The sequence below is a fragment of the Vibrio sp. 10N.261.55.F4 genome (assembly GCF_041470465.1).
Lineage (GTDB): Bacteria > Pseudomonadota > Gammaproteobacteria > Enterobacterales > Vibrionaceae > Vibrio > Vibrio crassostreae_C.
On sequence record NZ_JBFRMM010000021.1, the window covers coordinates 173,014 to 224,266 of the forward strand.

Sequence of the window (51,253 nt, forward strand, 5' to 3'; positions counted from 1 at the left end):
AGCTTTGTTCTCAACGAAGTCGATGAAAGCAACAAACTCGTTCATAACGATCTTCTGACCGATGTAAGAACCCGCCATCAATACTTCATCACTCGGGATACCGATCAGCCATGCAAGAGGCGAGAACAGGTAACCAAAGATAGCTTGTAGCGTAATACCCGCAAAACCGAACGTTTCACCTAGGCTTTCTAGGCCAGTGTTGACCATCGCAATCACACTCACGAATGCAACCAACATAGTACCAACCGCTACCGCAACCTTCATACCGTTCATCGCGCCGCTTGCCAATGCATCAATCACGTTGCTTTGGTCAGCTTTATCTAGTTCGATATGGTCGTAATCACTTGGTGTGCTGCGCTCAGGAACAATGATCTTCGCCATTAACAGACTGCCCGGAGCCGCCATAAAGCTTGCAGCGATAAGGTATTTAAGCTCAACACCAAGGCCAGCATAACCACCAAGTACACTACCCGCTACCGACGCCATACCACCTGCCATTACAGCAAACAGTTCCGAACGAGTCATAGACTTTAAAAAGGGACGAATAAGAAGAGGAGACTCACCCTGAGAAAGGAAGATATTACCTGTAGCAACCAGAGATTCAGCTTTACTTGTACCCAGCAGTTTTTGCACCGCTCCGCCCAAGATTTGAATCACTTTCTGCATAACGCCTAAATAATAGAGCGCAGAGATCAAAGCACTGAAGAAGATAATGATTGGAAGTACGCGAACCGCGAAAATGAAGCCTTCAGTAGCAAGGTCACCGAAAAGGAATGCGATACCAACGTCTGCAAAACCAAGCAAACTCGAAACGCCATTGCTTAGGCTTGTTAACGCCAGTTGTCCCCAAGGGAAATACAATACTAAGGCTGCAAAACCGATTTGAAGTAATAGTGCACGAGAGACCGTTTTCCAGTTAATTGAAGAACGACTTTCAGATAACAGGTACGCGCAAGCAATCAGTGCAAGAACACCGACAAAACCAAATAGAATATTCATAATGTGTCCTAGTAATCCTTAAAGAGTGAACATGAGCCAAGCAAATGACATCAAAGGAACAGGACAAAGAACCGCAAGCAAAACGCTACGCGATGAAGGAGCTAACAGGGTTAGCGAATGTAACAACGAGTTGTTCATGTAAAAAATCACCTTATACAAGCAGTGGAACGTAGCTGGTCCGGTCCGTGGGGTCATTCACATATCCATGTGACGGCTTGTATTGGCTAAGCACCGGCTTAAAACCGGAAGAGAAGTATAAACAGTTAAGTGAGACTTTCATCACATTTCTTAACGCAAACGATCGCGCGGTCATAAAGCGTACAAATCGAACTACTTCTCGCAATAATTCATTTTCCCAGCAAGAAATAATGCAAAAAAAAACATCATTAAAACAAAAAGCCACAGAGTGTGGCTTTTTCAAAATATGAGATCAAAGTGGGAATAACTAGTTTAGCAGGGCACTTTTCACTTCAGCATCTCGGAATATCTCTTCAAAACGCTGTTTGTAGATCAGTTGCATCTCATTGATGATTGCACCACCATCAGGTACATCATTCTCGCCTTGGAAATTTTTGCTGAGTAGCTTATTACCAGCTTCATCATAGATAATCACATTAACGTTGTACCAAGAGTTATCCGTAAATGCGTGGAAGTCATACTTCCACTCATTCAAGACAAACATCATCGATTTGTTGTCGAATGCTTTCATCTGCTCAGCAACCTTGGTGATATCCTCTTCAGGCGTCGTCTCAACCGACTCAACAGCTACTTGCTGTTTTTTCAAGCCTGCGACCAATCTGTCAGTCAAAAATTGAGACATTGGCTGCTGTGTCGCCGTGTTGTAGGTATAAGGAATACCTAACGAACTGCGAATAATTCCCTCAAATTTTGGCTCTTTATCATGATCGAGAACGTATGGTCTCTTATCGATTACAGCGACGGTCAACGCTTTTTCCTGTGGAACTTCATTGAGTTGAGGCGCACTTTGTTCTGCTGTTAATACCGTTGCACAACCAGAAAGCCCTAACGATACTGCAGCGAGCAGTAAACTGACGAGTTTTTTCATAGATTTACCTATCTTATTGTTTTGAATAGGCTGTTCTAACAAAAATCGACTTAATGAGTAAACATTCATAAAATCAATATTTTACATAATTGTTATTTATATAAATTCGCTCACACATCGGGTTAAATTTATTGAGTCATCAGTCAATAACAAGGGTTTGTAACGGAACGTTATGAAATGAACAGATTATGTTCAAGCTATCAAGCAAAAGCACAAGGACATCGGCGCGTACTATGTTCTGGCACCAAAAATTGCGATGCCTCATGCTCGCCCTGAAGATGGTGTGAACGAAGCATCACTGCAAGTAACGGTATTCAAAAAGGGTGTTGATTTAGAGTCAGAAGACAACGGTGACGTTTACCTTTCGATTACTCTGGCAGCGATGGACTCAGATAGCCACATCCATACGATTATGGCGCTATCAGAGTTGTTCCAAAATGATGATGACATCGATGCCATCATCGCAGCGGAAACTGAGCAAGCGATCATCGAGATCTTAAAACGATACTAATCTCGATATAAAGATCCTGATAAGCCCCCATGAAAAAAGCGATAGCCTCGGCTATCGCTTTTCTGTTTCTGGTGTTTAGTCATTTCGACCGAGTATGAATTTAGGCGTCACACCTCGAAAGCATTCAGTGGCGTTAAAACGCGTACATTCGTTTGTCTGTCGATAATTCAAAGCAATATTGCGCGTGTTTATTAAGGCACTCAAACACTTCTCGATCCAACTTAAAGTTATCAACGTGGTCCCTCAAAATAGCGAGAGTCTCTTCTAACGTCATGCCTCCACGATAAGGTCGAGACTGAGTTAGCGCTTGAAACACATCCACCACAGCAACAATTCGACTGGGTTGATCCAACTCTTCCGCCGTTTTTCCCATTGGGTAACCCGAACCATCTAACCTTTCATGGTGATTAGATGCCCACTGACAAACCTGAGGTGAACTGAACAACTCCTGCAATGCGAATCGAGTGTCCGTTGCATGGCGTTTAATACAGCAATACTCTTCTTCAGTGAGTAAATCCGGCTTATGCAGAATGTCATTAGGGGTTTGCAGTTTACCGATATCATGGACTAACCCAGCCAGATAGAGTTTGCGCTGAGTGGTGTAGGAATAACCCAGCTGTTTGGCGAGGTATTCTGAAAGCTGCCCAACCTTTAAAGAGTGCTTAAAGGTAAACGAACTTTTGGTATCAACAACATTGGCGATAAACTCGGCAAAGGCCACCGTCTCATCCAGCGACATTTGCTGGGAGAAAAATGGCACAGGTTCAAAGTTATCCCTCATGTTCTCGATGTATGGAATCTCCATAGAAAACCAGAAGTCATCCAAATCAACCAACTCGCACATGTGTTGCACAAGGTTGGTTTCGAACATCTCATCCGCTTGTTCAGTCAAACGTTCAATGATGCTCGCTTTGCCATCTGGTGTTAGGTTTCCATAACGATCAGAAGAGGTTATGCCGTATAGATAATCGACTCTATCGGCAAGCATCACGATGGCAGCTAGTTCTCTTTCTAACTCGCTGATATGAATAGCCCTTAGCTCAGACCACGGAGTATGGTGATAAAGAACCGGCTTAGCAAATATAGAAAGAACTGGGCACTCTTTTAAGATTTGGTAGCCCTTTTGACAATGGTGATAGCTTGAGTCAGGTACAAACCCAGACGTTAAACTGAGCTGTTCATCAATTTGCGAGACACCACAGTCGTGAATCAAGCCTAACGAAAACGCGAGCTGCGCTTGCTCTTCTTCCCACCCCACACTCAGAGCACATCGATACGCGATATAGCCCACTCTCTGTCCATGATTTTTACTTTCGAAACCGACGTTATCAAGCGCCTTAGCAATACCGAATAGAGCCTTCCTTAAGTCCACGGTCACGTCCTGGCAATGTTGATTCATTATTTAAGCCTAGCATTTTTATATTTTTTATATATTTAGGCCGCTAATACTAATGCATAGCTAATGATTATATACACAACTATTGTAAGGTTTAATGAGTTTCGTGATAGAACCAACGTATCACGAAAAATCCGTGCTACAAATGGTTGCATATTAAAAATCATGCGACATTATAGCCTGCCGACTAAGATTCGCTTAAATAAGCAGCCATAAGAAAAGGAAAGACATGTTTAAAACGGTTATCGACAACGAACTCTCCATCGCATTGGTTGAAGAGAGCTTCGCTTCTCACTACGCGGAAATCTCACAAAGCCAGAATGAGTACCTAAGTCAATGGCTCGTGTGGCCGCCACATTGTAAAACCGAGCAAGACTTTAGGATCTTCATCCAACGCTCGCTACACGATTATGCGGAAGGGAAAAGCATGACCTGTGCGATCGTGTATCAAGACAAGGTCGTCGGTAACTGCAGTTTCAATACTATTGATCATGATAAGCAAAAGGTGACGATAGGTTATTGGTTATCTGAGACATACCAAGGAAAGGGGATTGTGACGCGCGTTGTCCAGAAGCTGATTGATATTGCTTTCAATGAGTTAGATATGGAAAAGGTAGAGATATCAGCCGCAACCGGTAACCAAAGCAGCCGTAAGGTTTGTGAGCGCTTACATTTCACGTTAGAAGGTATCATCACGCGTAACGAAAACTTGAATGGTCGCATCATTGACCACGCTATTTATGGCCTTCATCGCTCTAAGCTCTAAGCTCTAAGCTCTAAGCTCTAAGCAGTAGTACTAAGAAGTCACTAGCTTGTAAATCGGAATATGAAAAAGCCACGGTATTAATCCGTGGCTTTGTTATTTGACGAGCCTGAAGAGTTCTTAAAGCTACAGTTTATGCGATCTTAGGAATCACGATACTGAACTTGGCACCACCATGGTTGCTGTCGTCGATTTTGATATCCCAAGAAAGTTTTTTAGCCGCCGATAGAGCAATCGCGAGGCCCAACCCCAATCCACCGTTGGTCGACGTTCTGCTTGAGTCTAGTCGAGAGAACGGAAGGAATACCTCATCACGCCTATTCTCTGGTATTCCAGAACCATTGTCTTCAATCACCACCAGCCAGTTTTCTGAGTTCTCATCCAGCGTCATCCACACTTTGTCTTGTGTGTAATTACCCGCATTCTTGAGAACGTTATCGAACACCAAGCGTGCCATTGAGCAATCACACTTAATCTTGCACTCTAGCTGTACCTTAGATTCAAAGGTGGCATTGTCTAGTTTCGAGTAACGAATTCGGTCTAGGCAATACTCACGAAGATCGGAGGTCACTTTAACGAGCTCAAAGAAAGAGTTATCCATGACATTCAACTTCGACAGCATGATGATTTCTGACGTGAGCTCGTTGATATCCTCAATGTAGGTATCAATGTCATCGAAAAGAACCTGATGATTATCGGGGGCTCCCCTTCTTAGGATATCGGTCGCCAGTTGAATACGACTTAGCGGAGTTCGTACTTCGTGTGGGATAGCTTGAGCGAAAATATGACTTTGTTTTACTTTGCTTTCGATCTCTTCAGCCATGAAGTTAAAACTGCTGGCCAAATCAGAAACAGGATGGATGTCGTCCATGTCAGATCGAGTACTAAGCTTGCCCTTACCAAACTGTTTCTGCTTCTCGACGAGCAACTCTATTCTTTCTTGAAAACGCCTCACAGGTAAGTAAACACTTGCTCCAATCGCCACAATCACAGCCAACAACAGCCCTAACAAAAAGTGTCGTTCTGAGTCTTCGTACCATTCAATGTCAGGAGAGAAAAAGTCCCCTACCTCACTGAACCCAAAACTGAATTTAGAGTTTGGTAGCTGAAACACGGTCGAATAGAGGTTGTCATCACTTAGATATATCGGCACACCGTTTAAGGTTGTGTATAACTCACATTGTTGGCAAGGCGCCTCGCCCGACCAATTCTCCAACAGGCGTAAATTGAAGATATAAAATTGTTGGTAGCCTGTTCTATCGAGCTCTTTATAGAGTGAGTTTTCTTGATTGTGTTGACGAACATACTGCTCCGCAAAGTAGATGCCATCATTGAGGAAGGTTTCGATCTCGGTGCGTCGCATGTACCCCTCACCAAGGTTCAAGAACAAAAATATCGTTGCCGACATCCCAGTCACAATCCCAAGGTATAAGCGAGCAAACATCGAAACCGAGCGAAGCTTCGTAGCAATGAACTTACGCAACCAGCATGTACCCCTTGTTGCGAACCGTACGAATCAACTGTTTGTCTTTTGCGTGAATGCGCAGCTTTCGGCGTAACCCAGACACGCGCATATCAATCGAGCGGTCGTTGAACGCGTAATCTATCCCTCTAAATAACTGACAGCACTGGTCTCGAGTCACGACCTGACAGATGTTATTAACGAGAAGGTTTAAGATTTCAAATTCAGCAGAAGTAAGCTTGAGGTTTTGGCCGTAGAGCGTGGCACTTTGAGCAGAGCTGTTGATTACAATATCGCACTGTTTTTCAGCCGTAGTTTCTTGCGCAGTTTTTACGGGAGTCGCTCGACGCAATAACGCTTCAATTCGCGCTAACAAGGCATGGCCACGAATCGGTTTGGCAACGTAATCGTCCGCACCAAATTTAAACAAGCTGACCTCGCTCATTTCATCGGCGGAAGCCGTTAGCACTAAAATCATTCCATTGTAAAACTCACGGGCTTGACGGCAAATTTGCGCGCCGCTCATCCCTGGAAGCATCAAGTCCAACAGCACTAAATCAGGTTCAATACTACGGATCGCTTCAAGTGCCAAGTTCCCTTCATGAACAACGCTAACATTGTAACCTTCAGCTTCGAGGTAAAGCGTCGTTAGACGAGCTATCTCTTGGTCATCTTCAACAATGAGCACTTTGGTTTTCGACATTCCTATCACCAGTATTTATTAAAAGCGAAGGCAGTATATATACTGGTCATAGATCATCAATATTGGAATCAGAGCCTTAACTTTACCGTACGCAAAACATAGTAATCACTTTTGTACATGCACGTTTACAGAATAGAGAACCAACAACCGGTGCGCCTTGGTTTATCAAGGTTTCCTCCTTCAGAGCACACCATTTTGATGTGCAAGGAAAGTGGCTCTTTGATAAAAGCGAACTGCTGCTAAACCTAACCTGTACAACAAAGCAAAAAGAGAAGCTGATAAAAACCAGATACAACGCAGAACACGACTGTTTAACGGAGCTTTATAATCGCCGTGGGATCAGCAACCTTCTAGAAACCAGCATTGCCTATCGCTCACCGTTTGAATTGATGTTTGTCGACCTTGATGGCTTCAAATTAGTTAATGACACTTATGGGCACACTGTCGGAGACCAACTACTCAAACAGGTTGGTGAACGCCTTAAACAGTTGGTTGATGAGAAATGCATGATAGGGCGATTTGGTGGCGACGAATTCATTGTGATTGCCCACACCTGCCGAAATCAAAATATCCCACTACTTTGCTCTCGCATCATTGATGCCTTAAACCGAAGTTTCCATATCAGAGGCATCGGCAGTTTATCTGTCGGTTGCAGCATAGGTACCGCGCATTTCCCTGATAACGCGGTTGACCAAGAAACATTGCTAAAGCAAGCGGGTATGGCGATGCATCTTGCAAAAGCGAATGGTCGAAACCGCTTCCAAACGTTTACCCCAGACTTAGCACAAACCCTGCATCGCAAAGTAGAGATCCGCCATCGACTGGCACGCGCCATAGAAAACGACGATCTCAACCTTCACTATCAACCGATCATGAACACCAACAGCGACAAGGTGAAAGGGTTTGAAGCCTTGCTTCGATGGTCAGACAAAGAGCTAGGTAACATAGGCCCTGATGAGTTTATTAGCTTAGCGGAGGAGACGGGGCAGATTGTACCGCTCGGGAAATGGGTTCTGAACTCTGCACTCAAACAGCTATCGATATGGCAACGTGAGTTTGATAGTGAGTTGATGATGAGTATCAATATTTCGAGTATTCAGATGCACGCGACCTTTGCCGAGCAGCTATTAGCAATGTTGAACTTCTACAATATCCAACCTCAAAGCATCGCCCTTGAGATCACCGAATCTTCCATGATCTTCAAGCATGGTGAAGTCAGGCAAGCGTTAAGCGATATTTCTAAATTGGGCGTAGAGCTTCACCTTGATGACTTTGGCACAGGCTACTCGTCACTGTCGATGTTGCATGACTTACCGATTAGCACCGTGAAACTCGATAAAAGCTTCGTACACGGTTCACACAAAGGGAGCAAAGCGATTGTCCAAGCCACCCATGCTATCTGTGAAAAATTGGGGCTAAAAGTGGTTGCTGAAGGTGTCGAAACCGAAACGCAAAAAGCGTTCTTAATCGATTGTGGATACCAGTATCTTCAGGGATTTTTATTTAGTAAACCAATTCCCTCAAATGAAGTCGAAAGTCAGTTTTTGAATGGTCGACAATCCTACAATTAAAGACTTATTTATCAATAAATTAAGTCGTTTGAATGCTTCCTAAACAATCGGCTGCTGTGGGTGTGTACGCTTACGTATGCTTACATAGCGTTTAACAGTAAGAGGAAATAATTAAGCTATTGTTTATAAAGAAAATTACTTAGAAATTCACACAATAAAACACCAAACCATTATACCCACTAACTGTAATGACTTTGGTATTTAGATTACCCTCATTCCGTCCCTTTAGCAGAGCAAATAATCGGTAACCATGAACAGACAAAACGGCTTCACTCTTTTAGAACTCATCATCTCTGTATTAATTTTAGCGATCGTTTCGGCGACAGCTATGGTCAAGTTCTTAGACGTTCAAGGAAGTGCTCGGGCGAGTAAAATACATGATGTGGCTGGTAACCTTCGCACGGGTATCGATATGATCTACGCGAAGTCAGCGATTGCTGGCGTTGAGGATGAGTGCAACTATGTTGAAAAGACGGAAATTGAGACCTACTACGTTTGTCATGGTTACCCAATCGCCTATGTTGACTCACTAAGAAGACTGCTCAATATCGACGCAACAGAGCTTCATGTCATCAACAAAGAAGTAGACTCTGGCAGCAATGCAGAAAGAGTAGCCGCCATCTCTTTCGACACCGAAAACTACACCTATTCGCCAGAAGGAGACTTTTGTCAGGTGCTTTATCAGCCAGAAAAAGAACCACAGATCGTGGTGCTTGATGGTGCATGTTAAATACTCAACGATTGCACGCTTCCATAGTTAACACAAAGCCACCGCAACAGATCTTTGAATATCATGTGGTTACGCTAACATTTGCTCAAAAATAACACTAATTGATCTAACTTGTTGCTGCTTATACTTTTAGGCAGTGCTCATGGTATAACACCAACCTCATTCATATCTTATTTTCATCACTAGCCGATTAATATTTACATAGACACATATTTGATACATATGTCAATAATAATTCAATTAAAATTATTTAATCAACACATCATGATAAAAATCATCCTTTCCCTATTTTAAATATCCCACCTTAAAGTTTAATTATTTAAATTTCGTAACAGAATAAATTAAAGTCAATCATTCAACAAATATAATTATTTCTATCATTGATTACTTTAATTAAATCACCAAAACAATACGCCACATAAATTATATTAATATCACATAAAATGACATAATTTAATTTTATCATGAAAAATTCTGATAAATCTCACGCATCGATAAACCGAATGAATACCATCAGAAGCTACATTAGAAACCTCTAAATCCAGTCGCTAAACCTACCGCGTAGAAGCTGTGAAATGGATAAATACCAAAACAAATGGATAAATCCCCCTTACCCCTTGTAAATCATTGGCTTTCATTTATAAATTCAACTTTTGGGTGAACATCTCCATAACCTTTCATTAAAGCCCAAATTCTGCGATTAGTATCAACATCTTGAGATAAAATGGTGACATTTTGGTTATATTATTTAGATCGAACTCTTGTGTTGAATGAAAATCCCAGCCATCACATATCCATCACACAAATATAATAACTATCGCTTAGGAGTTAAGCTATGCACTGTTCTTTCAATATAAATAACAATAATGAGAGCTTGCAACTAATCTACAATGAAGAAAAAATATACATAAAAAGAGACAGTAATAAGATATCAGAGGAAACTCTTAATAGTAAAGAGAGTTTTGTTTTCAAATACCTTATTGAACACTCGTCAATATCAAACCCTCAATCTGCACGAGATGTTGAAGAATCTTTTAAATTACACTTTGACGAAGAGTTTAGCTTATACGCGTTAAAAAATATTATTGCTTCTATAAGAAAGAAATATCGAAGCTTATGTAAGAAAGCGAAGGTAGATAATAATAGCGAACTTATCTCTAACCTTTATAAGGTAGGTTACTTTATCGATCTCGATAAAAGCTCAACCAACCGTATCGCACCTAAGTACGACATCAACCAGTTCAAGCCCAGCCAGTTCGAGATGTTGAAACTGATGTTCAACACCTATCATCGAGAGCTGATTAAGGCTCTGATAGCCGTGTTCACCATCTCTTCCTTTTTCCTCTTCGTTGTCTACTTTTCCCAAATCCTTTATACGACGAAGATTGCGAATGAATACAGTGAGAACACCAAACACATTGCCGCAGAAGTCATGGACTACGGTTGCGATAGCCACGGGGCTGTGCACTCGCTAAGGCACTCGCTCAACCTTGATTCTGTCGTCATGACCACACCTTATGACTCCTGCTATATCTCTAAAACACGTTCTAAGATGATAGAGCTCAATCAATTAGACGACTTCTACGATAGTGCTGACTTTGCCTATTCACGCTTCATGGATACCGAGCACGACATTGAGATGGTTGCTCGAATATCTAAACGATCTATCGAAGCTCGATACAAGAACTCACTATTGCCTCTATTAGTCGATTCGATTTCCATCCAGAAGAATGGTTACCACATCTTAAACCTTGGCGAAGAGAGTAAATCTATCTATCAAACCTCCCTACCAACGGGTGCAACCATCACCTTCTACAGTGACGACATTGTTGCACTATGGATTGCGCTTTCTCTGATACTCGCCACCCTGCTTTATCGCTCCTATATTCTGGGTTTCGTGATCTACCTGTTTCGTTGGAAACACATCTCCTTTGAAGAAGAGCCGATCATCAACACCGAAGACAACTGCGTTCTCTACTACGAGTTGTTATCTCGTGTGCGTAACGTTGGCGTTTTAAGCTTCATCAACACCATGAGACGCACCAATTTACTCACCTTTCATACTATTTTACTCATCGAGACAGTCAGAAAAGCGAAGTTAAACAACAGCCATGAGATCTATGGTGTCAACGTGTGTCCGAGTGCTTTGGTAGGGTCGAACTTCGCAAGGCTCAGAGAGCATTTAGCCGCGATGGAAGCGAATGAGTTTGTCGTAGAGATTACTGAATATTCGAACATTGGCTATGGGTGTGAGGTTATCGATAACATTAAGGATATCAAAAAGCTTGGTATCACTATCGCTCTGGATGACTTTGGTACGGGCAATAACAACATCGAAATCATCAATGTTATCTCTCCGGCCTATCTAAAACTGGATCGTTGCTTTGTTAAGGATATCGAGTCAGGAGAGCATCATCAGGGTGTATTGCTCAATATCTCGGAGATTGGACGCCTATCAAATATCACAATGATTTATGAAGGTGTCGAGACGCGTAGGCAGCAATATATCTTGTGTCAGTTAGGCTACAACTTACATCAAGGTTACCTATATAGCCGGCCTAATGACTCAAAGGAGCAATAGGCCCAGCCTAATAGAAATCTTGATCAGCAACCATTCCCTATTCAAATAATCATCGCTTATACAGCTGCTTGAGAGCCCACAAGGATGTAGGCTTCAAGTGCCCTCCCCACCAAACGTGCTTTATCTAAATATAAAAATATCCGATCCATTTTCATAAAACCCTTGCCAATTCGTATAAAAAGGTTAGTGTTATACACATGTATATCACCATGCAGTTTTAATTATGACCGAATGGAAAGACGACCAACCGATCTTTAGGCAACTTGCCGCAAAGATCAGTGACCAAATTCTTCAAGGTGTTTGGTTAGAGCAACAAGCATTACCCTCTGTGCGTGCGGTTGCTGCCGATCTTAAGATCAACCACCTTACTGTCATGAAAAGCTATCAGTTACTGGTGGATGAAGACTTGGTAGAGAAAAAACGCGGCCAAGGCATGTATGTGGCCGAAGGGGCACTTCAAAAATTGAAAGAGTCTGCACACCAATCATTCATCAACACACAGATCCCAGCCATCGCTGAGACGCTAGGCATCATTGATATGAGTGTCGAAGAACTCGTGAAACAGCTAGCACAACATATAAAGGACAAGTCATGAGTACGTTACTTTCCGTGAAAAACGTAACCAAAACCTATTCAAATCAAGTGGGTGTCGAGAACATCAGCTTTGAGTTAAAACCGGGGCAAGTGCTTGGATTGCTGGGCCATAATGGCGCAGGGAAATCGACACTGATCAAATCACTGCTTGGTGGACACAGCTATCAAGGTGAGATAGAGGTTAATGGCTACCACCCTATCCACCAGCATGCAGAACTCATGCTGCACTTGTCGTACATCTCAGATGTTAACGTGTTACCCGAGTGGATGACCGTTAAGCAACTGCTTAGATACACCCAAGGTGTACACCCTAGCTTCAACAAGCAAAAAGCAGAACAGACGCTAAGCAGCACCAACATCAAGCTCTCTTCGACTATCAAGCAGCTTTCTAAGGGAATGAAGGTACAACTTCACCTTGCGATCATCATCGCGACTGACACCCAAGTGTTGATCTTAGATGAGCCTACACTTGGCCTAGATTTACTGTACCGCGATACTTTTTATCGCCATCTACTTGAGTGGTTCCACGACGGCGAACGCGCCATGATCATTGCAAGCCATGAGGTTTCAGAGATTGAACATTTATTAACGGATGTTCTGATTTTAAAACAAGGCCATTGTGTGCTGCAAAAGAGCATGGAAGACATCGAAAATGACTATTTCATTATCGAAGTCGCAAATAACCATTCAAGCGAGATACAGAAACTCAACCCACTGACCTCGCAATCAGGCCTGGGCACCACTAAGTGGTTATTGGAAGGTCAATACAAAGCGCAGGTTGAATCACTGGGTAACATCTATAACGTTGGTCTCGCAGATCTATTCCTTGCAACACAGATGGAGAAGGCATAATGCATCCAAGTTTTTACATGCTAGAAAAAGAACTCATCGAGCACAAAGTTAACACTCGATTGCCTCTGTTTGTCGCGTTATGTGGTTTCTTACTGTTCGTTGGTCTGTTCTTTAATGGCGCAGCACAACATGAGTTTTTCTTTGAAATGCAAGTGAACGGTGACGTGAGCGACATCCACAGAGAGTTCGCACAAGATCTCAACTCAGTGATCTACTTTGGCGCGGGCCTTATTTCACTGATCCTGTCGACGCTATATATCCCTAAAACGCTGCGTAAAGAGCGCCAAGAAGGCAGTTCGATGTTTTGGAGAAGTATGCCGGTATCTAACGCAATGACTCACGGCGTGAAGCTAGGATTCGGTTTAGTGGTTATTCCGGCTATCTGTGCATTGTTAGTGCTGTTCGCAGATTTTCTATTCTGGATATTGAACGTCTCAAGTGAACAACAACTGGCGCTATTGGTTGAGCAGCAATCTCTGTTTTATGTGCTGAGCAACTGGGTCGTGTTTTTTGGACGAATGATGTTAGTTGCACTGGTTTTATTGCCACTGGCAACCGTCACTCTAGCGATTTCGCAGCTGGTAAACTCTCCACTGCTTGTCATTTTCATCTCAAGCTATGCGATTAAGTTCCTCTCTGTCGCCGTGTTTGGGTTCTATGGCATCAATGACTTCCTATCTCTCATCGCGTCATTGCCAATGAATGTGCTCATAGCAAGCAACCCATTAAGTGCGATTGCAGAAGCGCCGATTTTATCTTTAGGTATTTATGCACTGATCGGTGTTGGTGGCTATCTGCTGAGCCTAAAGCTGAACCGAACCGATGATGTCAGTTTGAAGACGCTCTTCCAACGTTAACGCATTCGCTCCTGACGTTGGTGTTATCTCTCCCGAGCAGTTAACCACATCAGATATCAAAATCTAAATCAAAGCTTCTGAGAAATCGGGAGCTTTTTTTGATCACGACTTTGCCAATACAGAAATGAGTAACAAGAACAAAGGGACAAAAGGGTTTTAGTAGGAGTAATAGAGTGAAGCAACAAGAGAATCTAAGAGGAAGTATTAATGAGCTGACATTGAATGCATTGTTGTTAATGCCTGTCAGCTCTTTGGGGGATGATTTCTTTAGTCGCCGACCAGATGAAGGTCCTTGAGAGTGCTAATGAAATCGATTTGTTGCGTTTTACATTTGATTAAGCTTTTCAGCTTTTTTTTATCTTAAAGCTTTACGATTTAAAGCTTATTTCTTTGAAGCTTCTTTCGCTGTGTCTTTCCAGTATTGGATGCGAACGCGATGAAGCTGTGCTCTTCTCATTTTTTTCATAAGGGATATTTCCTTTTCTTTAACTGCTCTTCATGAGCTATTTTTATTGCCAACCATTCGAATCTAACGGTGTTTGATGTCCAGATCAATGATACAAATCACAAAATTTATAGAGTTTTGAGTACCATTTACATCAAAGTATGACCTAGATATCAACTATGGCTCAATTCAATCCTATGAGCCGCTCTTCAAAATTAAGGTTAGTTCTCTCAGATGACAAATTCATTTCAGTATCAATACAGTTCAATGATACTAATTTAATAGACCGGACCAACGCGGATTTAGTTCCAACGTCTTATTTTTTATTGCTCACATCGCCCCTAAAGTTACGCTGTAACCAACGATGTATTCAATGTGAACAATTAATCGCCACATTAGCCTATACGTCACAACATCAAAATGGGATTATGTTTGTAACGGGTAAAGCTTTTTATAGAAAAAAGCCGTAGTGGACAAAATTAAATAGACGTAATTAAATGGACGTAATTATGAGTAAAGTAATTCTGCAAGGGCATATTCTAGTGCCAGACAACGACCTAGAAGCAGTGACACATGCCTTGGTTGTGCACAAAGAACTGACACTAGAAGAACCTGGTTGTATTGTGTTTCGAGTCAGTCAAAGCACGCTTCAACCTAATCGCTTTGAAGTGTATGAAGAATTCACTAGCCGAGAAGCATTCGAAATGCACCAACAGCGAGTAAAAGCCTCTGAATGGGGTGAAATCTCCCAGAACGTGACACGTCATTACCAAGTCACTGATGTTCCGACATCATAATGATACATCCGCTAGCCAAACGCATCGTCACGTTGATCAAACAAGATCCCTTACGAATTAAGGTTTTAGACTGTGTCGCTCAGTTGGATTTGCCGCAGTGTTATGTCGCTGCGGGCTTTGTGAGAAACCTCGTTTGGGATCACCAGCATGGTTATGCCTCCCCGACTCCATTCAATGATATTGATGTGATCTACTTTGATCCCATTGATACCTCTTACGAATCGGATCTTAGATACGAGGCTCAGCTTAAACAACGGTTACCCGAACTGAATTGGCAAGTTCGCAATCAAGCCTACATGCACACTAGAAATGGGGATGAACCTTACCAAGGCTCATTGGATGCGATGAGTTATTGGCCAGAGAAAGAAACCGCCGTCGCCGTGAAACAAAGCCTCCATGGAAACATCGAGTGTATTTCTGCCTTTGGCTTAGAGAGTTTGTTTGATTTGCAAATCACACCCAATCCAAAGCGTAGCCGAGATATCTTTGATCAAAGAGTGCAATCCAAAGGTTGGCTAACCCAGTGGCCCAAGTTAACGATGAGTCACAGTTAACTAGCAGTCGAATTCAAACGCTAAAACCATTGACTAAAAGTCCAATCAGATCGAACATGCCCCACTTATTAGCTTATTAAGTTAGTAATTAACCAACTCATCAACCACGCGTGGCGACTAGCTGCTACGCTCTCTCGTCATACTGAGTAACGACCATGAACCAACAATACATGCTGCAAGCACTCGAAGCTTCGCGCCAAGCCTTACCTGATTGCCAACCAAACCCGCCAGTAGGGTGTGTTTTGGTGAAAGACGATAAGGTGGTGTCTGTTGGATACACGCAAAAAGTCGGCGGAAACCACGCCGAGGTTGAAGCACTCAATAACTATAACGACAAAACGGACGGAACAATGGAAGGGGTTACCGCTTACGTAACTTTAGAGCCATGTTCGTTTGTCGGCAGAACACCCGCTTGCGCCAATACATTGGTTAAAGCAGGTGTAAAACACGTAGTCGTGGCGATGCTAGACCCAGACCCTCGTAATAATGGTCGTGGAGTTGCCATCCTTGAATCGCACGGCGTGAAGGTGGATGTGGGGTTATGCCAAGCGCAAGTGAGCGCCTTTTTAACCCCTTACCTTGGTAAGTCCTAGATCTTAAACAGCCAGTATTAGTTCAATTTCACTCGGTAAAGCGGATTGACTGGCTTATCGACAAAATACGACCAGATATGAACATAGACGGCATGTTGGTTAGGGAACGGCGCTAACGCTTTTGCCTCTTCTAAATTGCACCAACGGTAGTCTGTGTGTTCATCATTCAGTTCAATCACTTGGTTGGGCGAGCATAGCACTGCAAACACGGGGATTAGCTGAATCACATTCACGTGCGCCTCATAAAACTGCTCCAGAAACTGCGCGTTATACAAAGCTTCCACTTTAATTTGGGTCTCTTCTTCAAACTCGCGCACGATAGCCTGCCAGCCTGTTTCTCCCGCTTCAATCGAGCCTGCGACATGACACCAAAACTCACCTTTAACACGCTTCATTAATAGCATTTTCATTTGTCCGTCGATCTCTGAAATAGCGACACCGGAAACAATCGAAGTATTGAGTGGAATCATAACGTTACCTTAGTTTTCATAAGAGGGCAGCAAGGCTACCACCCTTGGTTTGTTAAATTGTCTTCTATGATTAAAAACGAGAAGTTACTCATCAATTAATGGTGTTCAAGCTATAACTCATGGGTTCAGTATTAACCGTCTCGCTTAGCTATCCAGTAATAGAACCATTTCTTATTTGAGGCGCTTTTCGATAAAGAGTAGAATCGCCGCCTTGTACTGTGTTTAACGTCTCTAAACATACACAGTAGACTCACAACCATTTATCACCACGATATAAGTATTAATACGACTATGCACTCATCAAAACCAACGCACGACTCAGAAAACAGCCACACACCTGAGCATTGCTTCACTCGTTTTCAACAGCCGATCGAGTCATATTCGTTGCCTGAGCGTTTCACATTCCCGTTCTACTACGAACCGCACCCACTGTGTGAAATCGCTTCTCATCAGCTTCAACAATATCTAGAAACTCAAACCGACTGGCAGCATGACTTCGGACTGGATTCTGACGCTGGTCGCGGCAAAATGTTTGGTGTGTTATTGGTGAAAAGCCCTGAAGGTGAATTGGGGTACTTCTCTGCTTTTTCAGGGAAAATCGCCGACCAAAACCTACTGCCTCACTTTGTACCGCCCGTGTTCGACATGCTCAGCAGCGACAGCTTTTTCCATCAAGACACAGCCGACATGATGGCTGTCAACGCTGAGTTTAAAGCGCTGCAAGCAAATACTGAATACCTTGAATTGTGCGAGCAACTGGCACAGCAAAAAGCGCAAGCCGAGCAAGAGATTGAAGCTCAACGTCTATTGATTATTGAAGGCCGAAAAACGCGTAAAGAACAACGTGAACAAGGTAAAGAAAACCTTGATGAGCAAACTTTCGAACAGCTAAATAATGAGCTAAACAAAGCCAGTGTTGCCGACAAGAACCAGCAGAAGTACCTAAAACTTAACTGGGAACAGACCCTGCAAGTGTTGCAAGCTAAAGTTGATGTGTTCAACACTCAACTGGCTGAGCTAAAAGAGCAAAGAGCACACATTTCTCATCAGCTTCAACACAAGTTGTTTTCACAATACGCTTTCCAAAATGCGGAAGGAAGCGTTGAAGACCTTAACCAAATCTTTGAAAACACGCCAAACAAGATACCACCAGCTGGCTCTGGCGAATGCGCTGCGCCTAAATTGCTGCAATACGCGTACTTACATGGTTACACGCCACTGGCATTGGCTGAATTTTGGTGGGGCCGCTCTCCAAAGTCGGAAATCCGCAAGCACAAGAAATACTACGCTTCTTGTCAGAGTAAATGTGTGCCGATTTTAGGCCATATGATGAAAGGCCTAGAAGTCGATCCAAACCCATTGCTAGAGAACCCAGCAGAAGGCAAAGAGCTGGATATTCTGTTCCAAGATGAGCACATCGTGGTAGTACACAAGCCAGCAGGTTTTCTATCCGTGCCGGGTAAAACCATCAAAGATTCCGCCTACACACGTGTTCAAGAAATGCATCCCGATGTTGAAGGCCCATTTGTGATTCATCGCTTAGACATGGCGACCTCTGGCATTCTAATCTTCGCTCTCACACGACGTGCGAACAAGAGCTTACAGAAGCAGTTCATTACTCGTGAAGTCGAAAAGCGTTACGTGGCAATGATTGAAGGCGTTCTAACAGAAAATGAAGGCTATGTTCGACTGCCATTGCGTGGTGATTTGTATGACCGCCCTCGTCAAATTGTCTGCTTCGAACACGGCAAGCCAGCAGAAACCAAATGGGAAGTGATTGAGCGAAACGGGCAAACCACTAAGGTTTACCTGCATCCTAAAACAGGGCGTACACACCAGTTGCGTGTTCACTGTTCACACCAAGAAGGCCTTAACATGCCTATCGTCGGTGACGGCTTGTATGGCAATAAAGCCGACCGATTGCACTTACACGCAGAAAGACTTGCGCTGCACCACCCAGTCACCAAAGAGTGGATGGAATTCCAGTTCGACGCCGAATTCTAAAATCTCTCATTAGTACCGAGCTTTGATAAGGAGTCACAACCGCTTGTGGCTCCTACCTCTTTTGGGTATATATCCACGCTTATTGCACTACATCAAGATTCACTTTGTTGTGAAGAGTAGCATGCCCACCTTCTTCTCTCCTTGAGGCCTTTGATATGTCATCAGCTGCTTTGAATTTACAACCTAACAAACTGACTTCCCCATTAATTGCGACTCAAGCACCGAGCTTGAAGCCACTTACATCCAAAAAGCCAGACTTAAACTCGGCAATGCTTAACTTAATTGAAGAAGTTAAAAACGAACTCCCACTTTACGAGTCAGAGACGTTTATCTGTGGTCCAAAAGGAAATTGCTCGGGTTGCTCTAAGAAACTACTAGAGATGGTCGACAGTGAGTTAATGTATTGGGAGCACAGTATTTCCATTGGCCAAGGCCCCAACTTCGAGGAACTGCGCCGCTTTGGTAAGCTATGCAGCAGTGTTAGACGCGGTTTAGAGCGTAACGGTTTAGTCGAAAAGCGCCCAAAGAAAAGATAACAAGCCAACTCGATAATCATTACAATGTGTCGTTGGCGATCACAAGCTACCCTGCTACTAACTGATTGAACTCGTTAGCTATAAAAGTAATAATGTTTTGTAATACAATTCAGTATACAGACCGACTTCGTAGATTCGGACTCATAGAGATAAGTTCATCGATACTTTCACCATATTCTTGAACAACTCTATCCTTCTTGTCTGACGTGCCTTAACCTTCTGTATATCAATATCACATCAATTAGAAACCTACCTTGGACAACGGAGAGCGACCTTGAAGAGACCACAACCAGTACTGGGAAAGACCGGTATGCTATTTTTTCTCGTCATAATAAGTGCTTTCCCTCCATTGACCATCGACCTTTACTTACCTGCGCTTCCGCAGATGGTCGAGGTGTTTAATACTGACCGATCAATGGTCAACCTAACCCTGAGCAGCTACTTCGTTACTTACGCCATCGGTCTTTTGTTCTGGGGGCCGCTCAGCGAAAAATTTGGTCGTAAGCCGATCCTATTAATTGGATTAGCGAGCTATATGGTCGCGAGCATATTGTGCGCGATGACCAATAGCATCGAACAGTTGATTAGTGCTCGTGTATTCCAAGCCTTTGCTGGCAGTGCTATCACCGTTATCGCTACCGCCATTGTCAAAGATCTTTATGACGGCCGAGAACGTGAAAAGATCATGGCGACTATCATGTCACTGGTGATCATCGCGCCAATGGTTGCGCCTGTATTTGGTGCCTTTCTACTGAAAATTGCTTCTTGGCGAATGATGTTTGTCACGCTCGCCATTTTTAGTGCATTTGCGTCAGTATTAGCTTGCTGCTACCGAGAAACACTCGAAAACAAATACCAAGGTTCTATATTCCGATCATGGGGAAGAATGGGCGTGGTCATGAAAAACCGCTCGTTCGTCAAGCTGCTGGTCATTTTCTCTATCATACCGATGGCGTTGATGGGCTTTCTTGCGGCGGGTTCTTATATCTACATCGATCACTTTGGATTGACCGAACAACAGTTTAGTTACGCGTTCGCATTCAATGCACTGTGCGCCTCATTTGGTCCAACAATTTACATGAAGTTGTCCTACCGAATGCCGGTTCAAAAGGTCATCTCAGGATGTTTTGCTTTATTAGCGCTTGCGGGAATCTTCACCCTAACCATTGGCGACCTGTCCCCTTGGTTCTTCATGTTCATCGCTGCACCAGCGACATTAATGGCGATCATCATGCGAGTACCGGGGACCAACTTGATGTTGAATCAACAAGATCATGACACGGGCTCTGCCGTCGCACTGATACAGTTCTTCAGCATGATTTGTGGCTCGCTTGGCATGGTATTAGTTTCAATCCGCCCAGAGTCACTGATTGAAAACCTAGGCTTTATCCAATTATCCATCGGTACGCTAGGCGGCCTGATGTGGCTAATGGTCAGAAACAAAGAGTTCGTGACTAATAAGCTGAATTAAAGCTCTCAAGCCTAATTGTCATTCACACTACAATAAACTTGAAAACCGCTATAACGAAATTAGAAACCGTCTACATAGGCGGTTTTCTTGTATTTGAAGACGTACATTGAATTTTCAAGCCATGAGTTTCACGCACAAAAAAGCTCCTATTAAGGAGCCTTCTTATCAGAGCCAGTGAGCACTCAGTTTGGTCAATTGTTACTAAGCTTGAGCCACTTGACGTGCTGGGTGTTTAATAAACACAGCAACCACAGCCACGATTGCAAGAGCAAAACAGTAGTAAGAGTTAGCTACAATATCCAAAGGCGATAGGTTAAATACCGAACCTAACAGCAATACCTGCGCACCGTAAGGCAACACGCCTTGAATCACACAAGAGAAGATATCCAACAAGCTTGCAGAACGACGTGGAGACACATTGTTCTCTTCCGCCAATTGACGAGCCACACTACCAGACACAATAATCGCTACCGTGTTGTTTGCAGTACATAGGTTCACCATAGATACCAAGCCAGCAATGCCTAGCTCACTCGCACGACCATTCGCTTGCTTAGAGTGTGAAGAGCCAAACGCACGAATCACACCACTTACTAAGTTAGTCAGGAACGCCAATCCACCTTGACGACGCATTAGCTCACTCAAACCGCCAATTAGCATCGACAATAAGAAAATCTCCTGCATGTTGCCAAAGCCTGCATAGATATCTTGAGCGTAATCAGTCATACCGTAGTTCTCAACAGAACCTAGGCTCACGCCACCCGCCAGCAAGATACCAATCGCCAACACGACAAAGACATTCATGCCCGATACCGCAAGAATCAAGATAGTGATGTACGGAAGGACTTTTAGCCACTCGATTGGACCTGTTTCAGGAACCTGAGTTGCCGTGCTGTTGAAAGCAAAGATAACAATCGCGATAAGTGCAGCAGGAAGTGCAATGCGGATGTTCTCTTTAAACTTATCTCTCATCTCACAGCCTTGCGAGCGTGTCGCGGCAATCGTGGTATCAGAGATGATAGAAAGGTTGTCACCAAACATAGCGCCACTTAGCACTACGCCAGCGGTTAGAGGAATACTCATGCCAGCTGAGTCAGCAATGCCTAGTGCAACAGGAGCAACCGCAGCGATAGTACCCATAGAAGTACCCATTGCCGTCGCAATGAACGCCGAAATAAGGAAGATGCCCGGTAGGATCATGCTCGTTGGGATAGCAGATAGACCAAGATTTACCGTCGCGTCCACGCCACCAGAAGCTTTAGCTACAGCCGCAAAAGCACCCGCCAATAGGTAGATCATACACATTGCAATAATGTCTTTGTGACCCACACCACCTAAGAACTGCTCGATCGCACGGTTCAATTTATCTTTGCTCAATAGCAACGCTAACATCACGGCAGGCAGAGCCGCAATCGGAGCTGGAAGCTGATAGAAAGCAAAATCGACGCCTTGTAGCGACAGGTATGTACCCACGCCAATAAACAGCGCAAGGAAAACGATCAGAGGGATAAGCGCCACTGCAGAAGGGGCAATTACCGCGTTAGAATTTTTTGAATTGGACATGGAACGACAACACAATAGAACAGGAAGGTGAGCAGACTAATGTCACACTTAGAACTTGTCAACGTCTAGACGTCTAAACGCCTAATTTAATGCAAAGTAATAAGAACCCTATTAAGCATCACGTAATAAAAAAGGCTATTTACTCATCAGTAAACAGCCTTTCGATAACAGATAGTGCGCCGCTAGAAGTTAGCGTTTCTGCTTGAACGTTACTTGGTATTCACCAATGCCTTCGTAGTGGAAGGTCGTTGGCTTATCGAATCCCATTTCTACAATACCGCAGTAAGAGCCCGTGATAATGGCTTCACCCGCTTGGAAATCAACACCACGACGTGTCATGTAATTAATCAGCCAGTAAATTGGGCTTGGTGGCAGTGTATTCGGGTGCTTACCGTCGAATGCTTGAACTTGCTCGCCTTGAGTCACTTCAATACTGATCTCTGCAGAAGTGAACGCTTTTTCGCGATCAATCTCAGAGCCAATAAATAGACCTTGGTTTACTAGGCCATCGGCCAGCTTTTCATAGAACTCAGCGCCGCTGTCATCCGCAAAACGAGACTGCATTAACTCAAGTGCCATGTGGCAAGAACCAATCGCTTCGTTGATTTGCTCTTCGCTGTAGCCTTCTTGGCTTGCAGGCAGGCTCTTAGCAAGCGTAAATGCGATTTCAGGCTCAACGCGTACTACACCGTTGTCAGCAAACAGTTCACAAACTTCGCCTTGTTGAACGCTGCCCGAGAAGATTGGCGCAACAACAAACTTGTCTTCAGCCAGAGGAAGTAAGCACTTCCAACCGCCGACTTTATCGCTTTTCAAATCGATCATTGAAGATTGGATCTTTAGCGCATCTTCCAAGTTATTCGGACGGTACTGTTCGTCCAATCTTGGTGCTTTGGTGCCAGCAACACGACGACTCAACAGTTCTTCAGCTGCTTGTTTAAATACATTTGTCATATAATACCACCTTTAGTTTTATAACCTGTATAATATCGGATTTCTTGAAGCTTGAATAGACAATTAAACAACGAAGCAACACCGCAAATTCAGCCATCAATTTTCGCATATTCTAGACGCAGACAACTGAAATTATTTTGATTTAAAGACAACAAAAGCCAGTAAGTTCGTTACTGGCTTTTCGATGTGTTACTGATGATTAGGCTTTACTGCCCTTTCAAGGTCTTCTTCAAATTCTGCATGAAGTTTCTGAAGTGAGGCATAAAATCAACAAACAGAGGGTGTTTTCTATCTTGCATCATCAATGGGCCTAACAAGCGAATGCTCACTCCTAGTCGCGCTGCTGATTGCTCATCTAAGCCGCTGTCATGTTTGATCTTCTCAACAATCGCGAACATATCTTCTCTGTCTTCAATTTCAAACTGCATGGTTTGAAGTTCACGATCTTCTTTGATGTTCACTTCTTCGATAGTGATACGGTAGTTATTGTGTTTGCCTGTGAATGCTTTCATTTGGACCTCCTAAAATGCTTAAAAAGTGTTTTGGTTAGCTCTTCATGAATCGTTCGAGCTTAGGTTTAACCGTCATCGACATCACGACCATGATCGCAAGGCCAATGGGAAGTGCGGCAATAAATCCATTAAACCATCCACTGGTAAACGCCGATGTATCCGAAAATCCAATGTTATTTGCCGCTGTTACAAATGCCATCATGGACTCCATTATGAATGCCATGATCAGTCCTACGATCAGGTTGCGAACTTTCTCGCTATAAGTTGTGAACACTCTAGCAACGGCTTTGGTGACTAAAGCCATCATCACCGTGCCCATTGGCATCATGATCACGACAACAAGGGCTAACGAAGAAAGCCAGTTGCCAATAAATTCCTCGCCGAATCCGACATTCATGTAGGTCATCACGGCCGTTAAGCTGCCGCCAATGGTTAGCATTAAGCTCATCATGACCAAAATTTTATATAAAACGGGTGTACCTTTTTGCTCAGGAAGAGTTGGCGTTAGTGTTGCTTGAATCGTCATATCTATTTCCTGTGTTGAATTTACGAATAATTAAGTTGATAATGTCAACTATAAATATGGTGGTTGATATTGTCAACTACATTTCTGAGGATCGTTTATGTCTGATAACACATCGCTAGAATCCATCTTTCGCTTGGTGCACTCTTTGAAACGTCAAATGAGCGAGCAGATTGAGAGCTTAGATTCTGAGATCGCACCCATGAATATTCGTGTCATGAAGATCATTACTAAGAAGTCTCCATGTACCGCTATCGATATCGCACACTTCCTAGATCGTGATAAAGCACAGGTCACTCGGCTCATTAATGCCTTGATCAATCAGGAACTTGTGAAGAAGTCTCCGAACCCGGAAGACAAGCGCAGCCAGTTATTGGTTCTGACTGATAAGGGTCAAGAGATCATGAGTAAGGTCTCGGATATCGATCGAGACATGCTGAAGAGAATGACCAAAGGCATGGCCGAAGACGAGTTAGAACAATTCAGAAAAATTGCGAAGAAAATGGCGCAGAACTTAGAAAGCTGATCTTAAAAATAAAACGAAAAAACGCCACCGAATCGTAAGATCGGTGGCGTTTCGTGTATAAGTTGGGTTGTACAGCTTAGTGGTTTAGCTATGTCTATTTGGATGACAGCTCTAATTCGATGCTAGTTTCCACCATGCCTGAACAGGTACAGGCTCTGAGATCACCAAACGTTCACCCATCACCGGGCTTACCATTTGTACATCTCGCTCTTTGCTTATCGCCAGTGCTTGTTCCATTGGGTCTTGCCAATCATGCATAGAAAGGTCGAAGGTACTGTTGTGGATTGGCATCATCACCTTACCTTGCAGATCAATGTGTGCCTGAACACTCTGTTCTGGGAACATATGAATATCCGCCCAAAGTGAGTTATACGCACCCGTTTCAACCATGGTTAAATCAAACGGCCCAAAACGGTCGCCAATCTCTTTAAAGCCATTGAAGTAACCAGAATCACCGCTAAAGAAGACTTTCTTGTCTGAAGCGTTAATAACCCAACTGCCCCACAGTGTTTGGTCACGATCAAGCAAGCCACGACCAGAGAAATGCTGTGTCGGTGTCAACGTGAACTCAATGTCTGAGGCCGTTGCCGATTCCCACCAGTTCAATTCGATGATCTTCTCTTTATCCACGCCCCACTTTTCCAACAGTGCGCCCACTCTTAATGGCACTAAGAACGTCCCTACTTTGTCGGCTAATACCTTCACGGCACCTTTGTCTAAATGGTCGTAGTGATCGTGGCTGATCACCACCACATCAATATCGGGTAGGTCTTGCAGTGTGATTGGTGTCGGATGAAAACGCTTTGGTCCCATCCATTGCACCGGTGATGCACGATCACTGAACACAGGGTCAGTCATCACTAACTTGCCATCCAGCTTCATCATCACGCTTGAGTGACCTAAGCGGTAAGCAACGTCGTCTTGTTCTTCGATCAATTGCTCAGCTGTCATTGGAATCAAAGGCAATGCAGCGCGCGGCACTGGCTCGTTTCTTTCCACAGTCACGTATGCTTTCAAGATTGAAAAAATATCAGACATACCCGATTTGTATTCCAACTCACTGTTAGCAAACTTCTTTGGAAGCTTATCTAGATTGTCGTTTGATTGTGAACCTGTGCTTACGATAGCGACCACGGCAAGTACTCCTAAAATCGGTAATAGATATTTTTTCATTGGTATCTCTTTAACCGTTGGGATAGACCCAACACATAAACTACACCGACTAGTTTATATGCCAAAACCAAAAAGTAAACCACCGAGTGTAATTTTTAATTTATCTAGACGTAAGCGTGTCAAAGTCGATTTTGGAAAAACCAATTTTGGCAACGAGTTAACTTAGTTATTTAGCTAGTCAGAAAGGTTAATCAGCAGACCATACATTCTTGAAATCTGGCCATCCCCAGTTGGTAATGGCCACGTTTTTCAAAATGCCTTGAAAACGCACGGTTTGTAGGTGATGGAACATAGGCACTAGCCAATAATCAGAAATCAACGTCGATGCAACAGGCTCCAACTCTGCCAAGTAATTAGGCAGTTCCACGGATGCTTTATGACTATCCAAGCGCTGCTTGAGCCAATCGCTGTTCATCTCTCCCAAAGCAGAGTGCAAAACAGGGTCGTTCATCATCCACGAGAACAGCGAAGACGGAGCATTGTCATCGAGGTTCAAGTTACACAGCACCAAGTCCTCCTTTAACTCGCCACTCTGAGATAACTGAGCCAATTCTCGAAAACTGTAGGTGTTCACCTCAACTTCCACACCATATCGTTTGAGTATGTCAGATACGCAAATCGCACATCGATACAACGCATAATAATCGTAAACCGCTATACTCATCTTTTTCGGCAGTTGTGTCTCTTTCGAAGGCGTTCGATACAATTTCTGCCAACTTGGCAATATGTTCTGAGCCAAAGAGACACTGAATAATCCTTGGTTTTGCTCCAGTTGCGCCAAAATAGCCTGAGGGTTTGCAAGGGCTGATAGGTACTTACGTTGCTCGTCGCTTAACGGATTCACTGCTGAGTTTTGATTGAACAGAACAAACAAACAACCATCTTCGATTCGACTACGAAGCCCGTCAGTTTCAGCCGAGACTAGCTCAGTGTCGCTTTTCCCTAATTGGTGAAAACAGGCGGAGTCTTCATAAGGTGACACCTGCATCTGGCTATCATCGAATCGAGCACTACCTGTCATCGACTCTTCAAACTGCCAAATAGTCACTTCATCGGTTAAAGAGCGACACCCGTAAAAGTGTTCGAATGCCGAGAGCTTGATGCGCTCACTATTGGTTTCAACCACTCTGAAAGGGCCAGTACCGATCACAGCATGAGACATTGAGCTCAATGGTAATGGTTCACGCATCACTTGCTCGGCGGGTTGAATCGAATACTTAACACCAGCAAGCAACCCCGCAAAACCTGTGTCCGCTTGGGTTAATTTAAAACTGATCCTCAATGGCTGTTCACTGTAGATGGAAGAAACATGATCTAACTCAGCTTGATAGAAAGGCAGAGCTTGTAAAGCAGTAAACAAAGCAACCAGCTGCTTGGCATCAACTGGCTGACCATCATGAAATGTCAGACCGGGGCGCAGATAGAAAGTCCAAACCAGTTGCTCAGTGTCATATTCCCAATGGTGAGCTAGTTCAGGCTTTAACTCACCTTTACCATTACACGTCACTAGGCAGCTAAACACCTGTCTGATCAAAAATCGTTCGCTACTGCGGTGTATATGGTGCGGAAACAAATCCTCAAACTTACGCTTATAGGTTAATTGAACGTGCAGCAGCCCTTCACGCATGGTCGCGCCGGAAGTTTCTTGCAGTAAAGAACCAAACACAGCGCGGTCATTATCCAATATGGAAAGTGCTTTTTCGTACTTGCCCTGCTCTATCAGTTTAATTGCAACATGCTGCGCCAACTCTGAATTGCTAAAACGCAGTGTTAAGTTAGAGCGTTGATTCCTGCCAACTTTTGGCTCCCACACCACCCATTCAGCTTGATGCATCTTACCAAGTAAAGTTCGAGCGTGACGCAAGCTTGTAAACAGCATATCCGCTACTTCGGCTAGGGTGACTGAATGAGAAATGTTTGGCTCGAACGATTCTAGCCGCGTGTAGTAACGCATCATGTTTAGATCAGACAAATAGTGAACCTTTTAAAGATAGCTCTTCCTAATTAAGCTCATTATAAAACACATTCATCAAAAAGTAGTGTAATGCGACCAAAACAGGAACAACCAATAAAAATACCATCTGTTTTTTAGTTCCTCTTAATTATCCATAATGAACGGGTCAGCAACAAACCATAGGTTGTAAATAAAGCCTAACCAGAGAGAGTAATGACCATGAGAAAATACTATCTTAACAAGCTAAAAAGCACCTGCAGTAAGCTCGAAAGAGAAGCACTACGAACACTTTTAGATCTATGTAACTGGCGTTATTAGTACACTTTTTAGCACCGAGTAAACGCGAGTTGGGTACAACCTAATATGCTCCTACCCCCAATATGAGTTAGGTCTCAACTCGCTTTTCCATTCCAATTCCCCTCTCAAGCCTGCTGTACCAATAGCTCACACAATCGATAAATTTCCGTTGTCGACTCGACAAATTTAATTCGTTTTCTTAGTTGAACGAAAAGCCTTAAGGTTCGCCCCGAAGCAAGCAAGGAGCCTCAGAAAAAACTGAAAGCTCAGCTAACAACTAATTTATTTGCAGTTACCAATCAGGTATTAACTAAGGAAACGCCATGCGTATCGCAATTCTTTCTCGCAACGAAAATCTATACTCTACCGCTCGTCTAAAGCAGGCTGGAGAAGCACGTGGTCATCAGGTCGATGTTATCGACACGTTGCACTGTGATATAGATATCGCGAGTAACAATCCGAAGATTCGCTACATGGGTGAAGAGCTACCTCAATACGATGCTGTTATTCCACGTATTGGCGCTTCCATTACCTTTTACGGAACTGCGGTTGTTCGCCAATTTGAAATGATGGGCACTTTTTGTATCAATGAGTCAGTAGCAATCAGTCGCTCTCGCGACAAACTGCGCTCACTACAACTGTTGTCTCGTAAAGGTATTGGCTTACCAAAAACAGGTTTCGCTAGCCGCCCAGACAAGATTCAAGACCTGATCAAAAACGTAGGCGGCGCGCCACTTGTGATCAAGCTTCTTGAAGGCACTCAAGGTATCGGCGTTGTACTAGCAGAAACAAACAAAGCAGCAGAAAGCGTTATCGAAGCGTTCATGGGCCTAAAAGCGAACATCTTGGTTCAAGAGTTCATTGAAGAAGCAAATGGCGCAGACATCCGTTGTTTTGTTGTTGGCAACAAAGTAATTGCTGCAATGAAGCGTCAAGCTGGTGAAGGTGAATTCCGCTCTAACCTGCACCGTGGCGGCACTGCTCAGCTGGTTAAACTAACCAAAGAAGAGCGCGCAACAGCAATCAATGCAGCGAAAATCATGGGATTAAACCTATGTGGTGTAGATATCCTACAATCTAAGAACGGCCCAGTAGTAATGGAAGTAAACTCTTCTCCAGGCCTAGAAGGCATCGAGAAAGCAACGGGTAAAGATGTAGCAGACATGATTTTCGAATTCATCGAGAAGAATGCAAAACCAAACGCTAACCGTACTCGTGGCAAGGGCTGATTGAATACCGATAACTCATGATTGGAAAGAAAATGAACAATAAAATGATCATAGGGAATACCGAAGCACTTTGCTTACCAGAGTTAGGGATAACTGGACTACATACACGTGTTGATACAGGGGCTAAAACCTCTTCTCTACACGTAGACAATCTACTATGTGTTAAATCAAATGGTGAGAAATTCGTAGAGTTCGACCTTCACCCAGACGTTTATCACCTAGAAGAGACGGTGCGCTGCAAGGCGAAACTGAAAACAAGTAAGAAAATTAAATCATCTAACGGCGAAGTTGAACACCGTTGCGTGATTGAAACCATGCTAAAAATCGGTGGCCAACAATGGCCGATCGATATCACGCTAAGCAACCGTCAAGACATGACTTACATGATGTTGCTTGGACGTCAAGGCATGAGTGACAAAGTGATTGTTGACCCTGCGGGTGAATTCCTGCTGACTCACTAATCCGAGTCATCGTAACCGCTCCACAGGTTATAACTAAAGCTACTCACAACGATATAAGGCCAGTCTCATGACTGGCCTTATTGCTATCTATTTTTCTATTTCTACTTTCAGCTCTGAATACACGACTTTGCATTCAGACTTCTGATCTATTTCTTCGATTTACCATGAGATTGAAAACCAAATCGCCAAATCGATAACAGTAATTTCTTGGTTTTGATTTTCGTCACTCGCCAATGTGTAACAGGCCTTCTTGGGGCACTCATCAGCAGATGTTCAAAAGCCTTCTGACTGAAATCGACTCGCCCGCCATGTGCCACCAGCAAGGTATCAAGCTGCATGTCGTAAATACGCGATACAGACGCTCGATACTTATTAGGGTGAAAGATAGGAAATGGCGGAATCAGCTTCTTCTTAACCTCGACCATTAAATCGGCTACATAAGCCACGCTGTGTGATGGGCAATAGACAGAAAGATCACGGTCGGTATGGCCCGGGGTTTCTAGAACCAACCAATCATCAAATCCCGGAATGCTATCCCCATCAGACAGCTTGTAATCCGGCTTTAACTTTCTTGAATACCATAGGTTTGCTTTAGGCTTGCCTAAGCGGTTCGCCATCCACCTAGCAAGCGCTAAGTCGGTCAGGTGCATCAAAATGCCATCGATGCCGTGATACCAATCCTTGTCTCTGTTTGCTGCCACCAAGTTACAGTTCGTCAGCTTTCTGAGCGTATGCGCAGCGCCTGCATGATCGGGATGCATGTGCGTCACAACTACAGTGTGTAGGTCGCTAAATTCACGGCCAAGCTCATCTTCAATGAAAGCCCTAAGATGAGGAATATCCGCACGGCACGCACCATCAAGTAACAGCAACCTATCTGGGTACTCTACGAGATACATGTCTTGGATGTAACCTTTAATGGTATGCAGCTGCAAACCCACTCCTTGTGATAATTCAACTGGTCAGACCTACACCATAGCAAACTCACATTTATTTGTAACAAATTTGTTAACTATAAAATCACATCAAAGTACCATGCTCTTCCGCTCTTTTATCGTGACGACAAAATACGTGATTTGTTGACCTAAGTTATTAGGACTATATATGCGCCTCTAATTTATTGTCTGAGTGCTATACATGAACCAACTAATCGATGCTCTTTCTACCCAAGGCTACTTTGTTTGGGATGACTTCTTAACTCATGAAGAAGTGGTGGCATTGAGGGATTGCATTCCAGAGAACTGGAAAAAGGCTAGGATTGGCCGTAACGATGAAGTAACGCGAGAGTCGACCATTCGTAGTGACAAGATTCAATGGGTGCGCCGCGATATGGGTCAGCCAGCATCTCTGTTCCTAGACAAAATGGAACAAATTCGTTTAGCGGCAAACCAAGCGTTCTTTTTGGGTCTGTTCGAGTACGAAGCGCACTTTGCTAAATACGAAAAAGGCGACTTCTACCAGAAGCACTTAGACTGTTTCAAGGGCAATGAAAACCGCCGCCTGACTACCGTGTTCTACATGAATGACGAGTGGACAGAAGAAGACGCAGGTGAGCTTGTAGTTTACGACCTACAAGACAATCACATCGCAACCATTCCGCCAAAGGGTGGTCGACTGTTGGTATTCTTGTCTGAACAGTTCCCACACGAGGTACTGCCAACCAACACAGAGCGATTCAGTATCGCGGGTTGGTTCCGTATTAACGGTGTGAAAGACAACCAATTGGACATCGCGCACTAAAACTGTATCCACATCGAACCTTCTTCTAAGCCTCTCCATCGAGAGGCTTTTTTATTGAACAACAGTTGTCCAATAAAACGTCTTAAAAACCGAACATGTTCAACATCAAAACCATCAATAACTTTTCTCTTAAATAAAATCGAAACGAATCTTTCATATCAGTGAAACGGTTTAGCCACGTAAGTGAAATATTGCCTGTTCAAGATAGCTTCAAACGACACCCCTACCGTCTCGTTAACACTCTAATCCAATACCTCGATATCGATTTCATCCAAAAGGAAACGAAGATGAATAAGCTAATTTTGGCAGGCGTTCTTTCCGCAACAGCGGCAATGCCAGCGTTCGCAACGACTCAAGTCACTTGGTGGCACGCAATGGGCGGCCAGCTTGGAGAAACAGTAAACAAAATTGCGACCGACTTTAATGCGTCACAAGATGATTACGAGATCACGCCAATCTACAAAGGTTCATACACAGAGACCTTAACAGCCGGTATCGCGGCATACCGAGCAGGTGAAGCACCCAATATTCTGCAAGTCTTCGATGCAGGCGCAGCAACCATCATGAACGCGAAAGACGTCGCGAAACCGGTACAGGATATTCTGGTTGAGTCGGGTTACAACTTTAATTCAAACGACTACCTAGCGGGCGTTCGTAACTTCTATGCCGACAACCAAGGCAAGATGGTTGGTATGCCTTTCAACAGTTCGACACCGGTTCTTTACTACAACAAAGATCTTCTCGCGGAAGTGGGTGCAGACGCGCCTAAAACTTATGAAGAACTAGAAGTGGTCGCTAAGAAACTGAAGGCTGAAGGACACATCGCGTTTTCTCAATCTCTGACGCCGTGGATCATGTTCGAGAACTTTAAGTCTCGCCACAACCTGCCAGTCGCAGATCAAAACAACGGCTACGATGGCTTGTCCACTAAGATCATGTTCAACACCAAAGACATGATGATGCACGTTAGCAAGATGAAAGAGTGGTCAGATCTAGGTTACTACAAGTATTACGGCAGCGACTGGGATGCAAACCAAACCCCTTTCGAGCGCCAAGAAGTGGCGATGTGGATGGGTTCTTCAGGCTCATTCGGTGGCTTACGTAATCGCGTACCTTTCGAACTCGGCACCACATACCTTCCATACTGGAAATCGGTTAACCCAGACGCAGGCTTAACCTTCATTGGCGGTGCTGCTCTGTTTGCACTCAATGGCCATGACCAACAGCAAGACAAAGGTGTAGCAGCGTTCTTTGATTACCTGACGAAGCCTGAAACTCAAGTCTACTGGCACAAAACCACTGGTTATGTACCTGTAACAACGGCTGCCTATGAGCTAGCGAAAGAGTCTGGCTACTACAACGAACAACCAGATGCAGAAGTGGGCGTTAAGCAGCTAAGCCTAAAATCGGGCGAATGGACTAAAGGTTACCGCTTAGGTTACTACCCTCAAATTCGTGAAGTGATGCATCGTGAATTCGACAATATCTTCGCCGACCGCTCTAGCGTCGAGAACAGCCTAGATAAAGTCGAAGATGAGAGCAGCAAACTGCTGAAACGCTTTGCTCGTACGATGAACTAATTTGGCTTAATAAACCAAAGCCGTTCATTGCTCCTCACCACTTGTCACTGCGTCATTAAAAACGTAATGGCAAGGTGTGAGGAGATTCTTCACTAGCGCCATTTCTTGCTCCAAAAACTACAACTCAACTGGATGCATTCCTTTGCTATAGCGCTAGTGCTCACCGTAACTAACAGTGATAACAGTCACTAATTTTTGGGGATTACCCTGTGGAACGACGTCAGCAATTCTTTCACTCTCCGCTGCCTTACCTATTTTTGGCGCCTCAGATACTCATCATTGCGGTTTTCTTTATCTACCCAGCGGCAAAGGCAGTTTACCTGTCCTTCATGCTAGAAGACCCTTGGGGCACCTCTTCCATCTTCGTGTGGTTCGAAAACTATCAGATGCTATTCGAATCGAGCGAGTATCTGAACTCGATTGGCTTCACATTAATGTTCGCAATCGTGGTCTCTTTCTTATCGCTTGCCTTAGCGCTGCTGCTCGCGGTTAAAGCCGACAACATCATTCACGGACAAGGCGCTTACAAGGTCACTCTTACTTGGGTTTACGCGGTTGCTCCTGCGATTGCAGGCGTAATCGGTGCTTTCTTGTTTAACCCACACATTGGCGTGTTTACCGAGATATTTGCGGTTATAGGCTGGGACTTTAGCTTCCAAACCGACCCTTTAGATGCCACGTTTGCTCTGATTTTGGTTTCGGTTTGGAAACAGGTTTCGGTGAATTTCATCTACTTTCTGGCTGGGCTTCAATCGATCTCTTACGCCGTAAAAGAAGCGGCGATGCTCGATTGCGTCAGCGACTCAAAACGTTTCTGGACCATTACTTTCCCGCTACTCGCACCTACAGGCTTCTTTCTTCTGGTCATCAACCTCACCTACTCGTTCTTTGAAACCTTTGGCGTGATCGACACCATGACCAATGGCGGCCCAGGTGGCGGCACAACGTCGTTGGTGTACAAGGTGTATCGAGACGGGTTTGTTGGCGCAGATTTAGGCGGCAGCTCTGCGCAGTCAGTTGTGTTGTTGCTACTGGTACTCACTCTTACATTTATCCAGTTTCGCGTTGTAGAAAAGCGTGTTCACTACTAGCCCACCACAGCTAGGTTTTAACGCGACAGGAGTTATTTATGAAAAGTAATAAGGTCTATGACCACCTAATTCTAATTGCTGGGATGCTGTTTATGTTGGTCCCTATCTGGCTAATCTTCGCCAGCTCGACGCATAACCCGAACACCATTGTCAGCGAGGGCCTGCAATGGCTGCCAGGCGATAACTTTACGGCCATTTATAGCGAAGCTTGGAACAAAAGCATGGGCTTCAGTGGCGAAGTCACCGCCAGCAAAATGATCGCCAACTCGATGATCATGGGGCTAGGTTTTGCGATCGGTAAGATCATCATTTCGATGATGGCTGCGTATGCTTTGGTCTACTTCAGACTGCCTTATGCTACAGCTTGGTTCTGGTTGATCTTCGTGACGCTTTTGCTGCCATTAGAAGTGCGCATTATCCCTTCCTATGAAGTTGTCGCAAGGCTTGGGCTGCTTAATAGCTACACAGGTTTAATTCTGCCTTTGATCGCCTCAGCCACCGCGACGTTCTTTTTTAGGCAGTTCTTCAAAACCATCCCCGATGAATTGTTAGAAGCCGCTCAGCTAGATAACGCAGGTCCGTTTCGATTCTTTGTCGACATCTTATTGCCACTGTCTAAAACCATGATTGCCGCAATCTTCATCATCATGTTTGTGGTGGGTTGGAACCAATATCTGTGGCCAATCATGATGACCACGGACGAAGGCTACAACACCATCGTGATGGGCATCAAACAAGTACTCAACAACATCAATGAAACCAGTTTACCGCGCTACGACTATGTTTTTGCCATGGTGATTTTAGCTATGTTGCCACCCGTTTTAGTAGTGGTTGTATTTCAGCGTTGGTTTGTAAAAGGGCTAGTAGAAAGTGAAAAATAATAACGACACAACTCAAATGAACGATAACCGCATTCAATCACTCGCTGAGTACAAGATATCTCACCTGCCTTCTCACCAAGCTATCCACAAAAATACAGAGGACACCCCGATGCCAAAGTTAAAACAAACGTTAGGGCACACCCAAGCCACTCACAACCATACGCACAAAGCACCTACCATGTTAGGCATCAAAAACTTGGTAAAGACTTATGAGAACGGTCATCGTGCAGTGAAAGATGTCTCGCTTGAGATCGAAAAGGGTGAATTTCTTGTATTGGTTGGCCCATCGGGCTGCGGCAAGTCTTCTATCCTACGTTCAATTGCGGGGTTGGAAAGCATCTCTGGCGGAGAGATTCACTTAGGTGGCCGCCGTGTTGATAACGAAAAGCCAGCTCAACGAGATATCGCAATGGTCTTTCAAAATTACGCACTCTACCCTCACATGACGGTATACAAAAACCTCGCTTATGGTTTAAAGAACCGAGGTGTCAGCCAACACGTAATTGAAGAGAAGATTGAGAAAGTCGCCAAGACACTAAAGATCGAAGAGTACCTAGACCGCAAGCCAGCCAAGCTTTCGGGTGGTCAGCGCCAGCGCGTTGCTATGGGACGAGCGATTGTACGCGACCCTCAACTGTTCCTGTTTGACGAGCCTTTGTCTAACCTAGATGCCTCATTGCGCGCTCACATGAGGTTAGAAATCAAAAAGCTACAACGCGAGCTAGGCGTAACCAGTATTTACGTGACTCATGACCAAGTCGAAGCCATGACACTGGCAGATAGAATCGTGGTTCTCAACAAAGGTCAGATAGAACAAGTCGGCACACCAAGAGAAGTTTACCACCAGCCTGCCAGTACCTTTGTGGCAAGCTTTATTGGCAGCCCCGCGATGAACTTCCTAACTGCCACGCTCGATGATGGCTATCTTGAAATCGGTGATCAACAAATGTACCTGCCAGAGTACGCGCACGTTAAGAACGCGACTATCACGCTTGGCATTCGCCCTGAACACTCTGAGGTTTGTTCCGAATTAAAAATGAACACCTTGCCTCTCGAACTGCGTATCAGTGTGGTTGAGCCATTGGGGCCGAATCAATTGGTTCATGGCCTGGTGAACGACCAACTCTTTATCGCCGTCACGCCAGAAACGACACTATGCCAAGTACTGCCGCTCGGAGTAAGCATTAATAAATCCAACCTGCATATTTTTGACAGTCGTGGGAAGCGTATTCAGCCGAATAACTTTACTTCACAAGAGTCACGCGAAGAGACGACAAGCATAACGACGGCTCTCGCTTAATCGAGTACACTGATATTTAATGCGTTTTTACGGTGCGTCTTTAAGAAGGATTAATTATGTCGTCTATCATCGTAGGCCATCGGGGTGTAGCAGGTACTCACCCAGAAAATACCAAAGCAAGCATTGAACAAGCCGCTAAACTCGGCTTGAAATGGATTGAAGTAGATATTCAGCCAACTCAGGATGATCAACTTGTGGTTTGTCACGACCACACCCTTGAGCGCTGCAGCGATGGCAAGGGTCGTGTCGACGAACACACCCTTGCAGAACTGCGTCAGCTCGATTTTGGCAGTTGGAAGTCTGAGCAGTTCGCTGGTGAAAGAATATTGACGTTGGAAGAGTTGCTCGCGCTTGCTGAACAGCATGATCTCAGCGTGAACTTAGAGATCAAAGTCGACAGTCGACATCAAGCGCCTCATGTCGTTGATTTGCTGCACGACGAGTTGATTCGCTCAAATCTAGACACCGATAAGGTCTTACTTTCGAGCTTCAGCCATAAGGTGGTTGCTGAAATGACTCGTCATTTACCGAGATATCGAGTGGGAGTAATCACAGAGCAACTGACTCAAGATGATCTTATGCTCATCAATGAGGTCAAAGCGTTCAGCTGTCACATGAACTACGAGCATGTGAATCAGAGCGATCTTGATACACTGAGTGAAGCAAACATTCAAACTTGGTGCTACACAGTAAACGATCCGTCTCACTTCAAATTCATCTCAAAAGTAGATGCCGTATTCACTGATTTTCCGAATCAATTTACCTCTATAAATTGACCAAACAAATACCGCAAAAACAACCCCGAGAGACTTTAAAATTAACTCTCGGGAAACCTTAAAATTAGGTAGCAAACACAAGTGAGTAGGAGTACATTCCGCTACTCACTTGGTTTCATTAGCTCGCTCTATACAGACAGCTTCATTGGTTACTTAATTTATGGATCTCATTTTTAGTCCAACCTTCCCAATTTTGGGTGCAATCTTCATTTTCGCCGCTATTGTTCGTGGCTTCTCAGGTTTCGGTTTCACCTTAGTGGCATTGCCATTAAGTGCGTTATTCGAGCCTGTTATCGAACTGGTTCCCGCCTTCATGTTGATCGATCTCCTAGGCAATGTTCAATTACTGCCTAAAGTTCGAAAGCATGTTAACTGGCGCTGGGTTTTAAAGGTATTTATCCCTTGTTTTGCCTTCACACCAGTCGGCTTACTTCTGCTTAAATCCGTTAGCCAAGACACGATCATCTTGATCATCAGTGCCTTCATTTTTGCGTCTGCACTTATGATCTACAAAGGTTTCCAGTACAAAAGCGAACCTAGATTTACTCCCTATATTCTAGGAAGCCTTGCGGGTGTAATGAACGGCGCGGCTTCGATGTCAGGGCCTCCAATTGGCACTCATGCATTAGCAAGCCCAGTCGCTCCGCACATTGCCAGAGCAGGCCTGATAGCCTTCTTTGTATTGGCTGATTCCACTGCGTTTGTTTCGGCATCTATCGCTGGGTTAGTCGACCGCGATGTAGTTTGGCTGACTCTCGCGCTTCTACCAAGCAGCATGCTTGGCGGTTATGTGGGTTCTAAACTGTTCGAAAGATTTGGTGGAGCGAAGTTTAAGCCAGTCACCATTGCATTGCTGATTGTGATTGCAATATTCAGTGCAGGTCGAGTCTTACTGTAACGGCTTTAGCGTTTAATTTTGGACGTTGCTTTTACGAATTGGTTTCGCGAATTGATTGCGCTAATTGACTGCGGAAAGTGATTAAGAAAACTGGGTACCAATGACTACCATTCGATATGGATAGGGGTACCCATTTTTACAAGTTGGAGAAACTCATCCATATCTTGATTGGTTAACGCGATACAGCCATCCGTCCAATCAAAGCTTTGAATAAAGCTCGGCGAACGACGCTCGCCGTTTTTGATGCCATGGATTTTGATGTTCCCTCCAGGGTCTACATCATTTTGCTCCGCCCATTGCATATCCGAAGGTTGCGGGTAGTTAATGTGTACTGAACGATAAAAGTCTGACTCTTCCATCACATAATCGAGCTGGTATTCCCCTTCCGGCGTTCGGTTGTCCCCTTCAAAGCGTTTATGCCCTTTCGGTTGTTTGCCTAGCGCAATACGAAACTCCTGAATCACCTCTTCACCTTTTAGCAGATACATCCTACGTTTCGATTTATCGACTTTAACTAACGTAACCACTTGCGACAGCGAATCTATCTCAGATGCGCTATCCGGTACGTTGTAAAACTGTCGAGAGGAACTTTGAGGTGGACGTTTCGATGACCCTTGAGAAAGCTGAGCTACCTTTTCATCAGGGCTACTGTTAAGAACATCATCCACAATAATCACATGCTCGGAGTTTGAGCTCGTGGAAGAGGTTGAGTTAGATGAAGACGTTGAGACACGTTGAGAATGAGCCGGTGCAGACTCGAATACGATGGTTTCGATAGCGGTCGCGTCAGAGACTATTTTCTCGACCACGACTTGCTCAGCATTCGCGTTCGAAGCCACAAACAGTAAACACAGTGATAAAGGCAGAAACAGACGCACCTTTAGATCTCCTCAAAACGCATGGACATGGTTCGTGACTGAGTTTCCATTCCTAACGACTCATAGAAACCCTGAGCTTGTTGGTTAAACTCCATTACCTCCAACCTAAGTTCTATCGCTCCTCTCGCCTGCGCCCATTGATTAAAAGACTTCATTAACGCTCGACCAGCACCTTTGCTCTGAACCTGATCGTTCACCACAATCGTATTGACCCTTGCCACCTTGTGCGGCTGAATAAAACTGACGCCTTTGTTCTGCGTTACCTTACCCGCTAAAAAGCCAACGACTTGCTTGTCGTCTACTGCAACCAAGAAAGCGCCAAGTGGGTCAAGCATCAAACCTAACCAATACTCTTCACTGTCGGCCAAGCCTTGTGACGCTGGTGCAAATACCATAGGCGCACCAAGATGATGTTGACGGTTTATCTGCTCAGAGAGCGCTAAGATCGCGTTAATATCAGTTACCTTGGCCGTCCGGATTTGCATATCATCACCTTGTTTGAATTCAATAACACCTTAGCAAAAATGGCTTAGTTGTGCACCGTTACACTGGTCAACTCAGACGCTCTGTGAAGGCTGAACATTAATATTAGGCACTATGTTTAGGGAAATTGTTCCGTAAATCTCAGGCACATTGCCAGCCGTTGAGTGCTACTATCTCTGCAGAATCAATATACTAACGACGACTAACGACTGGATACCTATATGATTAAGTTTGCTGTAATTGGAACCAATTGGATTACACAAAAGTTTGTTCAAGCTGCGCACGAATCTCAATCGATGCAACTTGCTGCGGTTTACTCTCGAAATCTAGACAGCGCGGCACAGTTCGCCCAAGAATTTGACGTTGAAACCACGTATGACTCACTCGACGCATTGGCCAATGACAACACTGTAGAAGCCGTGTACATCGCTTCCCCTAACTCACTGCATTGCGAGCAATCTATCTTCATGATGGAACACGGCAAGCATGTTATCTGTGAAAAGCCGGTTGCATCAAATATTGATGAAGCAACACGCATGTTCGAAGTCGCTGAGAAAAACGGTGTGGTGCTGTTTGAGGCGTATAAATCTCAATTCCTACCGAACTTTAAGCAAGTTCAACTTGGGTTAGAAAAGATTGGCAAGGTACATAAAGCACACATCAACTACTGCCAGTATTCATCGCGCTACCAAAAATACCTAAACGGCGAGAACCCAAATACCTTCAACCCAGCTTTTTCTAACGGCTCATTGGTCGATATTGGCTTTTACTGTGTTGCCGCGACAGTCGCGCTATTTGGCAAACCTGAAAACGCACAGGCTTCTGCAAAGCTACTTGATTCAGGTGTCGATGCTCATGGCTGTGCGATCTTCCAATACCCTGAGTTTGATGTGACCCTTGCGCACTCCAAAGTCAGCGACTCTTATGCGCCAAGCGAGATCCAAGGTGAATTAGGGGCGATCATCATCGATCACATCGCTGAATGCACCGACATTAAGATCCGCTACCGCGATGGCACGGTAGAAAACCTCACCCAAGCGCAAAGCGAAAATTCAATGTGTTACGAGGCGCAAGCCTTTGCTAGTTGCATTGCTGGAGACAACACAACACAAGCGCAAGCCCAACAGCGCGCTTTAACGGTTGCCAAGTTAATTACAGAGATGCGCCAACAAGTTGGTGTCGTTTATCCGGCAGACAAATAACATCGCTGAATGAGTTAACAAACTGATTTTTAAGAAATACTGTTTTATGCATAACTAAATTTAATCTTTACGACAAATAACCGGATTAGTCGATTGGGGTGCCATCTGTTTAAATCCGCGTTCGATATCTATCGTATTTATTTAATTTATTGAAGGTGTGTAAAGTGTTTTCAGTTGACGATCGCGTTGTAGCAACAAAAGGTGTTGAGCTTGGTGAAATGGTAGTGACTGGCCTAAGTGCTGGTGGTGGCTACGTTCACGTTACAACGGTAGAAGGCGCAATGACGCTTACTTACCCAGCACAAGACCTTAAAAAAGCATAGTTTAACCACTCTGCCCTTTTAGTAGTCACTCTACTAAAGGTAACAAAATTGAGGCTTTGGCTGACTTCACTCTTCTGCATTAGAGTAAGCAGCCAGAGCCTTTTTTATGCCCGTCATTTACCCACTAGCTTTCTCATTCGCTTACTCGTTACAATAAAACCGCACTCAACTGACAATAGAATTAGGCAACGAGTTTCTACACTAAGTGCTTATTCCCATCGTTCTCTTGATATCCCCGAGCACTTAATCGCAGTGAATAGTTCTTGTTAACAAAGGCTTATTGTCTGCGAAAGTTTCTGGTACATTAGCATCATCTTATACTAAGAAAGACCCGAATGAGGGAAGCTATGAAGCTTTACATTTACGACCACTGCCCTTTCTGTGCAAGAGTCTCCTACATTGCTCAATCGCTAGGCTTGAACATTGAGCTTGTTTCTGTCGATTATGATGATGCCCAAACCCTTATCGATCTGATCGGTAAAAAGATGATGCCCGTCTTACAAAAAGACGATGGCTCTATCATGGCAGAGAGCCTAGATATCATCGCGTACTTCATGGACTTGAAATCAAGCGATGAGCAGCGTGTGCCATCTGAGCAAGTGACTGTGTTCCAAACTCGCGCATTCCCTCTTACTCAACAGATTGGACGCCCACGTTGGTGGAACCTCGACTTGGCTGAATATCGCTCTGCTGGAGCCAAAGAAGCTTGGCGTGCCAGTAAAGAGACCGAAGGTTTTAACTTCGAAGAACTGTTAGAAAAGACGCCTCAGTTCGTTCAACTGATTAACCCATTACTGAAAGATGCCGAACTCTTACTGGATCTAGAGAATGGTGAGTCATCACTGCCTCTAGTCGATCAAGCGGTGTATTTCTCGATGCTTCGTGGCTTTTGCGTAGAACCAAGCATCACATGGCCACCAGCACTTGAACGCTGGTTAGAAAAGAAAAGTGAAACGCTAAAGCTGTCTTTACTTCGCTAGAAAGCTATCTCGATTAAGAAAGCAAGCTCTGATTAAGAAAACAAGCTCTGACTCGCAAGCGACTACAACGAGCACAAACAAAAAATCGAAGCTCTCAGGTGTAAACTGCGTGCTTCGATTTTCTTTTATCTGGCCATTCTATTTCTCTAAGGCTTTGTCTTACAGCAGACGCCTTCTCAAACCTGTTCGCTCCAAGATTCGTGTCGAAATTTCTTCAACCGATAGTGAAGAGGTGTTGATGTAAGGTATCGCTTCTCGACGGAACATCGCCTCTACCGTTTGCAATTCATACAAACATTGTGAGTCACTGGCGTATTCGCTGCCTGCTAAGCGGTTCTCACGAATTTCAGTGAGCCTTTCTGCATCAATGGTCAAACCAAACAGCTTATGTCGGTAAATCTCAAACTCTGGCAACAGCTTTAAGCGTGCCAAGTCATCGTGGATAAATGGGTAGTTTGCTACGCGTAAGCCAAACTGCATCGCCATATACAAACTTGTTGGTGTTTTGCCACTTCGAGAAACACCCAACAAGATGATGTCGGCTTCTTCCAGCCCTTTTAGCGTGATGCCATCATCATGCGCGAGCGTGTACTCAATCGCAGCAATACGGTCGAAATACTTCACCGAGTCCTTGTTTACACTGCGTGAGCGCTGCAACTTAGGAACAGGCGCCATCTGAATGTCATCCTGTACTTTCTGCACGATGCTCTCTAACACGTCATAACAGTGCGCGGGCGCTTCTAGCAATTTGGTTTTGATATCAGGTATCACAATCGAAAAGAACACTAGCGGTTCTAATCCGGTATCACGATACGAAATTTCAATCTCTTTTAATAAATCAGAAAGTTTGTCCTCACTTTCCACAAACGGAAAGGTTTTTTCATTGGCTTTAAAAGGGAATTGACCTAGAACAACATGCCCTAAAGTCTCACATGTTATGGCCGTTCCATCAGAAACATAGAATACATCACGACTTTGAATATCAATTTGCATTTTTTATTTAATGTTTAAAATTATTTTGAGTAGGATGGTAACCATAATATAGATAATAAAACCCTGCTGACTATTACGTCCCCCACAGCTTTAGAAAATAATTTACATTTTTTTAAACTGACACGTAATCGTTTGCCTTTAAATCCCTACAATGCTTGCTATGTTTCTGGAGAAATAAATGCAAAATAATACCCTATGGTTCAATGGCCTATCCATGGAAGATGTCGACAAAGTCGGCGGTAAGAACGCCTCACTGGGCGAGATGGTTTCTAACCTGTCCAATGCTGGTGTTTCTGTACCTAATGGTTTTGCTACCACCTCTTATGCGTTTAACGACTTTCTTGACTACAAAGGTCTTGATGAGCGCATCCACCAACTACTTGATGAACTTGATGTTGAAGACGTTGACGCACTGCGTAAGACAGGTGCAACGATTCGACAATGGGTTCTAGACGCACCCTTCCCAGAATCACTAGAGCAAGACATCCGTGATAACTACCGCGAGCTAATCGAAGACAACGAAGAATTGTCTGTAGCTGTGCGTTCATCTGCAACCGCAGAAGACCTTCCAGATGCTTCATTCGCAGGCCAGCAAGAAACCTTCCTTAACGTGAAAGGCATCGACGCGGTACTCGAAGCAACCAAGCACGTTTACGCGTCACTGTTTAACGACCGCGCTATCTCTTACCGTGTACACCAAGGCTTTGACCACCGTGGCATTTCATTGTCTGCGGGTATCCAGCGCATGGTTCGCTCAGACAAAGCCTCTTCAGGTGTGATGTTCACGCTTGATACTGAGTCTGGCTTCGACCAAGTGGTATTCATCACCTCTTCTTGGGGCTTGGGTGAAATGGTTGTACAGGGCGCAGTGAACCCAGACGAATTCTACGTTCACAAGCCAATGTTAGAAGCGGGTCACTACCCAATCGTTAAAAAGACGTTTGGTTCTAAGTTGATCAAGATGATCTACTCGACCAATCAAGAAATCGGCAAGCAAGTCGATATCATCGACACCGACACTCAAGAGCGTAACGAGTTCTCACTCAACGATGAAGAGATCAAAGAGCTAGCAAAACAAGCGATGATCATCGAGAAGCACTACCAACGTCCAATGGACATTGAGTGGGCGAAAGATGGCATCGACGGCAAGCTTTACATCGTTCAGGCTCGCCCAGAAACCGTATGTTCTCAAAGCGATCAAAACGTTATCGAGCGTTACGAGCTAAACAATAAGGCGGATGTCTTGGTTGAAGGCCGCGCTATCGGTCAGCGTATCGGCTCTGGCCCTGTTCGCTTGGTTGATTCTCTAGACCAAATGTCACTGGTTCAAGAAGGCGACGTGCTGGTAACTGACATGACAGACCCAGACTGGGAACCTGTGATGAAGAAAGCGTCTGCGATTGTGACTAACCGTGGTGGCCGTACTTGTCACGCTGCGATCATTGCTCGCGAGCTTGGTATCCCAGCGATTGTTGGTTGTGGTACAGCAACAAGCAGCCTAAACGATGGCGATACCGTGACAGTGTCATGTTCAGAAGGCGAAACAGGCTACGTTTACAACGGCGAACTCGATTTTGAAATCAAACGTTCTGAGGTTGATGAGCTACCAATGCTACCAACCAAAGTAATGATGAACGTGGGTAACCCAGATCGTGCCTTCGACTTTGCACAAATCCCGAACGAAGGTGTTGGCCTTGCTCGTCTAGAATTCATCATCAACAAGATGATCGGTATTCACCCTAAAGCGCTGCTTAACTTCGATGCACAAACGGATGAGCTAAAAGCGGAAATCAACGAACGTATTCGTGGCTACAAAGATCCTATCGATTTCTACGTAAGCAAATTAACAGAAGGCATCGCGACTATCGCTTCTGCATTCTGGCCTAAGCGTGTGATCGTACGTATGTCTGACTTTAAGTCGAACGAGTACAGCAACCTAGTCGGCGGTAAAACGTTTGAACCGCATGAAGAGAACCCAATGCTGGGCTTCCGTGGTGCATCTCGTTACATCTCACCAGTATTCGAAGACTGTTTCGAGCTAGAAACTCAAGCGATCAAACGCGTTCGCAACGAAATGGGCCTTAAGAACGTTGAAATCATGATCCCATTCGTTCGTACTCCAAGCGAAGCGGCATCGGTTATCGACATTCTGGCTAAATTCGACCTTCGCCGTGGCGACCAAGGTCTGAAAGTGATCATGATGTGTGAGCTACCATCGAACGCAATCTTGGCTGATGAGTTCTTGAAGTACTTCGATGGCTTCTCTATCGGCTCAAACGACATGACGCAACTGACACTTGGCCTCGACCGAGATTCAGGCGATGTGGCACACCTCTTCGATGAGCGTAACCCAGCCGTGAAAGCAATGCTGAAAATGGCGATCGATGCGGCAACCAAAGCGGGTAAATACGTGGGTATTTGTGGCCAAGGCCCATCTGACCATGACGACCTAGCAGAGTGGTTAATGGAGCAAGGCATCAGCTCTGTTTCACTAAACCCGGATACGGTTATCGATACGTGGTTGAAGCTAGGTAACGTTGCTAATAAATAAGTAAATAAGTAAATAAGTAACGCTTCACGCGGTACCTTAACGACAAAAGCCAGTCACGTTGACTGGCTTTTTTAGGTTCTTTCCAAATTAGCTGGCTAGAGCGCTAGAAGTAGTATCTCACACCAACCCAAGCTTCGGTTTGCCAACCATTCGGCATTGGCACACCTTTCACATCAACATCCGCTTTGGTAATGTCATAGCGCGTATTCAACCACCAAGTTCTTGCAGTGTTCATCGGCACATTTAACGATGTTTTAAATGAGAAGTTTTGCATGTCGATATCATCACCAGAAAGATCTTGCCACTCAGGAACCAAAGACACATAAGCGCCAGAGTCACCGAGATGCTTCGCGGTAATCAAACCAAGCGAGTATCCCGTTAAATCATCTTTAGATGAAGTGACGCCAGGGATCTCCATACTACCAGTCATCAGTCCTGCTCTTGGAAATACCAGGAATCCACCGGTATAAGCTGGATTAATCGCAACAACACCGCCAACCGACAATAAGTCATTTTTAATACTGTTGCGCGTATTAATATAATCTAATGAAAGACCCACTTTAGGCGTAGCTTTCGTCCCTGTTTCAAAGACGTGGAAGTACTGAATTCTAGAGTTGCTGTACTCTGTACCGAATTTGTCTGGATCGCGAAGCGCTGTGTTGCTTTCATCGACAAACGTCCCTTCGGCCAGTAGGGCAAACTGCTGACCGTTTTCTAAACCGCCAGAAACTTGCCCTTGAAATTGGATATCTGAACTACCATTCAGCATCAATGCAGCTTGAGTATAAACTTTAGTGACATCAGCAGGATCGATAACACGTTCGGAATCTGAATCGGCATGTGCAGGAAGGGCTAGACCTAAACTCAACGGGATTAATAGAGCAAACTTTTTCATTATATCTCTCGAAAGTCGTTTGCTTCCTCCTTGAAGCCTGGAACATCCTGTTAGGTAATAAATAGATTACTTGTCAGCAAGTAGTTTTGCTGCCGAACGCATTAGTGCAGGGCCTTTATTCTCACCAAAACCTGAGTGGTATGGGTTGGTTGAGAACATCACACCCACAAAGTCACGTGCAGGATCGATGTAAATAAATTGGCCTAGGTTGCCACTTTTCGACATTGCACCGTCATTGAAAATGAAATCAAATTGGTATGCGTTGTAGTCTGCTTTTTCGTTGTATGCGTGCAGTGAACTGCTCTCTTTGCTAGTACCTACGAATGCTTTTGGATCACCGCCGTTGCGGATACGATCAATCACAGCTTGTGACACCACTGGCTCATCAGCCACCGCTTTCCAGCTAGGTGTAAATAGTGTTCCCCAGCGAGCCATGTCTTCTACCGTTGATGAAACCAAGCCAACCGCGATCGCCATGCCATCTGGCGTCAAGTTGAATTGCATTGGTTGACGTGCGTGCACTTTTGACCAAACACGATCTTCGAATACTTGAGTCCAAGTTTTGTTCTCAACGTTTTCAACTAACTTAGTCAGCACCATGGTGTTGATAGATGCGTAACGGAAATGGTCACCGGCTTTTTCACCTTCCAGTTTCTGTGCACCTTGAGCCACTTCCATCCAAGTTTCCATTTCACCCGTTTTTGCACGAGGTGAGTTAAACGATGCCGCAAAGAAACGCACCACATCAGAGTCTGGGTTCAAGATAGACTCTAATGTCTCTTCATTGTCTAGCGCGGTCGACATGTTCAGAACTTGGTGTACTGTGATGCCATCCCAGTTCGTTCCTTTCAATTCAGAAACATACTCAGCGATCTCTTTTTCAGGGTCGACTTTGCCCTCTTCCACTAACATTGCGATCACTGTGCCAACCGTCGTTTTTGCTGTAGATGCCCAAACGTGCGTATCTGTCGGCTTCATACCTGGGTAAGCTTCGTAAACGATCTCCCCTTTGTGAATCAACATAAAGCCTTGGGTACGGAACTGTTCATCCGCCAAGTACTCATCCATTGTCAACTGACCTTTGCTTTCAGTATCAACTTTCAGTGCAGCGAGTCGTGGGTCGATATTTTTGACTAAAGGCTTGTACTCTTCGTTTGGAGCCGCCAGTGCCGTTGGTAGAAACTCACTCATGTGCATGTTGTAGTAAACGCTGTGGTCGCCGCCCATCTGCCAATGAAAGTTATTGAATAACTCACGAGCTGAGTCAGTAAAACTTGGGGTAAATGCTGTGCTCGCCTCTTTCACGGTCAAGGTAACTTGAGCACCTTCAACTTTCAGAGCTTCTTCAACTGGGTTTGCTGCAAGAGCAAATGATGATGGGGTCGCTAACGATACTAGAACGGCAATGTGTTTAAGTTTCATAATTGTTCTCCTGTTTGGGTTAGGAAAAGTATAGGGAGATGCGCTACACTTAATTAGGTCACTTGATGACATTTAATGGTAGGCACAAAACAATGAAAGCATCATCGAACACCACCAGCATACTGCTCACTTCGACCAGTAACATTGCTCCATATATTCAGTATTGTGACAAACATAGACTGGATTGGCGCACCGTCGCCGTTGCGTGCGGTTTACCCATTGAACTGACACAATCCAATCAATGGCTTCCTACACAAGACGTGATTCGCTTCATTCATGGCCTTGAGCGTAAGTTTGGCTATTCGATAGGGATTGAGGTTGGACGTAAGGCCTCTCTAGAGCAATTGTCACCTGAGCTAGACCGAAAAATTGAACAATGCACTTCTCTCGAGCAAGCGGTACGCTGCTTGATTACTGAAATATCGACCTTAAGTAATCACGTCACCATATGGACGGAAAAAAGCGATGGATTGTGGTGGCTGTGTCATCGAAGTTGCTATCACCCATCGACCTCAGGTTTTGAACAAGCAGAATGGTTTCGCGCCCTGACCGTGATTAGCCTATGCCGTAAGTTCATTGACAGTCACTGGCAACCATCACACGCCAAGTTGGTCTCTAAGCACAACAGCGCACGTAAATTACCTAAGCATTTCTTTGATTCTGATATTCAGTTTGAAGAGCAATACGGTGCGTTCTCGATTCCGCTGCCCGATGATTATCGTGCCATTTCAGAACGAAATAGTACCCAAGATTGGCATCACGCTGTCGAGATATTAATAGACACCTATGCGACTCTACCTTGGTTCAATATTGAGTGGTTTGCGACCATGCTCGGCATGACAAAACGAACGCTGCAGAGAAACCTGAAGAGCAAAAACATTCTCTTTAAACAAGCCAAAGAACAAGTTCGGGAAGCTAAAGCAAAACAGCTACTTGAAGAGACCAACCTTTCTGTTCAAGACATCAGTTGGCAAGTGGGTTACAGCGACTTGAGTAATTTCAATCGTGCATTCAAAGGTTGGGTTGGAGTCACGCCACCAAGTTATCGGGATAAAGCGAAACATTAGAAATAGTCGAATGGAAAACCTTTAGACCCAATCCGCTAATATAAAACTCAGAAACAAGATACGACACCTTAAATTTCAATAAGCGAACGCATAAAGTTGCATTGCACAATGCTCACATACCGATGAAACTGTGCAAAGGTAATATCGATAGATTTAATGACATTTATTGGTATCGAGCTAACGTTACGTTATCCTTTACGCAATTCTTCATTGAGTGGATTGTCACTACGACAAACCTACCTTCAAGACTGATAAGAGTGTTATGAATTCTACGACCGCAACTCCCTCGCCTTCTCTTGGCCGACAACTCTATACAATGACATGGCCAATGCTGTTTGGGGTGCTCTCCCTGATGAGCTTCCAACTTGTAGACAGTGCTTTTATTGGCCAGTTAGGCGTACTGCCGCTCGCGGTTCAAGGCTTCACGCTACCAATTCAGATGATCATTATCGGGATTCAAGTCGGACTAGGCATCGCGACAACGGCTGTGATCGCGAGAGCTATTGGGGCTAACGAGATACGCTATGCCAAACAGCTCGGCGGATTAGTCGTTGCGATGGGCAGTGTGAGTGTCGCGCTGTTCTCGGTCATCATCTATCTGTTGCGTGGTCCTATTTTACAACTCCTCGATGCACCACCGACGGTACTGCCGATCATTGATTATTACTGGATCTATTGGCTGGTAAGCTCTTGGACAGGCGCACTGCTCTACTTTTTCTACAGTGTGTGTCGTGCCAATGGTAATACCATGCTGCCCGGTTCGATGATGATCGCGACCAGCATCATCAACTTGATATTGGACCCGATTTTCATATTCACGCTCGACATGGGCATCAACGGAGCCGCGATTGCGACCATCTTGGCGTTCGGTGCGGGTATCTTTATCGTTGCTCCTAAGGTAACTAAGAAGCATTGGATGACATTCGACTGGCACGATCTTGATATCGGCAAGAGTATTCGTTCTATAGGAAACATCATGGGGCCTGCGATGATCAGTCAGCTACTGCCACCAGTCTCTTCGATGCTCGCCACCAAACTGCTTGCAGGCTACGGCACAGCAGCCGTTGCAGCTTGGGCGCTAGGTTCACGTTTTGAGTTCTTTTCGATTGTTGCAGTGCTTGCTCTGACTATGTCGATGCCACCTATGATTGGCCGAATGTTGGGAGAAAAGAACCTAGGGAACATACGTAGTCTTGTGAAGATTGCCGTGATGTTTGTATTAGGATTCCAATTGGTGATCGCACTGGTAACTTGGGTGTTCTCTGGCGGGTTGGCAAATCTCATGACCAGCGAAGACGAAGTCTCGACCATTTTGAACTACCACTTACTTATCGTTCCTATCAGTTTAGGGCCGTTGGGTATCTGTATGCTGATGGTTTCTATCTCGAATGCGCTTGGTAAGTCTTATACTGCCTTAACGATATCAGCACTGCGCCTGTTCGCCTTCTTCTTGCCTTGCTTGTGGATTGGTTCGCAGCTTGCTGGTATTGAAGGCCTGTTCTGGGGTGCCATGGTGGGTAATGTGCTTGCCGGTACATGTGCTTGGTTTATGTACCAACGCGCACTTGGGCAAGTCGAGGCTAAGCTTTCTAATTAATCAGTTAGCGAACTAAACGGCTTGCCAGCTAAACCGCTATAAAGTTATTAAACGAAAAAGCAGCCACTTAGGCTGCTTTTTTAGTTTCAGACTTAAAATATATTGGGGTTAGACTTGCTCAAAGTAAGCCAAAAACTCACCGCAATCTTTTTGGAATGGTGGCAATATTTCTGCTAGTGTTTCATCATCCCAATGCCACCATTCAAAGCTTTCTAATCGCTCGGCATAGCTAGGAGCATCAAACCGAGGACGCAGTTGCCAAACGCAATCGAGTATGGCGGTACGCCTTAAGCAGCGGTTGCCAACGAAAACAATCAAGCAGTTCAGGCCCTGCATCAACATAAATGAGTTAATCATTCCATTGTATCAAAGTACTTCACCAGCCTAAAACTGCAGTACTTCAGTTTCATTCGGGACCATTTTAAAAGGAAGTTATACCAATTAAAGTAAAA

Annotated in this window: 47 protein-coding genes and 2 pseudogenes (1 of these 49 cut by a window edge); 30 read left to right on the forward strand and 19 right to left on the reverse strand. The window is 44.5% G+C overall.

Annotated elements, in window-relative coordinates; translation table 11 throughout:
- Both AB4249_RS12225 and AB4249_RS12230 read right to left on the reverse strand, forming a co-directional pair.
- Positions 1 to 999, reverse strand: partial view of a NupC/NupG family nucleoside CNT transporter gene (locus tag AB4249_RS12225; RefSeq protein ID WP_017060598.1) — the 5' portion only. Its footprint begins 210 nt before the window's first position; only the first 999 of its 1,209 coding nucleotides appear in the window; the start codon lies at positions 997 to 999; the stop codon falls past the left edge of the window.
- Positions 1,000 to 1,444: 445 nt separating this feature from the next.
- Complete coding sequence (locus AB4249_RS12230) at positions 1,445 to 2,065, reverse strand: hypothetical protein (RefSeq protein ID WP_017060596.1); 621 nt, start codon at positions 2,063 to 2,065, stop codon at positions 1,445 to 1,447.
- 187 nt (positions 2,066 to 2,252) lie between these two features.
- Here AB4249_RS12230 and AB4249_RS12235 point away from each other — a divergent pair.
- Positions 2,253 to 2,576, forward strand: a pseudogene (locus AB4249_RS12235) (PTS sugar transporter subunit IIA); the annotation flags it as partial.
- Positions 2,577 to 2,709: 133 nt separating this feature from the next.
- Here the strand turns inward: AB4249_RS12235 and AB4249_RS12240 are convergent.
- Positions 2,710 to 3,975, reverse strand: coding sequence for an HD-GYP domain-containing protein (locus tag AB4249_RS12240; RefSeq protein WP_029235617.1), 1,266 nt, complete (start codon positions 3,973 to 3,975; stop codon positions 2,710 to 2,712).
- Positions 3,976 to 4,201: 226 nt separating this feature from the next.
- Between AB4249_RS12240 and AB4249_RS12245 the strand changes: the two genes are divergently transcribed.
- A complete protein-coding gene (locus AB4249_RS12245) occupies positions 4,202 to 4,738 on the forward strand; it encodes a GNAT family N-acetyltransferase (RefSeq protein WP_017064876.1) in 537 nt (178 codons plus the stop codon).
- 130 nt (positions 4,739 to 4,868) lie between these two features.
- Here the strand turns inward: AB4249_RS12245 and AB4249_RS12250 are convergent, their stop codons facing one another.
- Positions 4,869 to 6,218: a sensor histidine kinase KdpD gene (locus tag AB4249_RS12250; protein WP_017064877.1), complete on the reverse strand. Its 1,350-nt coding sequence runs from the start codon at positions 6,216 to 6,218 to the stop codon at positions 4,869 to 4,871.
- Positions 6,211 to 6,900 carry a response regulator transcription factor gene (locus AB4249_RS12255; protein WP_017060591.1) on the reverse strand — a complete coding sequence of 230 codons (690 nt, stop codon included), beginning with the start codon at positions 6,898 to 6,900 and terminating at the stop codon, positions 6,211 to 6,213. Before AB4249_RS12255 ends, AB4249_RS12250 begins: the two co-directional genes overlap by 8 nt.
- A gap of 182 nt (positions 6,901 to 7,082) precedes the next feature.
- Here AB4249_RS12255 and AB4249_RS12260 point away from each other — a divergent pair.
- From AB4249_RS12260 to AB4249_RS12300, 9 genes and pseudogenes are all read left to right on the forward strand, one after another.
- Positions 7,083 to 8,471 (forward strand): annotated as a pseudogene (locus AB4249_RS12260) (putative bifunctional diguanylate cyclase/phosphodiesterase); the annotation flags it as partial.
- Between the two features lie 250 nt (positions 8,472 to 8,721).
- On the forward strand, positions 8,722 to 9,201 hold the full coding sequence (locus AB4249_RS12265; RefSeq protein ID WP_017060589.1) for a type II secretion system protein: 480 nt from the start codon (positions 8,722 to 8,724) through the stop codon (positions 9,199 to 9,201).
- 835 nt (positions 9,202 to 10,036) lie between these two features.
- Positions 10,037 to 11,782: an EAL domain-containing protein gene (locus AB4249_RS12270; protein ID WP_017066680.1), complete on the forward strand. Its 1,746-nt coding sequence runs from the start codon at positions 10,037 to 10,039 to the stop codon at positions 11,780 to 11,782.
- A 223-nt stretch (positions 11,783 to 12,005) separates the two neighbouring features.
- Complete coding sequence (locus AB4249_RS12275) at positions 12,006 to 12,377, forward strand: GntR family transcriptional regulator (protein ID WP_004729948.1); 372 nt, start codon at positions 12,006 to 12,008, stop codon at positions 12,375 to 12,377.
- Positions 12,374 to 13,228, forward strand: coding sequence for an ABC transporter ATP-binding protein (locus AB4249_RS12280; protein ID WP_372103348.1), 855 nt, complete (start codon positions 12,374 to 12,376; stop codon positions 13,226 to 13,228). Before AB4249_RS12275 ends, AB4249_RS12280 begins: the two co-directional genes overlap by 4 nt.
- Positions 13,228 to 14,085 (forward strand): hypothetical protein, encoded by an 858-nt coding sequence (locus AB4249_RS12285; RefSeq protein WP_017083226.1) that lies wholly within the window; start codon positions 13,228 to 13,230, stop codon positions 14,083 to 14,085. Before AB4249_RS12280 ends, AB4249_RS12285 begins: the two co-directional genes overlap by 1 nt.
- A 954-nt stretch (positions 14,086 to 15,039) precedes the next feature.
- Positions 15,040 to 15,327, forward strand: a complete 288-nt coding sequence (locus AB4249_RS12290) for a putative quinol monooxygenase (RefSeq protein WP_017060584.1) — start codon at positions 15,040 to 15,042, stop codon at positions 15,325 to 15,327.
- Entirely contained in the window at positions 15,327 to 15,881 is a 555-nt protein-coding gene (locus tag AB4249_RS12295) for a nucleotidyltransferase family protein (RefSeq protein ID WP_372103351.1), read from the forward strand. Before AB4249_RS12290 ends, AB4249_RS12295 begins: the two co-directional genes overlap by 1 nt.
- Before the next feature lie 155 nt (positions 15,882 to 16,036).
- A complete protein-coding gene (locus tag AB4249_RS12300) occupies positions 16,037 to 16,474 on the forward strand; it encodes a bifunctional diaminohydroxyphosphoribosylaminopyrimidine deaminase/5-amino-6-(5-phosphoribosylamino)uracil reductase RibD (RefSeq protein WP_102428769.1) in 438 nt (145 codons plus the stop codon).
- A 17-nt stretch (positions 16,475 to 16,491) separates the two neighbouring features.
- Here AB4249_RS12300 and AB4249_RS12305 read toward each other — a convergent pair whose 3' ends face one another.
- Positions 16,492 to 16,944, reverse strand: coding sequence for an NUDIX pyrophosphatase (locus AB4249_RS12305; RefSeq protein ID WP_372103354.1), 453 nt, complete (start codon positions 16,942 to 16,944; stop codon positions 16,492 to 16,494).
- 291 nt (positions 16,945 to 17,235) lie between these two features.
- Between AB4249_RS12305 and AB4249_RS12310 the strand changes: the two genes are divergently transcribed.
- From AB4249_RS12310 to AB4249_RS12320, 3 genes are all read left to right on the forward strand, one after another.
- Positions 17,236 to 18,948 (forward strand): RluA family pseudouridine synthase, encoded by a 1,713-nt coding sequence (locus AB4249_RS12310; protein ID WP_017064883.1) that lies wholly within the window; start codon positions 17,236 to 17,238, stop codon positions 18,946 to 18,948.
- Between the two features lie 155 nt (positions 18,949 to 19,103).
- Positions 19,104 to 19,484 carry a hypothetical protein gene (locus AB4249_RS12315; protein WP_017064884.1) on the forward strand — a complete coding sequence of 127 codons (381 nt, stop codon included), beginning with the start codon at positions 19,104 to 19,106 and terminating at the stop codon, positions 19,482 to 19,484.
- A gap of 310 nt (positions 19,485 to 19,794) precedes the next feature.
- Positions 19,795 to 20,955 (forward strand): multidrug effflux MFS transporter, encoded by a 1,161-nt coding sequence (locus tag AB4249_RS12320; RefSeq protein ID WP_372103396.1) that lies wholly within the window; start codon positions 19,795 to 19,797, stop codon positions 20,953 to 20,955.
- 201 nt (positions 20,956 to 21,156) lie between these two features.
- Here AB4249_RS12320 and AB4249_RS12325 read toward each other — a convergent pair whose 3' ends face one another.
- From AB4249_RS12325 to AB4249_RS12340, 4 genes are all read right to left on the reverse strand, one after another.
- Positions 21,157 to 22,515 carry a Na+/H+ antiporter NhaC family protein gene (locus AB4249_RS12325; protein ID WP_372103357.1) on the reverse strand — a complete coding sequence of 453 codons (1,359 nt, stop codon included), beginning with the start codon at positions 22,513 to 22,515 and terminating at the stop codon, positions 21,157 to 21,159.
- Positions 22,516 to 22,704: 189 nt separating this feature from the next.
- The gene (locus AB4249_RS12330) at positions 22,705 to 23,469 is read right to left on the reverse strand and encodes a hydratase (protein WP_372103359.1); all 765 of its coding nucleotides are present in this window, start codon (positions 23,467 to 23,469) and stop codon (positions 22,705 to 22,707) included.
- A 206-nt stretch (positions 23,470 to 23,675) separates the two neighbouring features.
- Entirely contained in the window at positions 23,676 to 23,981 is a 306-nt protein-coding gene (locus AB4249_RS12335; RefSeq protein ID WP_017060575.1) for a DUF3861 domain-containing protein, read from the reverse strand.
- Between the two features lie 34 nt (positions 23,982 to 24,015).
- Positions 24,016 to 24,507, reverse strand: coding sequence for a DUF2798 domain-containing protein (locus AB4249_RS12340; protein WP_372103361.1), 492 nt, complete (start codon positions 24,505 to 24,507; stop codon positions 24,016 to 24,018).
- A gap of 97 nt (positions 24,508 to 24,604) precedes the next feature.
- Here AB4249_RS12340 and AB4249_RS12345 point away from each other — a divergent pair, with 97 nt between their 5' ends.
- Entirely contained in the window at positions 24,605 to 25,030 is a 426-nt protein-coding gene (locus tag AB4249_RS12345) for a MarR family winged helix-turn-helix transcriptional regulator (protein ID WP_017060573.1), read from the forward strand.
- Between the two features lie 111 nt (positions 25,031 to 25,141).
- Here AB4249_RS12345 and AB4249_RS12350 read toward each other — a convergent pair whose 3' ends face one another.
- Together AB4249_RS12350 and AB4249_RS12355 are read right to left on the reverse strand one after the other, a co-directional pair.
- On the reverse strand, positions 25,142 to 26,203 hold the full coding sequence (locus AB4249_RS12350) for an MBL fold metallo-hydrolase (RefSeq protein WP_371725547.1): 1,062 nt from the start codon (positions 26,201 to 26,203) through the stop codon (positions 25,142 to 25,144).
- Between the two features lie 187 nt (positions 26,204 to 26,390).
- Positions 26,391 to 28,175, reverse strand: coding sequence for an SgrR family transcriptional regulator (locus AB4249_RS12355; RefSeq protein WP_372103364.1), 1,785 nt, complete (start codon positions 28,173 to 28,175; stop codon positions 26,391 to 26,393).
- A gap of 602 nt (positions 28,176 to 28,777) precedes the next feature.
- Here AB4249_RS12355 and rimK point away from each other — a divergent pair.
- Positions 28,778 to 29,683, forward strand: coding sequence for a 30S ribosomal protein S6--L-glutamate ligase (gene rimK, locus AB4249_RS12360; RefSeq protein WP_004740040.1), 906 nt, complete (start codon positions 28,778 to 28,780; stop codon positions 29,681 to 29,683).
- 32 nt (positions 29,684 to 29,715) lie between these two features.
- A complete protein-coding gene (locus AB4249_RS12365) occupies positions 29,716 to 30,144 on the forward strand; it encodes an ATP-dependent zinc protease (RefSeq protein ID WP_372103366.1) in 429 nt (142 codons plus the stop codon).
- A 146-nt stretch (positions 30,145 to 30,290) separates the two neighbouring features.
- Here AB4249_RS12365 and AB4249_RS12370 read toward each other — a convergent pair whose 3' ends face one another.
- Positions 30,291 to 31,079, reverse strand: a complete 789-nt coding sequence (locus tag AB4249_RS12370; RefSeq protein WP_372103369.1) for an MBL fold metallo-hydrolase — start codon at positions 31,077 to 31,079, stop codon at positions 30,291 to 30,293.
- 202 nt (positions 31,080 to 31,281) lie between these two features.
- On the opposite strand from AB4249_RS12370, the gene AB4249_RS12375 reads away from it, so the two are divergent.
- The 7 genes from AB4249_RS12375 (at position 31,282) to AB4249_RS12405 (ending at position 38,410) form a co-directional block, all read left to right on the forward strand.
- Complete coding sequence (locus AB4249_RS12375; RefSeq protein WP_372103372.1) at positions 31,282 to 31,884, forward strand: 2OG-Fe(II) oxygenase; 603 nt, start codon at positions 31,282 to 31,284, stop codon at positions 31,882 to 31,884.
- Between the two features lie 287 nt (positions 31,885 to 32,171).
- On the forward strand, positions 32,172 to 33,464 hold the full coding sequence (locus AB4249_RS12380) for an extracellular solute-binding protein (protein ID WP_017064900.1): 1,293 nt from the start codon (positions 32,172 to 32,174) through the stop codon (positions 33,462 to 33,464).
- 209 nt (positions 33,465 to 33,673) lie between these two features.
- Positions 33,674 to 34,555 carry an ABC transporter permease subunit gene (locus AB4249_RS12385; protein WP_017071586.1) on the forward strand — a complete coding sequence of 294 codons (882 nt, stop codon included), beginning with the start codon at positions 33,674 to 33,676 and terminating at the stop codon, positions 34,553 to 34,555.
- Between the two features lie 38 nt (positions 34,556 to 34,593).
- The gene (gene ugpE / locus AB4249_RS12390; RefSeq protein WP_372103376.1) at positions 34,594 to 35,436 is read left to right on the forward strand and encodes a sn-glycerol-3-phosphate ABC transporter permease UgpE; all 843 of its coding nucleotides are present in this window, start codon (positions 34,594 to 34,596) and stop codon (positions 35,434 to 35,436) included.
- Positions 35,426 to 36,736, forward strand: a complete 1,311-nt coding sequence (gene ugpC, locus AB4249_RS12395; RefSeq protein ID WP_372103379.1) for a sn-glycerol-3-phosphate ABC transporter ATP-binding protein UgpC — start codon at positions 35,426 to 35,428, stop codon at positions 36,734 to 36,736. Before ugpE ends, ugpC begins: the two co-directional genes overlap by 11 nt.
- A gap of 56 nt (positions 36,737 to 36,792) precedes the next feature.
- The gene (locus AB4249_RS12400) at positions 36,793 to 37,512 is read left to right on the forward strand and encodes a glycerophosphodiester phosphodiesterase family protein (protein WP_372103382.1); all 720 of its coding nucleotides are present in this window, start codon (positions 36,793 to 36,795) and stop codon (positions 37,510 to 37,512) included.
- 160 nt (positions 37,513 to 37,672) lie between these two features.
- On the forward strand, positions 37,673 to 38,410 hold the full coding sequence (locus tag AB4249_RS12405) for a sulfite exporter TauE/SafE family protein (protein WP_372103385.1): 738 nt from the start codon (positions 37,673 to 37,675) through the stop codon (positions 38,408 to 38,410).
- Between the two features lie 104 nt (positions 38,411 to 38,514).
- Here AB4249_RS12405 and AB4249_RS12410 read toward each other — a convergent pair whose 3' ends face one another.
- The gene (locus tag AB4249_RS12410) at positions 38,515 to 39,288 is read right to left on the reverse strand and encodes a murein L,D-transpeptidase family protein (protein WP_017067270.1); all 774 of its coding nucleotides are present in this window, start codon (positions 39,286 to 39,288) and stop codon (positions 38,515 to 38,517) included.
- A gap of 2 nt (positions 39,289 to 39,290) precedes the next feature.
- On the reverse strand, positions 39,291 to 39,773 hold the full coding sequence (locus AB4249_RS12415; protein WP_017064907.1) for a GNAT family N-acetyltransferase: 483 nt from the start codon (positions 39,771 to 39,773) through the stop codon (positions 39,291 to 39,293).
- A 219-nt stretch (positions 39,774 to 39,992) separates the two neighbouring features.
- On the opposite strand from AB4249_RS12415, the gene AB4249_RS12420 reads away from it, so the two are divergent.
- The 3 genes from AB4249_RS12420 (at position 39,993) to grxB (ending at position 42,276) form a co-directional block, all read left to right on the forward strand.
- Positions 39,993 to 40,973, forward strand: coding sequence for a Gfo/Idh/MocA family protein (locus AB4249_RS12420; protein WP_372103387.1), 981 nt, complete (start codon positions 39,993 to 39,995; stop codon positions 40,971 to 40,973).
- Positions 40,974 to 41,137: 164 nt separating this feature from the next.
- Complete coding sequence (locus AB4249_RS12425) at positions 41,138 to 41,296, forward strand: hypothetical protein (protein ID WP_004733064.1); 159 nt, start codon at positions 41,138 to 41,140, stop codon at positions 41,294 to 41,296.
- A gap of 347 nt (positions 41,297 to 41,643) precedes the next feature.
- The gene (gene grxB / locus AB4249_RS12430) at positions 41,644 to 42,276 is read left to right on the forward strand and encodes a glutaredoxin 2 (protein WP_372103390.1); all 633 of its coding nucleotides are present in this window, start codon (positions 41,644 to 41,646) and stop codon (positions 42,274 to 42,276) included.
- A gap of 159 nt (positions 42,277 to 42,435) precedes the next feature.
- Here the strand turns inward: grxB and AB4249_RS12435 are convergent, their stop codons facing one another.
- Entirely contained in the window at positions 42,436 to 43,269 is an 834-nt protein-coding gene (locus AB4249_RS12435; protein WP_017060559.1) for a pyruvate, water dikinase regulatory protein, read from the reverse strand.
- Positions 43,270 to 43,447: 178 nt separating this feature from the next.
- Here AB4249_RS12435 and ppsA point away from each other — a divergent pair, with 178 nt between their 5' ends.
- Positions 43,448 to 45,820 (forward strand): phosphoenolpyruvate synthase, encoded by a 2,373-nt coding sequence (ppsA, locus tag AB4249_RS12440; RefSeq protein ID WP_050645846.1) that lies wholly within the window; start codon positions 43,448 to 43,450, stop codon positions 45,818 to 45,820.
- 103 nt (positions 45,821 to 45,923) lie between these two features.
- On the opposite strand, the gene AB4249_RS12445 is transcribed toward ppsA, so the two are convergent.
- The gene (locus AB4249_RS12445) at positions 45,924 to 46,715 is read right to left on the reverse strand and encodes a hypothetical protein (RefSeq protein ID WP_017060557.1); all 792 of its coding nucleotides are present in this window, start codon (positions 46,713 to 46,715) and stop codon (positions 45,924 to 45,926) included.
- A 66-nt stretch (positions 46,716 to 46,781) separates the two neighbouring features.
- Positions 46,782 to 48,137, reverse strand: a complete 1,356-nt coding sequence (locus tag AB4249_RS12450) for a serine hydrolase (RefSeq protein WP_017060556.1) — start codon at positions 48,135 to 48,137, stop codon at positions 46,782 to 46,784.
- 92 nt (positions 48,138 to 48,229) lie between these two features.
- Between AB4249_RS12450 and AB4249_RS12455 the strand changes: the two genes are divergently transcribed.
- Together AB4249_RS12455 and AB4249_RS12460 are read left to right on the forward strand one after the other, a co-directional pair.
- Positions 48,230 to 49,204, forward strand: coding sequence for an AraC family transcriptional regulator (locus AB4249_RS12455; RefSeq protein ID WP_017060555.1), 975 nt, complete (start codon positions 48,230 to 48,232; stop codon positions 49,202 to 49,204).
- 262 nt (positions 49,205 to 49,466) lie between these two features.
- On the forward strand, positions 49,467 to 50,801 hold the full coding sequence (locus AB4249_RS12460; RefSeq protein WP_102321071.1) for an MATE family efflux transporter: 1,335 nt from the start codon (positions 49,467 to 49,469) through the stop codon (positions 50,799 to 50,801).
- A gap of 108 nt (positions 50,802 to 50,909) precedes the next feature.
- Here the strand turns inward: AB4249_RS12460 and AB4249_RS12465 are convergent, their stop codons facing one another.
- On the reverse strand, positions 50,910 to 51,143 hold the full coding sequence (locus AB4249_RS12465; RefSeq protein WP_010428389.1) for a phosphonate metabolism protein: 234 nt from the start codon (positions 51,141 to 51,143) through the stop codon (positions 50,910 to 50,912).
- Positions 51,144 to 51,253: the final 110 nt, after the last annotated feature.

What these genes read in the sequence shown, in the direction of transcription:
- AB4249_RS12335 (WP_017060575.1), bottom strand. Translation starts at nt 23,981, where the DNA reads ATGAAAGCATTCACAGGCAAACACAATAACTACCGTATCACTATCGAA.
- AB4249_RS12240 (WP_029235617.1), bottom strand. Translation starts at nt 3,975, where the DNA reads ATGAATCAACATTGCCAGGACGTGACCGTGGACTTAAGGAAGGCTCTA.
- AB4249_RS12340 (WP_372103361.1), bottom strand. Translation starts at nt 24,507, where the DNA reads ATGACGATTCAAGCAACACTAACGCCAACTCTTCCTGAGCAAAAAGGT.
- AB4249_RS12325 (WP_372103357.1), bottom strand. Translation starts at nt 22,515, where the DNA reads ATGTCCAATTCAAAAAATTCTAACGCGGTAATTGCCCCTTCTGCAGTG.
- AB4249_RS12270 (WP_017066680.1), top strand. Translation starts at nt 10,037, where the DNA reads ATGCACTGTTCTTTCAATATAAATAACAATAATGAGAGCTTGCAACTA.
- AB4249_RS12275 (WP_004729948.1), top strand. Translation starts at nt 12,006, where the DNA reads ATGACCGAATGGAAAGACGACCAACCGATCTTTAGGCAACTTGCCGCA.
- ppsA (WP_050645846.1), top strand. Translation starts at nt 43,448, where the DNA reads ATGCAAAATAATACCCTATGGTTCAATGGCCTATCCATGGAAGATGTC.
- AB4249_RS12265 (WP_017060589.1), top strand. Translation starts at nt 8,722, where the DNA reads ATGAACAGACAAAACGGCTTCACTCTTTTAGAACTCATCATCTCTGTA.
- AB4249_RS12375 (WP_372103372.1), top strand. Translation starts at nt 31,282, where the DNA reads ATGAACCAACTAATCGATGCTCTTTCTACCCAAGGCTACTTTGTTTGG.
- ugpE (WP_372103376.1), top strand. Translation starts at nt 34,594, where the DNA reads ATGAAAAGTAATAAGGTCTATGACCACCTAATTCTAATTGCTGGGATG.
- AB4249_RS12420 (WP_372103387.1), top strand. Translation starts at nt 39,993, where the DNA reads ATGATTAAGTTTGCTGTAATTGGAACCAATTGGATTACACAAAAGTTT.
- AB4249_RS12320 (WP_372103396.1), top strand. Translation starts at nt 19,795, where the DNA reads ATGCTATTTTTTCTCGTCATAATAAGTGCTTTCCCTCCATTGACCATC.
- AB4249_RS12285 (WP_017083226.1), top strand. Translation starts at nt 13,228, where the DNA reads ATGCATCCAAGTTTTTACATGCTAGAAAAAGAACTCATCGAGCACAAA.
- AB4249_RS12315 (WP_017064884.1), top strand. Translation starts at nt 19,104, where the DNA reads ATGTCATCAGCTGCTTTGAATTTACAACCTAACAAACTGACTTCCCCA.
- AB4249_RS12230 (WP_017060596.1), bottom strand. Translation starts at nt 2,065, where the DNA reads ATGAAAAAACTCGTCAGTTTACTGCTCGCTGCAGTATCGTTAGGGCTT.
- AB4249_RS12400 (WP_372103382.1), top strand. Translation starts at nt 36,793, where the DNA reads ATGTCGTCTATCATCGTAGGCCATCGGGGTGTAGCAGGTACTCACCCA.
- AB4249_RS12280 (WP_372103348.1), top strand. Translation starts at nt 12,374, where the DNA reads ATGAGTACGTTACTTTCCGTGAAAAACGTAACCAAAACCTATTCAAAT.
- AB4249_RS12460 (WP_102321071.1), top strand. Translation starts at nt 49,467, where the DNA reads ATGAATTCTACGACCGCAACTCCCTCGCCTTCTCTTGGCCGACAACTC.
- AB4249_RS12245 (WP_017064876.1), top strand. Translation starts at nt 4,202, where the DNA reads ATGTTTAAAACGGTTATCGACAACGAACTCTCCATCGCATTGGTTGAA.
- AB4249_RS12350 (WP_371725547.1), bottom strand. Translation starts at nt 26,203, where the DNA reads ATGAAAAAATATCTATTACCGATTTTAGGAGTACTTGCCGTGGTCGCT.
- AB4249_RS12305 (WP_372103354.1), bottom strand. Translation starts at nt 16,944, where the DNA reads ATGATTCCACTCAATACTTCGATTGTTTCCGGTGTCGCTATTTCAGAG.
- AB4249_RS12365 (WP_372103366.1), top strand. Translation starts at nt 29,716, where the DNA reads ATGAACAATAAAATGATCATAGGGAATACCGAAGCACTTTGCTTACCA.
- AB4249_RS12300 (WP_102428769.1), top strand. Translation starts at nt 16,037, where the DNA reads ATGAACCAACAATACATGCTGCAAGCACTCGAAGCTTCGCGCCAAGCC.
- AB4249_RS12295 (WP_372103351.1), top strand. Translation starts at nt 15,327, where the DNA reads ATGATACATCCGCTAGCCAAACGCATCGTCACGTTGATCAAACAAGAT.
- AB4249_RS12445 (WP_017060557.1), bottom strand. Translation starts at nt 46,715, where the DNA reads ATGAAAAAGTTTGCTCTATTAATCCCGTTGAGTTTAGGTCTAGCCCTT.
- AB4249_RS12450 (WP_017060556.1), bottom strand. Translation starts at nt 48,137, where the DNA reads ATGAAACTTAAACACATTGCCGTTCTAGTATCGTTAGCGACCCCATCA.
- AB4249_RS12310 (WP_017064883.1), top strand. Translation starts at nt 17,236, where the DNA reads ATGCACTCATCAAAACCAACGCACGACTCAGAAAACAGCCACACACCT.
- AB4249_RS12290 (WP_017060584.1), top strand. Translation starts at nt 15,040, where the DNA reads ATGAGTAAAGTAATTCTGCAAGGGCATATTCTAGTGCCAGACAACGAC.
- AB4249_RS12435 (WP_017060559.1), bottom strand. Translation starts at nt 43,269, where the DNA reads ATGCAAATTGATATTCAAAGTCGTGATGTATTCTATGTTTCTGATGGA.
- AB4249_RS12330 (WP_372103359.1), bottom strand. Translation starts at nt 23,469, where the DNA reads ATGACAAATGTATTTAAACAAGCAGCTGAAGAACTGTTGAGTCGTCGT.
- AB4249_RS12415 (WP_017064907.1), bottom strand. Translation starts at nt 39,773, where the DNA reads ATGCAAATCCGGACGGCCAAGGTAACTGATATTAACGCGATCTTAGCG.
- AB4249_RS12465 (WP_010428389.1), bottom strand. Translation starts at nt 51,143, where the DNA reads ATGTTGATGCAGGGCCTGAACTGCTTGATTGTTTTCGTTGGCAACCGC.
- AB4249_RS12405 (WP_372103385.1), top strand. Translation starts at nt 37,673, where the DNA reads ATGGATCTCATTTTTAGTCCAACCTTCCCAATTTTGGGTGCAATCTTC.
- AB4249_RS12255 (WP_017060591.1), bottom strand. Translation starts at nt 6,900, where the DNA reads ATGTCGAAAACCAAAGTGCTCATTGTTGAAGATGACCAAGAGATAGCT.
- rimK (WP_004740040.1), top strand. Translation starts at nt 28,778, where the DNA reads ATGCGTATCGCAATTCTTTCTCGCAACGAAAATCTATACTCTACCGCT.
- AB4249_RS12380 (WP_017064900.1), top strand. Translation starts at nt 32,172, where the DNA reads ATGAATAAGCTAATTTTGGCAGGCGTTCTTTCCGCAACAGCGGCAATG.
- AB4249_RS12455 (WP_017060555.1), top strand. Translation starts at nt 48,230, where the DNA reads ATGAAAGCATCATCGAACACCACCAGCATACTGCTCACTTCGACCAGT.
- AB4249_RS12345 (WP_017060573.1), top strand. Translation starts at nt 24,605, where the DNA reads ATGTCTGATAACACATCGCTAGAATCCATCTTTCGCTTGGTGCACTCT.
- grxB (WP_372103390.1), top strand. Translation starts at nt 41,644, where the DNA reads ATGAAGCTTTACATTTACGACCACTGCCCTTTCTGTGCAAGAGTCTCC.